The organism is Sphingomonas parva (ex Maeng et al. 2020), assembly GCF_004564275.1.
GTDB lineage: Bacteria > Pseudomonadota > Alphaproteobacteria > Sphingomonadales > Sphingomonadaceae > Allosphingosinicella > Allosphingosinicella parva.
This window is the reverse complement of the sequence record NZ_SPDV01000018.1, coordinates 63,687-111,616: the sequence shown is the minus strand read 5'-3', so window position 1 is coordinate 111,616 and position 47,930 is coordinate 63,687. Positions and strand designations below refer to the sequence as shown.

Here is a 47,930-nt window from a genome sequence, read left to right as displayed (position 1 = left end):
TCGAGGTGTCGGGAGAGTGGCTCCCGGCCGGATCGTCCGGAGAAGTGTCATGCCCAATTCCAATCCCAAGCTCGCGCTCAGCGTTTCGCGCGATATCCCGTTCGACAAGCTGGTGCTGTCGCAGTCCAACGTCCGCCGCATAAAGGCGGGAGTCGGCATCGATGACCTTGCCGAGGATATCGCTCGGCGCACGCTGTTGCAGTCGCTCACTGTTCGCGCCGTCGTCGATGCCGACGGCAACGAGACCGGCATGTTCGAGGTGCCGTCAGGCGGTCGCCGCTACCGGGCGCTCGAATTGCTGGTAAAGCGCAAGCAGCTGCCGCGCAACGCGCCGGTGCCGTGCATTATCCGCACCGAGGGCGATGCCGAGGAAGACAGCCTGGCCGAGAACATCCAGCGGGCACCGCTGCATCCGCTCGACCAGTTCCGTGCATTTCTGGCGCTCCGCGAGAAGGGCCAGTCCGAGGAGGAGATCGCCGCGCACCAGTTCGTGTCGGTGGCGGTGGTCAAGCAGCGCCTGAAGCTCGCCAGCGTGTCGCCGAAGATCCTCGACGCCTATGCCGAAGACGAGATCACGCTCGACCAATTGATGGCGTTCACCGTCAACGGCGATCACGAACGGCAGGAGCAGGTCTTCGAACGGCTCGCCGGCTCCTATGACCGCCAGCCATACGCGATCCGCCGGATGCTGACCGAAGGCGCCGTGCGTGCATGCGACAAGCGCGCCCGGTTCATCGATATCGATGCCTATATCGAGGCGGGCGGCGGCGTCATGCGCGACCTGTTCCAGGGTGACGACGGCGGCTGGCTGCAGGATGTTGGTTTGGTCGATCTGATGGTCTCCGAGCGACTGCGCGAGGAGGCGATGAAGGTGCAGGCCGAAGGCTGGCGCTGGATCGATGCAGCGCCCGACTTCCCCTATGGCCACACCTACGGGCTGCGCCAGCTGCGCGGCACGCCGGTGGAGATCACCGCCGAAGAACAGGCCACGCGCGATGCGCTCCAAGTCGAATACGATGCACTGGTCGCCGAGCATGAAGACTCGCCTGAACTGCCCGACGAAGTGGACGAACGGCTGGGCGAGCTGGAAACGGCGATCGAGGCGCTCGACCAGCGACCGCTGGCCTATGACGCCGACGAGGTGGCACGGGCCGGTGCCTTCATCAGTATCGCGCCGGATGGCAGCCTGCGGATCGAGCGCGGGTTCGTTCGGCCAGAGGACGAACTGCCCATCGAGCCCGAGCAGGATGCGGTTGCAGAAGGCGACTACAACCATGCCGACAACGGCACCGACCATGGCGGTGAGCAGGCCGGCATCGACAGCCATGTCGAGGCAGCGACGGAGCCCGAGGAGGATGAAGGCCTGCGCCCGATTCCTGACCGGCTGATGTCCGAGCTGACCGCGCACCGCACGCTGGCACTACGGGATGCTGTGGCACGGTCACCGGAGGTGGCATTCCACGCCTGCCTCCATGCGCTCGTCTTGCGGCTGTTCTACCGATACGCGCTCGACAGCTGCCTCGAACTCGACGCCAAGCATATCGGGTTCGGCCACCAGGCACCCGGGCTCGGCGATACGGCGTCTGCACAAGCCATCGATGCGCGGCACTTGGCGCTTGCCGATTTGCTGCCCGCGCAAGCCGAAGCACTGTGGGATGCGCTCGGCGACATGGACGGCGAGCAGCAGAAGGCGCTGTTCGCCTACTGCGTCGCCTGCACGGTCAACGCCACGTTCGAGGCTTACAACCGCAGGCCGCGTGCGCTTGCCCATGCCGACATGCTCGCCAAGGCGGTCGATCTCGACATGGTGGCGGCGGGTTGGAGGCCGACGGCCGACACGTTCCTTGGCCGTGTGACCAAGGCGCGGATCGTTCAGGCAGTGACCGAGGCGAAGGGCGAACGGGCCGCAGAGAACATCGCGCATCTCAAGAAGCCGGACATGGCGGCACGTGCGGCTGTGCTGCTCGAAGGCAGCGGCTGGTTGCCCGAACCGCTCCGCACGCCGGGTCGCGCCATACCAGCGTCGATCGAAAGCGAGGTCGAGTCGCCCAGCAATGAGGCCATCGTCGGTGCCGAGGCCATTGGCGAAGTGCAGCCGGCGGTAGACGACGGCGCACGGTCCGTGGCGGACGAAGCGCCGATCGACGACAATGCCGGGGCCGAGGGCGACACCCCCTTCGCCGTCGCCGCCGAGTAGGTCGCGCTCCCCAGACCCGCTCGCAACTGAGGGTCCGCCGTGCATCGGGGTCCCCGCGAAGCCTGCTTCGTGGGGATTACTCGGACGCGGCGGACCCTCTTCTTGTCTCAGGAGGATCAGATGCCCGATGCATCCGACCTTGCCCGGCAGCTTGCTCGCAATGCCGAAAGTGTCTGCCGCCACTATCTTCCGCAAGGCCGGCGACAGGGCCGCTACTGGCTTATCGGCGATGTCGAAGGCACGCCGGGGCGCAGCCTGTTTGTGCGACTGACCGGATCCGATACCGGCAAGGGCGCTGCGGGCAAATGGACCGATGCAGCCACTGGCGAGCATGGCGATCTGCTCGACCTTATCGCTGCCAATCAGCGATTGGCTTCGCTCGCCGACACGCTCGAGGAAGCGCGGCGCTTTCTGGCTCTTCCGCCGCCAGAACCAAAGGCATTTGAACCGCTGCTGCCCGTACCCTCCGGATCGCCAGAAGCTGCACAACGGCTATGGGCGATATCGCAGCCGATCCATGACACGCTTGCCGAGACCTATCTGCGCCAGCGTGGTATCATCGACCTGCGCGAGTGCGGCTCGCTAAGGTTCCACCCCAACTGCTGGTATCGCGCCGATGAAGACGATTCACCCGGCACGCCGAGAGCGTTCCCAGCATTGATTGCAGCAGTTTGCAGTGATGACGGACCATTGACCGGCATCCACCGCACCTGGCTCGATCCGAACGGCGGCGGAAAGGCACCCGTCGCCACGCCGCGCCGCGCCATGGGTAATCTCCTCGGCAACGGCTTGCGGTTCGGTCGAGCCGGATCAGTCCTGGTCGCCGGAGAGGGCATCGAAACGATATTGTCACTCCGCCAGATCATGCCGACCATACCCATGATCGCCGCTCTCTCAGCGGGTCACCTGTCCGCGTTGCAAATCACACCATCGCTGCACCGCCTCTACATTGCGCGCGATAACGATCCCGCTGGACAACATGCGGCTGACACGTTGGCTAAGCGCGCGATCGGGGCTGGTATCGAGCCGTTGATGCTGACTGCCAGCCTTGGTGACTTCAACGACGATTTGCAGCGGCTTGGCCGGGACGAGATGCGGGCAGCGGTGCGAGTGCAGCTTGCCCCGGAGGACGCCGAACAGTTCATCGGCTGAGCATAGGCGGTGACGTCCCTGCGCCAGAGCTATGTTCGCCATGACCCGTCACTCCCCTGACAGAGCCGCGCCTCTGCCTTCGAGAGGGGCGAGAGAAGCGGAAGCAGACCGGGCCGGCAATGGCTGTGCGCGACTTTCTTCCCCGCCCCGTGCCGGGGCTCCTCGCGCGCCAAGAAAGTCGTGCTCGCCATCCTCCGCTGCGCTTCGGCCACAAAGCCCACCCCAGAAAGTGATACTTTCTGGGGACCCCGGGCGGGTGCCGACCCGCTCTGCCCCCGCTCTTTGCTCGCCCATGAAGGCCGCGAGAGGCGCGGTCGAGCAACGGAGCGAACGCCATGACCGATCCCGACGAACCGCAGGAGCAATCCCCGACCGCGCATATTCTCGATGAACTGCAACTCTACGGCTTCCGGCCATTCCAGGACGAGCCCGATCCACGCCCATTGCCCGAAGGCGACCGTGTCGCAGGTGCTGTTGCCGACATTTTCGACGCGCTGATCGGCACGTTGGCCGACACCCGGCTCGAACCCGATCTCGATGACCTGCTTTGGTCCACCGTCAACCTGTTCCACCGCGCGGCTGAGCGGGTTGAGCGCGAGCTCGACGACAATGAGCAAGCGCAGCGTCGATCGCAGCGCGAACAGGACGGCTCCGAGGTGGCTTCAGTCGAACTTGAGCAATTGCTGGCGCAGGGTCTGACCCTGATCGAGCGGCGCAACGCCCATGAACTGATGCGCGATGCTGCTTGCGATCTCTATCGCACCCATACCGGTTCGGCCTGGCATCCCCGCCATGGCAGCCTCGTAAACCGCCGCGCGCTGACCGCAGCAATGGTCGACAGCCGCGACTTCATCGCCGCCCGCCGCCGCGCCGAAACCCAGGTCATGCTGCCGACTGGACCCAAGGTCGCATTTACCGGTGGCAAGGAGTGCAACGATACCGATGCCATCTGGGGGGCACTGGACCGGGTCCGCGCCAAACACCAGAACATGGTGCTGCTGCATGGCGGTGCTTCCTCAGGGGCCGAGCGCATTGCCGCCTGTTGGGCCGACAACCGCAAGGTGACGCAGGTCGCATTCAAGCCCGATTGGGCAAAGCACGCGAAGGCTGCGCCGTTCAAACGCAACGATGCGATGCTCGATGTCCTGCCGATCGGGGTCGTGGTGTTCCCCGGCACCGGCATTCAGGACAACCTTGCCGACAAGGCCCGCAAGCTGGGCATCCCCGTGTTCGACTTCCGCAAGACTCAGCCCCCTATCTGATCGAGGGGCATCGTCTGACCGCCACTTAGAGTATCGCAGTAGCTGTCCGCAGTCCGGGCAGCACTGTGGCCAACTTTTGGGCTGTGGAGCGACACTGCATCCCACTCCGACGCGGGAACGCCCCGCTCTCCTTGGCTTACCTCTGACCTTAGCGCTGCCTTGTGACGATCAACCCGCAAGGGGTCCGCTAAGCACAGCTTGCGGCCTTCAGCTTCGCCTCCGGTGATCGCGGCCGCGCGTCGGTCGCCTGTGCGCCTGTCGAGCGGGGACGGTCCCCGCTCCGGAAACAGGAGCAAAGATCATGTCGCTTCCCACCGCTCAGAAGTTCGCTTGGAGCCTTGCCAAGACGCTGATGACCTGCGTGGTGCTGATCCAAACCAATGATGGCTACGCCGTCATGACAGATGCCGATTACGATGGCGATCCGATGCTGATCGTTCGGGTGTACGATCCGTTTTGAAGCAATTCGGTATAGCTCGCCCCCACCTTAAACGCGTGCAACGTCCAAGGACCTCAACGGAATTAGCCCGAGAGCAGACAGCCAATGAGCGAGCGCCGCAACCCCTTGACATTGGCAGTGGTAAGCATATCTTACTACCCGTAAGAAATGGAGGGTCGTGATGGACGCTAACTTTGTCAAAGCCAAGCTGATCGAGGTACTGCAATCTGTGCAGACGTTGAGCGGCGAGGACTGTCCTGTAATCGACGGCGGCACGAAACCAGCTGAGGCTCTGCCGAAGTTCACAAGCAAAGTATGGCCTGTCGCGGCCGGCATGCTTGGTATCGCTCTCGGGAAATCGATCCCCTGCGAAACCAACATCTTTGTCGACGACGACACAAAGATTCCGCTCGCGATCAACCAGACGGTCGCACTCGTCCTCAAGATCTTTGAAGCGCAGGATGCCGAAGAAGCCGAAAAGGTCGGCGCGAAATGAGCGACGCTCCTTTGGACAAGGCGATGACGCTTCCGGCACGGCTCCGCGCTGCGCGAGAGGCTGCCGGCCTCTCTCAAGGGCAGGTCGCGAAATTGATGAATATGCACCGCCCGACCGTTTCGGAAATGGAGGCTGGCAATCGCCGGATCACGGCTGACGAACTCGCAAAGCTTGCTGACCTCTACGACACCAAACTGTCATGGCTGCTGGGAGATGCGCCCGAACGCGCAGCGACAGACGATCCTAAACTGCAACTCGCTGCCCGCGAACTGAGCAAACTTAAGCCCGATGACCTCGACCGCCTCCTGAAGCTCATCGCCGCGATGAAGTCCGACGATGACGAGAAGGGAGCCTAACCTATGAAAGCGCATGCCAAGACGATGATGCACAACCGCCGCGCCTTGGCAGACAAGGCCATGAAGGCAGCAATCACCGCGCGACTGAAAGCCGGCAAGGATTTGGTCAGCCCTGTCTGCATCTATTCGATTGCAGAAGCGCACGGGGTTCGCGTGACTTTCAACGACATCAATATGGAAGGAATGTACCAGCGTAGCTCACCGCCGCGTATCCATCTCTCCAGCAAGCGCCCACTCGCCCGCCGCGCTTATAATTGCGCACACGAGCTTGGCCATCATCTGCTCGGGCACGGGTCATCGATCGATGAGTTGCGCGAGAACCAATTGGTACGGCCGTGGGACGTGCCCGAGGAGTATAGCGCCGACACGTTCGCTGCTTATGCGCTGATGCCGACCTTGGGCCTGCGCAATGCCTTCGCAGTCCGTGGCCTCAAGCCGGAGACCGCGACCCCGATCGAAATTTACTGCATCGCCTGCCAGTTCGGCGTCGGGTACTCCACACTGGTCACGCATCTCCTATGGGGCGAGGCGATGATCAGCCACGAGCGGGCTGATGCGTTGCGCAAGATCACCCCGCGCACGCTCCGCGCTCATATTCTAGGATCGCTGACGCCCAACCCGCTCATTGTCGCTGACGAGGCCTCGGGTGGCCATGCGATTGATGCAGAGGTCGGGCATTTGCTGCTGCTTCCCTCGGGGACCGTCGCGCATGGCGATGTCATCGCGCCGGTCGCCGATCTGGAGGGCGGGCGTTTGTTCGAAGCGAAGCGCCCGGGGCTGGCCCGCATTGACCGCCCGGGAACTGATTGGGCCGCCTTCGGGCGTATTGCGCGAACGGCTTACGTCGGGCGCGCCGAATTCCGCCATTTGGAGGATGATGCAGATGACTAAGCCAGACCGACCGGACAACCCTGAACCGCTGATGATCACGGCCAAGAGCATTTCCGAAGCCTATTCGCGGACATTGCTCCATATTATGGAGCATCCGGGTAATGAGATCGCCCCTCTCGTCCTCACGATCGATGGGTTTGGCGAAGGCTATGACGTCCCAGAAGATCCTCGGGTTCGCACCGCGCTCGATGCCCTATTGGGCAGTAAAAAGAAGCGCGACGTGGAGGACGTCGCCCATACCATCTTTCCGCAGCGGTTCTGGACGATGGCACAGGGAGACCGCGCCAAGCTCTTCGAGTTCTACAAAATGGCATTCCCCTTCTATCGCGCGCGAAATCCCAAGGCTAACGGCAAAGGCCTCTATTTCGAGCGGCTGATGATGTACGGCCGCGGCCCGTGCGATGGTAATCAGTTGGAGTGGATTTTGAGTCAGTATGATAGCCGCCCGGGCGTGCGCCGGTCGATGTGGCAGGCAACCACGTTCGATCCCGCCCGCGACCATAGCGCGACCGCCCAGCTGGGTTTCCCGTGCCTTCAGCATGTGAGCTTCGTGCCGACCAAGGCCGGCCTGGTGGCGAATGCCTTCTACGCCACGCAGCAGCTGTTCGATAAGGCCTATGGCAACTATCTCGGCCTCGCCCAGCTCGCCGCCTTCATGGCGCATGAAATGGGCATTCCGCTCACGCGCCTCAATGTGACGATCGGCGTGGCCAAGCTGGAGCGGATCAGCAAGACGGACAGCGCTATGAAGCCGCTGATCGAAGCGGCCCGCGCCTGTGTGGCACCGCCGGCTCCGGCGACGCAGCGGCCGTCTCCGTCGCTCCGGCTCGCTGCCCAGCGGGCCTGACGCGCTGTGACCAAGACTGGTACCCCGAGCGGTCGCAAGCGCGGCCGCCCTGCCAAGATTCTCGCAGGGACGCCGCGTACGTTTGAGTTCGATTATCCCGCTGTTGTCGCACCAACCGCGCCGACAATCATTTCTAGCCATCTCGCGCCGGCGAAAACGACTTCCGTCTATGACAGCTACTGGCGTTTTGCCGCTGAACGGCAGCGTGTGTTCTACCGCCGCGTTCTCGGTACCCCCTGGCCGTGGACTGACAATCCGGTGATGGCGGTCTACAAATTCACGAACGCCTACCGGGCGTCAGACCGCGTCAGCCAGTATCTGATCCGCAAGGTGATCTACCGCGATGATCTGCCGAATTCGGTCGATGAAGTTGTCTTCCGCATCCTGCTCTTCAAACTGTTCAACAAAATCGAGACCTGGGAACGGCTAGAGCGGGCGCTCGGCCCAATCAGCTTCGCAGACTATCGGTTCGACCGGTATGACAAGATCCTGTCGAAGGCGATGGCCGATGGGCATCGGGTTTACTCGGCGGCCTATATCATGCCGCCGGGCAGCTCGGCTTTCGGGTGCAAGGCCAAGCACCAGAATCATCTCAAGCTCCTTGAGATGATGATGGCGCAGGCGCTGCCGGAGAAGCTCGCGTCGGCCCGAAGCATGCAACAGGGTTTCGAACTGCTGCGTGACTACCCGACCATTGGTGATTTCCTCGCCTATCAGTTCGTGACCGATGTCAATTACAGCGAAGTGACCGACTTTTCGGAGATGGACTTCGTTATCCCGGGTCCTGGCGCCCGCGACGGCCTGCGTAAATGTTTCGCCGATACCGGCGGGCTGAGCGATGCTGAGCTCATCCGTTTGATGGCTGATCGGCAGGAGCAGGAGTGCGCTCGGCTGGGTCTGGAATTCCCCTCGCTCTGGGGGCGGCCATTGCAGCTGATCGATTGTCAGAACCTATTCTGCGAAATCGATAAATATGCCCGGGTGGCTCATCCTGAAGCTGCGGGCCTGACGGGCCGCACCCGCATCAAGCAGAAGTTTGCAGCCCAAGCACAGCCTATCGAATTCTGGTATCCGCCCAAATGGGGTATCAATGATCGTATTGCCGCCGGTGCGGTGCCGAACGAAGCGTTCGAGGCATCTCGGCCTGGCGCCGCGAACGCATATAAGAATGCGCCAAAGTCGGGAGCATATTGATGGATCTCAAGTCATATCAGGCGCAGGCACTACTTACCGATCAAGTGCCAGGGACGAGCGACGACGAAATGGCCGCTGCCCTGATCGTGCCTATGCTTGGGCTAGCGGGCGAGACCGGCCAGTTGCTGAGCGAGTATAAGAAGCATCTGCGGGATGGCGCTGCGCACCGATTGTTCAAGGATCGGGTCGGCGAGGAGCTCGGCGATCTCCTGTGGTATATCGCCAATGTCGCGAGCAAGTTCGGTCTCGACCTCGATCAGATCGCCGAAAAAAATCTCGACAAAGTGCGCGCGCGCTTCGCGCCGACAAGTGCGCAAGCACCGGAGCGAGATTCCGAATTTCCTGACGTGGAAAGGCTTCCGCGGCAGATGATTGTCCGATTGGTCGAGGAACCCGGGTCGAGTACCCGACCGAAAGTCCGGATGACGATCAATGGCGAGGGCATCGGAGCGTTGCTTGGCGACAATGCCTATGATCCGGACGGCTATCGCTTTCACGACGTGTTCCACGTGGCCTATGCCGCGATCCTCGGCTGGTCGCCAAACCTGCGGGCCTTTCTGAAACGCAAGCGCAAGAGCCGGCCTTTGCTGGACGAAGTCGAAGACGGCGGCCGCGCCCGGATCATCGAAGAGGGCGTGTCCGCCTTAGCGTTCGACTATGCACGCAGACACAACTTCCTCGAAGGCGTCAGCGAGGTCGATTATGGCCTGCTGCGAACAATCCAGAGCATGACCTCGCACCTCGAGGTTGGCGAAGCCACCGCCGCCGATTGGGAGCGCGCGATTCTGGAAGGGTTCGCGGTGTGGCGCCAAGTTCTCGCCAATAATGGCGGCGAGATTTCAGTCGACCTCGACGCAAGGTCGATTCGCTACCTCAGCGCCTCCTAATTAGCGAGGCCGATCACACTGGCGATCGCCATGTCGCCCTCATGGCTGGTGCTGATAAGCCATGAACGGATACCGAGCATTTCGGCACGTTTCTGCGCCTCGCCATGCAAGACGATCGTGGGTGCGCCGGACGGAAGCATGACCACCTCGATGCTGAGAAAGCCCACACCAGCAGAGAAGCCCGTGCCTAGCGCCTTCATCACGGCCTCTTTGGCGGCGAGCCGGCCTGACAGCCGGGCGGCGCGATCTGCGCCGTTCCCGGCAGCTTCCTGTTCCTGCTGCGTAAAGCATCGGGTCAGGAGCTGATCGGTCGGGTCGGTAAGCAGCCGCGCGGTATGGGCGACATCGACTAAATCGATGCCATGTGCGATCATCATGCCGTCGGCTCGTTCAGCGAACGTTGGAGCATGTCGACGGTTTCGAGGACGGCATCGAAGTCGGGCACATCACCGAAGATCATGCCGGCCATGGCGGCATAGTCGCGGCGGAGGTCAGCGATCATCGCGTCGGTGGGCGTCAGGGAAAAGTCGCCTGGCTCGGCATGGGCGAGATCGAGGTCGCGGCTATTGAAGAACATCCGGGCGTGCGCGACGCGATCCCTGCCGAGTTCGGGGTTGGCCAAGGCTGAAGCGCCCGTTCCGGCGGCCATCAGCTGATGCACGTCATAATAGTGGCGTGAGACCCGCTGCCCACCGGCGCGCAAAACCTGTCGGGCGTCGAACCAGCGGCGCAAGCCATGGAGAATGACGACCTTATCCCAGAAGGTGCGTTCCGCATCGACGATGGTAACGTTGTCGACTGTCAGATCGAGGTCGGGCAGATCGTCGGCCAGATAGGGTATGACGCTGTGGCGGGCATGCGGGTCAAGAGCGGATTTGGCGCCGGATTCGATTTTGACGGCTTTACGAATGTAGCCGTCGGACTCGGCGGTCACACTGGGATACCAGAGAAGTAGGCTTTGCTCGCTCTCGTCGTCGGAATCGAGTTCGACCTTCGCCCCCGCCGTATCTCCGCCCACCGCGCTGGCCAGCGTTTCCGAAAGCCGGGCGAGCAGCTCGCCGCCGATAAAGGCCTGGCATGCCGCCTTGATGGCATCGAGCTTGGCCTGTCGCTTCTTACCGGACATCGCCTCCAGTGCAGCGACGCTCGCCTCCTCGCCAATGTCTTCGCGAAACACTGTGATGTCGATGTCCTCGGAGAAACGCTGAATCAGGCCGAAGCCCTTCGATAGCGATGTCCCCCCTTTGAAGAGAAAGCGTGGTCCGTGGGACGCCGGACCGTTGAACAGCGCGTCGAGGGTCCAACAGACCCAAAAATCCTTCTCGATATTCTGAGGCGCAGTGCCCAGCCGCTGGCCGGCACCGATGAACACATCGCGGCGATCGGTGGGGTCGGCCGCGAGAAACCGGGCATGATCGGGGCTCATTTCATGCTCTCTTGGTCTCCAGACGATCGGCTGACGGCGTCGTCGGCATAGTATCGCGCAGGATGGTCTGCATCCAGAGCGGGAGCGTAAGCATGTCGCCACGGAGATCGTCGACGATCCGCGCACCATGATCGGGATCGGCAAAGATGGTGCGCAGGCGCTTGGCGACAGCCCGATCGGTGTCGCCCCCGGCGTCATGCAGCCAGTGCAAGGCTTGAACGACGCGCATGGCCGGCCGGCCGGCCCAGTGAAGCCGGCTCGGCGCCGTGGTTTTGAAATCGATCTGAAGGTTTCCAAGTTTGATCGGTTTCAACCTGGCGTCGGTATGCACGACGATGCGCGCCGGTACGGCATCGGAGAGACCAAGATCGTTGGCGGCGGTCACGCCATCGACTAGGATGCGGGCTTGGTCGCGGCGCGCCAGCGCATCGACGACGGCACGCGGATCAGGGTGCGTTGCCTTGCCCGTAAGTCGGTTGAGCGCCGGTTTGTCATAGAGGCCGCGGGCGATCCTGCGTACGTCACCATTGCGTGTCAGGCGGTGCAGCACCTGATCGACGGCGTCGCGAGAGCCCAGGTCGAGGAAATCCTGCGGCGTCCAGACCGAAGGCACGCCTCCAGCGATCATACGATCCGATATGGCGCTTTTGAGATCGAGGCCAGGTCCACGCATGCTAGTTCCTTTGTCAGAAGCGCGTATACGCAGTTCTGACAAATCTGGAAACCGATTTGTCAGATTCATGCAGTAAACTTCTGACAAATTACCCGGAGGACAGAATGGTGCCGACAGGATTCTGGAGCGGGGAAACCCTCAAGGATCGACTTGCCACCCTGGTGACGCCCTTCGATCCCGAGCGGGTGGATTGCTCGGCTTATACGCTCTCCATGGGCCGAGAAGTCTACGTATCCCCCAACGACGCAATGCAGGACCCGCTGAACGTCACGATCCGCCAACTCGGCGACGGCGAAGGTTTCACAATACCGCCGGGACAATTCGCCTTCCTACTTACGGAGGAAAAAATTGAGGTTCCGAACATCGCGCTTGCGCTCATTTCGATTAAGGCAAAGATCAAATGGCGCGGTCTCGTCAACGTTTCTGGCTTTCACGTTGACCCAGGCTTCCGTGGTCGTCTCATTTTTTCGGTATACAATGCCGGTCCGGTAACCGTGCATCTTCGCCAGGGTCAGCCGATGTTCCTTATCTGGTTTGCCGGTCTCGACAGACCCACGGAACTCGCCCGCAAACAGCCGGTGCAGGAGTCTTTCCCACCTGATCTGATCTCCGGCATTTCCGGCGAACTGCAGTCGCTCGCGGGCATCAACAAGAAGATCAAGGATCTCGACAAGACCCTGACCGATCGCGTCCATTCCATCGAACGCGAGCAAACCTATTATCGACTGATCGGGGCCATTGTCTTGGCAGTATTCATCGCCATGACCGCCACATGGATCCGCGATGGTGGGCCAAGCCGCCTTTTTTCACCACCCACAGTCACTTCGCTACCGGCGGCAACGCCGACACCCAATGCCGCGTCTAGAAAACCTGCGAAGGTCGAGCCCCAGAAAGCGGCTAAAGAATCACCAACATAAACCTAGCTGGGGATAGTCGAACCGCCAGTTTAGTGGTCTGTTCGAACCTTCCTTTTCGAGCCGTATCGCCATTAATTACGTCCCTCACACGCACTACCCGACAGCGATCTCTTTGCGGGTTTGATCTGGCCGGGACCGGCTTTGCCTCGTCCGCCTAGCCGCAACAGCGGGCTTGCGACTTTCTTCCCCTGACCTGCCCACCCCACGCGGCAAGCCGCGTGGGGACCCCGAGCGGACGGTCATTCCTCGCGAAACAAGAAACTCGCAGCCCGCCGTCCTCCGCTGACGCTGCGGCCGCAAGCGGTGCGGCGGCGTCCGTCCCGGCCTTTGGATCACCCATCGAGACCGCAATCGGGCGGTTCGATCCAAGGAAAGGAACTTTATCATGGCAACCATCGGCACCTTCAAGAAGACGGCTTCGGGCGAATACACCGGCGAAATCGTCACCCTCTCGGTTCAGGCCAAGGGCGTCCGCATCATCCCGCAGGACACTCGCACCAACGACAACGCGCCATCGCACCGGGTTCTGGTCAACCGCGCCGAAATCGGTGCCGCCTGGAGCAAGACCTCGAACGAAGGCCGCGACTATCTGGCGGTCAAGCTCGACGATCCCAGCTTCAACGCGCCGATCTACGCCAACCTCTTCGACGACGAGGGTGGCGAGACCTTCAGCCTCATCTGGTCGCGCCCCAACGGCCGTCGCAACGACGGCTGAGCCGGCCAGACGCCCCGCCCGGACCACCGGGCGGGGCTCTTTGCAATTCGAGCTACGCCATTCGTGCCAGATCAGAATCCTCGTCTTCGATCTTCGCGACAAGGTCGGACGGCTCGACCCCGAGTGGTCCTGCCAAATGAAACAGCGTCACCACCGTGGGGTTGCGACGCCCGCGCTCCAGATCGCTGACATATTGCTGGGTAAAGCCCGACATCTCAGCAAACTGCTCTTGCGTCAGCCCCTTGTCGCGCCGCAAACGCGCGAAGTTCAGTCCCACGAGGCGGCGCATGTCCATGCACGGCACGCTGGACGATACACCTGATGAGGTTTATCTCTTATAAGGTGTATTGGCCCGACCTGAGCTTCGACGCTGCAAAAGGTGCGTTCAGCTATGCATGACTTGCAAGTATTCTCCGGCGTCAGTTCCGTTATTGCAGTCGCGGGCAAGAGGGGGGATTCGCTGACATGAATTGCCGTTTCGACGACATTGCGCCTGATCTTCCGATGATCACGCCCTATGACGAAGCGCACTTTACCGACTATCTTCGATTGCTCGACGCCGACGCCGACGGGGCCGATTGGCGAGAGGCGGTCGCGGTCATTTTCGACATCGATCCAGGCCGCGAACCCGAACGCGCTGAGCGCATGCATGCCACTCATCTGGCCCGCGCGCGGTGGATGACTGAGGTCGGCTACGCCCATCTGCTGACGCGCGACGGCGAGCTAAAGCATTAACGTTTCAATCCATTTTGGCGAAACGTCGGCGCATCACGTGCATGGCAGCATGCAGCTTTGACGCTTTTCGATACGCAACGGCATTGCCACGCTCTGGTCCGCAGGCCGCGATGGTCACGGCCGGGAGACTGTCATGCCCAGGTCGTCGAACAAGCGTACCGGTGGCAGTGAGAAGGCGGACGAGACCCGCGGTCGCGCCGAACTCGCCGCCGAATTTCTGAAACGCAACCGCAGCTATCGCGCCGAACACGCGCAGATGGAGCTGCGGATCGCGCGCAGTGCAATTTCACGCCAAGCCGCTGAAGCCGCATTTGCGCGGCGCTGGGGGTTGTCCTTTCGCCTATGCGCCGGGTGAGCTTGCCGACACAGTTATCTGGCGGCCCGAGCTGACCGCCGTCACCGTTATTCTTGACGCCGCGCCCGAAGGCTTCGGTGCCGCCCGAGCCGTCGATCCGCTGAAGCTGGGCGCGTTGTTGGCCGATCAGGCCGGGATCGAGGGCCGGCATGTCGTGGTTGTTGACCCGGACGGCGAACACTCGCTCTGGCTGCGCGATTCAACGCTTGGTCAGCCGTTGGCGGCGATCATCCCACTCGACAAGGATTTTACGACGCGGGTGACGAGCCTGCTGCGTTTCCATCGCCGGTTGTTCGGTAAGCAATCGGGGCCACCGGCACGCGGGTGGCCGCTTAGCCGCTACCGGCAAGCACGCCTCAACATGATGCTTCAGGCCCTCGATTTGCGCATGTCAGGGGCGACCTATCGCCAGATTGCCGCCGCAATGGGCCGCGAAGATGATGCCGAACTGCCAGCGACCGAATGGAAGACATCGGCCGGTCGGTCGTTCGTAATCAGGCTAGTCCGCGACGCCACTGCGCTGATGAACGGCGATTATCGCAAGCTGCTGCGTATCCGCTGAAGCAGCTTTCGCGGCGCTTCGGAAGAGGTGGTCACATCCCAGTGATCGCAAATCTTCGTACTCCACCTCTCCGGGCTCCCTTCGTCATTTTCGCCTCCTGCCACCCCCGACCGCAGGAGCCCGACCTTGCCTGATACGACGCATAATCTGCCGCCCCGCTATCTGCGGACGCCGGAAGCCGCCCGCTTCCTAGGGCTGTCCGGGCGGACGCTGGAAAAGCACCGTTATTTCGGGACCGGGCCAACCTATCGCCGCATCGGCGGGAGGGTAGTCTACTCGGTCGACGACCTTCTGGCTTGGGCCGATCTCGGCACCAAGCATTCGACCAGCGAGCCGGGCCAGAACGATCTACTGCCGCGCGCTAACTCGCCCTTCGCGCGGGGCCGGCAATGACCGACTCGCCAACACATCAGCGACACGATCCCCCGCGTCCCGACAACATGACCCACGTTCAACTGACGTGGATCGAGAAACGGATCGAGCACTGGATCCGCTTCGGTCGGATCGCCAAGGACGAGATCCTCGACCGTCGCCGCCGCATAATCAGCTTCCGTCCCGGCGCCGTCTTTGCGTTCGTTCGCTGGGCGGCCAACGACTATGGCACGATCAGCTCGCGCATCGACATCGTGCGGGCCGTCCGCGCAAGCGAACCGTTCACGACGCTGCCATTCGTGCAGCCCGGAGGCGATATCCTGCTCACCATAGAGGGCTGGCCAAAGGTCTCCCAGGTGCTCGCCCACATCGACGCGGTGGACGGCGCAGGCGTCGATCCGTGCGATGCCGCGCCCGATCATTGGCGCCATGTCCACAACCGCATCGCCGCCGGACAACTGCCACGTGCCTACACGATGGAGCGCCATCGGGCATGGCTCAAGCGCCGGGAGATCGAAGGATGACCCGCCGCTTCTATATCCGCGCGACAGTTACAGCAGCGTCAGCATTCGCCCTGTCATTCGCAGCGATTGCGGTGACTGATCCGCTGCCGCGCATCGTCTGGAACGCAAGTGCGAGCGCGCCGATCGGGCTATATCGCATACAGCCAGACCGCGATCCGCCGCTGGGTACGCTTGTCGCCGTGGCACCGCCACAGCGCCTTGGCCGCTGGATGGCCATGCGCGGATATCTCGGCGAAAACGTGCCGCTGCTGAAGCATGTCGCCGCCAAGGCAGGGCAGCGCGTCTGCCGGATCGGCGGCACAGTGACCGTCGACGGTCAGGCGGTCACGCTCGCACTGACACACGACCGGCTTGCACGTCCGCTGCCTGTTTGGCGCGGCTGCCAGACGCTTGGAAGCGACGAGCTGTTGCTTCTCAATCCCGCGCATCCTGACAGCCTTGACGGCCGCTACTTCGGCCCTTTGCCGACAGCAACCGTGCTCGGCCGCGCCATCCCGATCCTCACTCGAACCACGCCCGACGCGCCGCTGACTTGGCGCTGACCTCCGGCTTCAATCTCCAACCGAAAGGACCATTCCAATGCAGATCGGCAGCTTCATCCGCACCGATAAAGGCTTCGAAGGCGTCATCGAAACGGCGACGCTCGATATCCGTATCTCGCTCATCCCGGTTGAACCCGGCGGCACCGACAAGGCACCCGACTGGCGTGTCCATCGCGGCAATGACGGCGAAGGGCCGGAAGTGGGTGCTGGCTGGAATGAGAGCGGCGAGCGGGCCGGGGATTACGTCGCGCTGCGCATCGACGATCCCAGCTTTCCGCAGCCGATCCGCGCGGCGCTATTCCAGAATGCCAACGATCCGACGTCGTGGTCGCTGCGCTGGAACCGCCCGCGCAAGACCCGTGAGGAGGACTGAACCGATGCGTCCTGCCGCAATCAATCGGCCTTTGAACCTGCGGTTGCGCGCCGCAGCGCTCACCGCCGCCGCGCTGCTGGCCGCGTTGCCAATCGGCCAGGCAACGGCATTGGCGCAGGATCCGAACCCGCAGCCTGTGCCGTCCGCCGTCACTCATCCCTACGCACCGCATGTTGCTGACGCGGCGCGACGGTTTGGCATTCCCGAAACTTGGATCTGGGCGGTCATGCGTGTCGAAAGTGCAGGCAATGCACGCGCCGTCTCGCGCGCAGGGGCGATGGGCCTGATGCAGATCATGCCCGGAACCTGGGCGCAACTTCGTGCACGTCATGGGCTCGGCACTGACCCGTTCGATGTGCGCGACAACATCATGGCAGGTGCGGCCTATCTGCGCGAAATGTACGACCGCTACGACAATGCGAGCGCAATGCTAGCCGCCTACAATGCGGGACCGGGTCGTTACGACGATTACCTGTCACGCGGGCGATCTTTGCCCGCCGAGACGGTAGCATATCTGGCGCGGCTTGGGTCAGTCACAGGCATCGACAGCGTCAACAATGTTGCCGTCGTCGCGCTGCCTGATCGCTTCGCGTGGCGTCGTTCGTCGCTGTTTGTCCGCACGTCCGCGGCCACAACCGACGCTGACTTAGAGCACAGCGAAGATGACATTGCGGCGGTCGATGAACTCACCGCCAAACCTACAGTCGGCAATTCCTCATCTCTGAGTCAGTCGGCCGCAACGCCCATCGAGAGCATCTTCGTTCCCCGCGCTGGCGCGGGTCGATCGCAATGATCGCCGCAGTGTTCAGAGGGCTCATTCAAAAGGAAATCAGGATGGATCAGGGAGGAAAGTGCCTGAGAAGACGATTGCAAGATACAAGCCGCACCCCGTTTCACCGGAAAACCGTTGGTTTTCTGTGGCTTCACATGGGGGCGTCGGGCGGCGCGCGTGCCGCGCGGAAGGAAAAAGCCAGCAAAAACAACGCGCCGAATGGCACTATCGCCGGTTTTCGGCGGGAAACGGCCCGGCCGTGAGCAAGGACCGCGAGTTTCGCGTCCGGCCGGGCAATGCCAAGCGCAGCAAGGCGCAAGGCCGCAACGCGCGCGGCCTGGTCGCCGAGGTGCTGCGCGTCGCCGCCAAAAGCGGCGGCAATGGGCGTCGCGCCTGGAACGGACCCAGCCGACGCGGCCAATCGAGCTTCGGAAAAGGCCGCACCGCATTCGCGCGCAACCGCCTGTTCGGTTCCGGTCGGCGGGTGCTCGTGAAAGCGCTGCCGGCGCGTCACCGTATCGGCGGCCGGAGCATGGCACCGATATCCGCGCACATAGCTTACCTCAAGCGCGAGGGCGTGACGCGTGACGGCTCGCCGACGCAGATGTTCGACGCCGAGTCCGACCGCGCCGACACGTCCGCGTTTGTCGATCGCTGCAAGGACGACCGGCATCATTTCCGCATCATCGTCTCGCCCGAAGACGCGGCCGAGCTGGCCGACTTGCGCGACTATACCCGCGACCTCGTTCGCCAGATGGAAACCGACTTGGGGACGCGGCTCGATTGGGTCGCGGTCGATCATTGGAACACCGACAACCCGCACGTCCATCTGCTCGTTCGCGGGCAAACCGATCAGGGTGCGGACCTCGTCATTTCCCGCGACTATATCGGCCATGGCCTTCGCTCGCGCGCCGAGGAGCTGGCGTTCGCCGAGCTGGGACCGAAACCTGAGCATGAAGTCCAGCGGACGCTCGACCGCGAGGTGACGGTCGAACGCTGGACGCGGCTCGATACCGAGATCGGCCGCGCCGCCGACGAGCTGGGTGTGATCGACCTGCGCGTCGACCAGCCTGGCCCGAACGATCCAAGCCTGCGCCGGTTGATGATCGGGCGGTTGCAGCATCTCGAAACCATGGGCCTGGCCGCCGAAGGCGAGCCGGGCCACTGGGCGGTCGCCGAGGGGGCGCAGGTGAAGCTCCGAGAACTGGGCGCGCGCGGCGATATCATACGCACCATCGGCCGGGCGCTCGGCGAGCGCGGCGACGAACGCTCACTCGACAGCTACGCGGTCGTGAACGGCGCGCCCGAAAAGCCGATCGTTGGTCGGCTGATCGACAAGGGGTTGCACGACGAGCTAACTGGCACGGCCTATGCCGTGATCGACGGCGCGGACGGCCGCACGCATCATGTGCGGTTGCCGGGCGTCGAGGCGCTGGAGCAGAGCCCCGCGCTCGGTGGCATCGTCGAGTTGCGCGCGATCGGCAGACCGGGCGACCAGCGGCCGACCCCGATCCTTGCCACACGCTCCGATCTCGATCTTGAGCGCCAAGTGAATGCGCCCGGCTCGACCTGGCTGGACCATCGCCTGATCGAGCGCGGCGCGGGCGTCGCAGACGGCGGGTTCGGAGCGGAGGTGCGCCGGGCGATGGACGCGCGCACCGATCATCTTGTCCGCGAAGGACTGGCGCGGCGCTTCGGCGAGCGCACGGTGTTCGAGCGCGGAATGCTCGATACGCTCCGGCGGCGCGAGCTGGATTCGGTTGGCGCGAAGATAGCTGGCGAGACCGAGCTGGCCTATCGGCCGACCCAACCGGGCGAGAAGATCGCGGGCGTCGTCCGTCAGCGCCTCGCGCTTGCGTCAGGCCGCTTCGCCATGATCGAAAGCCTGGAAGCGAATGGGGGCCTCGGCTTCCGCCTCGTGCCATGGGCGCGCGGCCTCGACCAGCAGATCGGTCGTCAGATCGCGGGCGTGATCCGCGACGGCGGCGGCCTTGACCTCACGCTCGGCCGCAAGCGCGGCCTCGGCCTGTAACCTATCAAGGAGCCTGTTATGTCCGCCACGCAAATCCTGTGGGGCCAGATTATCGTCGTGTTCCTGATCGTGCTCGCCGGTGTATGGGGCGCGACGCAGTGGACCGCCACAGCTCTCGCTTATCAGCCGCAGCTCGGCTCGCCGTGGTTCATCGCGTTTGGTTGGCCGATCTATCCGCCGCCCTCCTTTTTCTGGTGGTGGTTCTCATTCGACGCCTACGCGCCCGAGATCTTCCAAACCGGCGGCCTGATCGCCGTGTCGGGCGGGTTCGTGTCGATCGTCGTGGCGATTGGCATGTCGGTATGGCGGGCGCGCGAGTTGAAGAACGCCGAGACCTACGGCTCGGCACGCTGGGCGAGCCCGCGCGAAGTGCGCGCCGCCGGACTGCTCGGCAGCGACGGCGTGGTGCTCGGCAAGCTCGGCGCGGATTATCTGCGCCACGACGGCCCCGAGCATGTGCTGTGCTTCGCGCCGACCCGTTCTGGCAAGGGCGTCGGGCTGGTAATCCCGTCGCTGCTGACCTGGCCCGGCTCGGCGATCGTCCACGACATCAAGGGCGAGAATTGGACGCTGACCGCAGGCTTTCGCTCGCGGCATGGCCGCGTGCTGCTGTTCGATCCGACGAACGCCGCGTCGGCTGCCTACAACCCTTTGTTGGAAGTGCGGCGCGGCCAATGGGAGGTACGCGACGTCCAGAATGTCGCCGACGTGCTGGTCGACCCCGAAGGCAGTCTCGAGCGCCGCAACCATTGGGAAAAGACCAGCCACAGCCTGCTGGTCGGTGCGATCCTGCACGTCCTTTACGCCGAGCCGGACAAGACGCTGGCGGGCGTCGCAGCCTTCCTCTCCGACCCGTCGCGCACGATCGAGGAGACGCTGGCCGCGATGATGGCAACGCCGCACTTGGGCGAGGCCGCCGTCCATCCCGTCGTCGCCAGCGCGGCGCGCGAGTTGCTGAACAAAAGCGACAACGAGCGATCGGGCGTGCTGAGCACCGCCATGTCGTTTCTCGGCCTCTACCGCGATCCGGTCGTTGCGACCGTCACGCGCGCCTGCCAATGGCGCATCGCTGATCTCGTCGAAGGCGAGCGGCCCGCCACGCTCTATCTGGTCGTGCCGCCCAGCGACATCTCGCGGACTAAGCCGCTGATCCGCCTTATCCTCAACCAGATCGGACGCCGGCTGACCGAGGAGCTGACACCCAAGGGCAACCGCCATCGCGTGCTTTTGATGCTCGACGAGTTTCCCGCGCTCGGTCGGCTGGACTTCTTCGAGTCCGCGCTGGCGTTCATGGCGGGCTATCGGCTCAAAGCCTTCCTGATCGCGCAGTCGCTCAACCAGATCGAAAAGGCTTACGGGCCGAACAACGCCATCCTCGACAACTGCCATGTCAGGGTGAGCTTCGCCACCAACGACGAACGCACGGCCAAGCGGGTGTCGGACGCGCTCGGCACCGCGACCGAGATGCGCGCGATGAAGAACTATGCCGGGCATCGCCTGTCGCCCTGGCTGGGGCATTTGATGGTATCGCGCTCCGAGACCGCCCGCCAGCTCCTCACCCCCGGCGAAGTGATGCAGCTCCCGCCCGACGACGAAATCGTCATGGTGGCGGGCGGGCGTCCGATCCGCGCGAAGAAGGCGCGGTACTTCCGCGATCGGCGGTTCGCCGAGCGCATTTTGGATGCGCCGACGCCCGCCCAGAGCCAAGCCCGGCCAGATGACTGGACTGGGCGGGCCGCTGCCGCCGACCCGGCAAACGTCGCGCGGATCGTCCGCGACCAAGAAGATGCTGCCAATGGCGGGCTGCGCCGCGAGCCGGAGCTACCGGAGCATGTCGCGGTCGCACCCGAGACGTCGCGCCCGGCAGCGCGCGAGTTCGACGTGGTCGACGACGAGCCCGATGATGCGGCCCGGCAAGCTGCCGTGCGCCGCCAGATGCAGGGGATCGCGCGGCAGGCGTCGCTCGATCCCGGTGACGGCATCGAGATGTAGGAGCGTGCCATGCGCACCAGATTGAATGTCTATTTCCCGCCCGCGCTCGCCAAGCAGGTAGACGAACTCGCGATCCGTCGACGCATCTCGCGCTCGGCGATCATCGAGGCGGCGGTGGCGTCCTATCTGTCGCCCGACGGATCGGACCGCATGGAGGCGGCGTTCGCGCGGCGGCTCGATCGCCTTACGCGGCAGGTACAGCGCCTTGAGCGCAATACGGGCCTAACAACCGAAGCACTAGCGCTGTTCGTGCGGTTCTGGTTTTCCGTCACCCCGCCGCTGCCCGACGAAGATCATGCAGCCGCGAAGGTGAAGGGGCGGAAGCGATACGAGGGGTTCGTCGAGACCCTTGGTCGACGCTTCGCCAGCGGCAAGAGCTTGTTGAACGAGATACCCGAGGATGTTTGGCCGAAAACGGAGAGTGCTTATCCCGAGCCGCTTTACGATGGCTCAAACTGATAGACTACTGGCTTAGGAGCGGACACGGGAAGAAGAGACCTTCGTAGCTTGATCGCTCCGCAACCTTGCGTCTCGTCGCAGTATCTTTTGAGCTTCTTATCTGTGTTCTTGAACCGGCATCATCACATAATCGCGACTTTATGGCGATCCATATGTGGTAGGAAGTCCATCTTGCCGATCGCCAGCCCAGCATTGCGCAGCAGCGCATACGTCATCGTCACGTGAAAATAGAAGTTCGGCATGATCCAGTCGCGGATATCTTCCTCCGACGGCATTTGAAACCGGACGCCGTTGGGCAGCGTCAGATCCACAGGTGCGTCTGCGTCCGCCCATTCTGCCGGATCAGCTGCTTCAATACGCAAACGAGTAGCGGCAATCCGATTCCGGACCTCTTGCAGGGATCGGTATGCTGTTTCTTCGAGCGGAGCGGATTTCCCCGCAACCTGATTGAGCGCCAAAAGTGCCTGATTGACCGCAACACGGATTTGCAACTCAAGCGGAAACATGTCGTCGGTGAGCTTCGCAGCAAGCACGTCGTCCGACATACCCGCTTCCTGAGCCTTGCCGACGAGGTGATCGAGTGTGCCGAGCATGTTCAGGAAGGTCATGCGTGCAGAACGAGCGTAGGACATTTCGACCCTTTCACGGCGTGAGCTTGGTGCGTCGGCGACACTCGTGCCTAAGGTCGATGGCCGAACTGCGCGAACTCATAGGCAAGGCCCGAGCACGACGCTAGCCAGTTGGCAAACACGCTATGGGCCGCACTTTGTTTAGCCGGCGATTCGGGCCGATAAAGCGCGTAGCGCTTGTTTGGCCAAAGGACCGGTTCCGACGTCGGCCACGTATCCAACGCCGTCTCTACTACGCTCGCAACTAGCTGTTGCGACAAGAGTATTTCTGCGTCTCTTGCTGTGCCCCGACAGCCGGGCGGCGGTTCGCCCGGTCCACTTGAGGGGCCAGTGCCTTGACCGTCCACCCGATCCGATCCGAGGCCAACACACGCGGCGCACGGATGCTGCGCACGGCGCTTGGACCCTCGATCGCAGCCTGGCTCGACGACCCCGCGGTCATCGAGGTGATGCTGAACCCGGACGGCCGGCTTTGGCTCGATCGGCTCGGCAAAGGCATAAGCGACACCGGCGAAACCCTGACCGCCGCCGACGGCGAGCGCATCATCCGCCTGGTCGCGCACCATGTCGGCGTCGAGGTTCACGCTCGTTCCCCGCGCGTGTCGGCCGAGCTGCCCGAAGGCGGAGAGCGGTTCGAGGGGCTACTGCCGCCAGTCGTCGCCGCGCCTGCCTTCGCCATCCGTAAGCCCGCCGTCGCCGTGTTCACGCTCGACGACTATGCCCGCGCCGGGATCATGTCGGCGAGCCAGGCGGAGGCGCTGCGGCATGGCGTCGAGACCCGCGCCAACATCCTCGTCGCGGGCGGGACCGGCAGCGGCAAGACCACGCTCGTCAACGCGCTCTTGGCCGAGGTCGCCAAGACCACCGATCGCATCGTCCTGATCGAAGACACGCGGGAGCTGCGATGCGCCGCGCCCAACCTGGTCGCGATGCGGACCAAAGATGGCGTCGTCTCGCTGTCCGATCTCGTTCGCTCCTCGCTGCGGCTGCGCCCCGATCGCATCCCGATCGGCGAGGTGCGCGGGGCCGAGGCGCTCGACCTCCTCAAAGCCTGGGGGACGGGCCACCCCGGCGGCATCGGGACGATCCACGCCGGGACTGCGCTCGGCGCGCTTCGCCGCATGGAGCAGCTCATCCAGGAAGCCGTCGTCACGGTTCCGCGCGCGCTGCTCGCCGAGACGATCGACCTGATCGCCGTCCTAGTCCGCGACGGCCACGGCCGCCGCCTCGCCGAGCTGGCCCGCGTCGACGGGCTCGATCCCGCCACCGGCGACTACCGCCTTACCCCGCTCACCACCCACAACACCGGAGACCTGCCATGATCCATGCCATCAGGCATGGCGCACGCCGCGCCATGTTCGCCGCCACTGCCAGCGTGATCGCGCTGACCTACACTGTTCCCGCCCACGCGGGCGGATCGTCGATGCCGTGGGAAGCGCCGCTGCAAAGCATCCTCGAAAGCATCGAGGGGCCGGTTGCCAAGATCATCGCGGTCATCATCATCATCGTGACCGGCCTGACGCTCGCGTTCGGTGACACATCGGGCGGGTTTCGTCGGCTCATCCAGATCGTGTTCGGCTTGTCGATCGCCTTTGCCGCGTCGAGCTTCTTCCTGTCGTTCTTCAGCTTCGGCGGCGGGGCGCTGGTCTGATGGACACGTCCGACGTTCTCGGCTCGCCGATCCCCGGCTACTACGCGCCGGTCCACCGCGCGCTGACCGAGCCGATCCTGCTCGGCGGCGCGCCGCGCTCGCTCGCCATCGTCAACGGCACGCTGGCGGGCGCGATCGGTCTGGGGCTGCGCCTCTGGATCGCCGGCATCGTCATCTGGGCGGTCGGCCACGCGCTGTCCGTCTGGGTCGCACGCCGCGATCCTCAGTTCGTGGACGTCGCCCGCCGCCACCTCCGCTTTCCGACCTGGATGCAGCCATGATGAGCCTCAGCGAATATCGCAATAAGGCCGCGCGCCTTGCCGACTTCCTGCCGTGGGCCGCCTTGGTCGGCGAAGGCGTGGTGCTGAACAAGGACGGCTCGTTCCAACGCTCAGCGCGGTTCCGCGGCCCCGATCTCGACAGCGCCACGCCCTCCGAGCTGGTCGCCGCCACGGCGCGGCTCAACAGCGCGCTGCGCCGGCTCGGCTCGGGCTGGGCGATCTTCGTCGAGGCGCAGCGCACGCCCGCGCTCAAATATCCCGAGTCCGAGTTTCCCGATCCGGTGTCGGCGCTGGTCGACATGGAGCGGCGCGAACAGTTCCGCGAGGAAGGCGCGCACTTCGAGAGCCGCTATTTCCTGACGCTGTTGTGGATGCCGCCGGCCGAAAAGGCGGCGCGCGCCGAAGGCTGGCTCTACGAGGGCCGATCCACCACCGGCGTCAATCCGCGCGAGCTGCTCGCCGGCTTCGTCGACCGCAGCGACCGGGTGCTCAACCTGGTCGAAGGCTTCGTGCCCGAGGTGCGCTGGCTCGATGACGCCGAGACGTTGACCTACCTCCACAGCACGATCTCATCTCGTCGCCAGCGGGTGCGCGTCCCCGAGACGCCCATGCACCTCGACGCGCTGCTCGCCGACGAGCCGCTGACCGGCGGGCTTGAGCCGCGCCTGGGCGAACATCACCTTCGCACGCTCACCATCGTCGGCTTTCCGAGCGTCACCTTTCCCGGCCTGCTGGACGAGCTGAACCGGCTGGCCTTCGAGTATCGCTGGTCCACCCGCGCGATCATGCTCGACAAGATAGAGGCGACCAAGCTCCTCACCAAGATCAGGCGGCAGTGGTTCGCCAAGCGCAAGAGCATCGCCGCCATTCTGAAGGAGGTGATGACCAACGAGGCGTCGGTCCTCATGGACTCGGACGCCTCGAACAAGGCCGCCGACGCCGACACCGCCTTGCAGGAGCTGGGCGCCGACTATGCCGGTATGGCCTATGTCACCGCGACGGTGACGGTGTGGGACCGCGATCCCACCGTCGCGGCCGAGAAGCTGCGGTTGGTCGAGAAGGTCGTCCAGAGCCGCGACTTCACCTGCCTAACCGAAGGCATGAACGCGATCGAGGCGTGGCTTGGGAGCCTTCCCGGCCACACCTACGCCAACGTCCGCCAGCCCCCGATTTCCACGCTCAATCTCGCCCACCTGATCCCCCTATCAGCGGTATGGGCGGGACCGGAACGGGACGAGCATTTCGGTGGACCCCCCTTGCTCTATGGCAGGACCGAAGGCTCGACCCCGTTCCGGTTTTCCCTTCACGTCGGCGATGTTGGTCACACCTTGATTGTCGGCCCAACTGGCGCGGGCAAGTCGGTGCTGCTCGCGCTGATGGCGATGCAGTTCCGCCGCTACCGACAAGCGCAGATCTTCGCGTTCGACTTCGGCGGCTCGATCCGCGCCGCGGCGCTCGCCTGCGGCGGCGACTGGCAGGACTTGGGTGGCAGCCTGTCCGACGAGACCGACGAAGGCGTGCTGCTGCAACCGCTCGCCCGCGCCCACGAGGCCGCCGAGCGTGCTTGGGCGGTCGACTGGCTGACCGCGATACTGGCGCAGGAAGGCGTGACGGTCGATCCGGCGGCGAAGGACCATCTGTGGTCGGCGCTGATGTCGCTCGGCTCCGCGCCGGTTGCCGAACGCACGCTGACCGGCCTGTCGGTGCTGCTCCAGTCACAGGCGCTCAAGCAGGCGCTCGCACCCTATTGCGTCGGTGGGCCGTGGGGCCGGTTGCTCGACGCCGAGGAGGAGCGGCTTGGCGAAGCGCGGCTGCAAGCCTTCGAGACCGAGGGCTTGGTCGGCGCGGGCGCGGCCCCTGCCGTGCTGTCCTATCTGTTTCACCGGATCGAAGGCCGGCTCGACGGCTCGCCGACCTTGCTCATCATCGACGAGGGCTGGCTGGTGCTCGACAGCCCCGCCTTCGCCGCGCAGCTCCGTGAGTGGTTGAAGACCTTGCGGAAGAAGAACGCGAGCGTCGTCTTTGCGACCCAAAGCCTCGCGGACATTGAGACCAGCAGCATTGCGCCGGCCATCATCGAGAGCTGCCCGACGCGCATCTTCCTACCCAACGACCGCGCGGCCGAGCCGCAGATCGCGGCCATCTACGCGCGGTTCGGGCTCAATGCCCGGCAGATCGAAATCCTCAGTCGGGCGACACCGAAGCGCGACTATTACTGCCAGTCGCGCCCCGGCAACCGCCTGTTCGAGCTCGGGCTGGGGGAGGTCGCGCTGGCGTTCGCCGCCGCATCGTCAAAGACCGATCAGCTCAGGATCGCCGAGCTGATCGAGGCGCACGGCCAGCAGCGCTTCGTCGCCGAATGGCTGCGCCATCGCGGCCTTGGCTGGGCCGCTGACCTGCTTCCCGCCCACGAACCCCAACCTGCGGATCGCGACCGGGAAGTCGCGCGCCGCCATTTTTCATTGGAGATCGACGAATGACCAAGTCCATCCTGCGCCGCGCGCTTCTTGCCGGTGCTCTCGCAACCACTGCTACACTCGGACTGACTTCACTGTCCGTCCCCGCTCACGCGCAGTTGATCGTCAAGGATCCGACCAACTATGCGCAGAACGTGCTGCAAGCCGCGCGGGCGCTCAGCCAAGTCAACAACCAGATCACCCAGATCCAGCAGCAAGCCCAAAGCCTCGTCAACGAAGGGCGCAATCTCGCCTCGCTGCCGTTCAGCTCGCTTCAGCAACTCCAGCAGCAGGTTCAGCGCACCCAGCAGCTGTTGGGCGAGGCACAGCGGATCGCCTATGATGTCCAAGACGTCCAGCAGGTGTTCAACGGCCGCTATCGGGGGCAGGCACTGACCGGCACGCAGGCCGAGATGATCGCCAATGCCGAGGCACGTTGGGCCGACAGCGTTGGCGCGTTCGAAGATGCGCTGCGCGTGCAGGCGGGGGTGGTCGGCAATATCGACGGCGCGCGCGCGACCATGGACCGGCTGGTGACATCGAGCCAGTCGGCGACCGGGGCACTGCAAGCCGCGCAGGCGGGGAACCAGCTGCTCGCGCTGCAATCGCAGCAGCTCGCCGACCTGACTGCCGTGCTGGCGGCGCAGGGCCGGGCGCAGGCGCTCGAGTCCGCGCGCACCACCGCGATCGAGGCCGAAAGCCGCGAGCGGTTCCGCCGCTTCCGCAGCCGCAACTGAGGCGCGCGGGCGATGTCGCGCAACCTCAAGATCGCAGGCGTCGCCGCGCTGGCCGGGATGATGCTGACCGTCGGCATCGTGTCGGCCTTGCGGCCCGAAACGACTGCCGCGCCGGTAGCGGCGTCGCCAACCGCGCCCGCTGATCCCGCGTTGGCCGATATCGAGCGGTGCCGCACCGTCACCATGCCTGACAGCGGCTGCGAAGCGGCCTGGGAGGCCAAGCGCCGACACTTCTTCGGACGGGACAACAGGCCATGAACAATACCGGCGTGATCGACACCTTCCTAGGCACCTTCACCCGCTACATCGACAGCGGGTTCGGGCTGCTCGGCGGCGAGGTCGCGTTCCTCTCGACCACGTTGATCGCCATTGATCTGACCCTCGCCGGGCTGTTTTTGGCCTGGGGCGCGGACGAGGATGTGATGCAGCGCCTCGTCAAAAAGGTGCTGTTTATCGGCACCTTCGCCTTCATCATCGGCAATTTCGGGACGCTCGCTACGATCGTGTTCGAGAGCTTCGCCGGGCTCGGGCTGCAGGCGAGCGGCGGCAGCTTCTCGCTCGCCGACTTCATGCGCCCGGGCGCGATCGCCGAGACCGGCCTTGACGCCGCCGATCCGCTGATCGCCGCGACCGAAGACCTGCTGGGCCCGGTCGGGCTGTTCACCAATTTCGTCCAGATCCTCGTGCTGCTGCTGGCGTGGGTGATCGTCGTCCTCGCCTTCTTTATCATCGCCATCCAGGTGTTCGTAACGCTGATCGAGTTCAAGCTCGTAACGCTCGCGGGCTTCGTGCTGCTGCCCTTCGCCTTCTTCAACAAGACCGCCTTCATGGCCGAGCGCGTGCTGGGCCATATCGTCTCGAGCGGTATCAAGGTGCTGGTGCTCGCGGTCATCACCGGCATCGGGACGACGCTGTTCAGCCAGTTCACCAGCGGCCCGGCCGGCCCTGAGCCCAACCTCGAGCAAGTGATGGCGATAGCGCTTGCGGCGCTCACATTGCTCGGTCTCGCCATTTTCGCGCCCGGTATCGCCAATGGCATCGTCTCGGGCGGTCCCGCACTGGGTGCCGGATCGGTCGCAGGCACGGCCCTGATGGCAGGCGGCGTGGTTGCGGGCGGGGCTTCTGCCGCAACGCTGGGTGCAGGTGCCGCAGTCGGAGCAGTCGCCGCAACCGCTCGCGGCGGTACTTTCGCTTCCGGCGCTGCAAGCAGCGCCTATGCGCTGGGCTCAGCCGGAAAGACGGGCGGGGCGGCGGTGGCGGGGGGTTCTGCTGCTGTTGGCAAGGCGGCGGTAGGTGCGGCGATGTCTCCATTGCGCAAAGCGGCGGCCTCTATGAAGGACAGCTTTCGCTCGGGCGGACGGGCTGCCGTGACCACCACAGGTGGCACCATCTCGGGCGGCGCGCCAGCGCCGACCGCCCCGGCAGACGGCCCGCCCGCCTGGGCGGCCGCGATGCGCAACCGGCAAACCATGACCCACGGCGCGACCATTGCCGCCCATACGCTGCGCTCGGGCGATGGCGGGGGCAGCGGTGCGTCGGTCGATGTCAGCGAGAAGGATTGAATAGCATGTTTCGACGACCCTCCATTCGGTACAACACTACCCCGCAGCCAGTGACGCCTTACCAGCGCGCTGCTCAGGCCTGGGACGACCGTATTGGCTCGGCGCGCGCGCAGGCGAAGAACTGGCGACTCGCCTTCTTCGGCGCGCTCTCGCTGTCGGGCGGGCTTGCAGGCGGCCTCATCTGGCAATCGGCGCGCGGCCATATCGTGCCCTGGGTGGTGCAGGTTGACCGCTTGGGCGAGGCGCAGGCGGTCGCGCCCGCCGAAGCGGGCTATCGCCCGACCGATCCGCAGGTGGCGTTCCACCTCGCGAGGTTCATCGAGCAGGTGCGCAGCATCCCGGCCGATCCGGTGGTCGTCCGCCAGAACTGGCTGCGCGCCTACGACTTCACTACCGACCGCGGCGCGCTGGCATTGAACGACTATGCCCGCGCCAACGACCCGTTCGCCAATGTCGGGCGGGTGCAGGTTGCGGTCGATGTGTCGAGCGTCATCCGGGCTTCGCCCGACAGCTTCCGCGTCGCCTGGACCGAGCGCCGCTATCAGGACGGCAGCCTGACCGCGACCGAGCGCTGGTCGGCGATCCTGACCGTGGTGGTCCAGCCGCCGCGCACCCCCGATGCGCTGCGCAAGAACCCACTCGGCATCTTCGTCAACGCCCTCAACTGGTCACGGGAGCTGTCCCAATGAAACGCCACTCGTTCCGCCGCGCCACAAGTGCGGCTTTGCTCGCCTCCGCCTCCGCGCTCGCTGGTTGCGCTATAACCTCCGCCCGCGTGCCGGATGTCGCCGCCGATCCGCCGAGAGCGGAGATCGCTGCGACACTGGCGCCGCCCCCTCAGCCTGTGGTCCAAGTCATCGCGATTCCCGAGCCGCTTCCGCTGCCCGGCCAGCTTCAGCCGGTGACCGACAGGCCCGTGTCCCGCGAGCCCGCCGATCCGCGCCGCCGCGTCGGCGCGGCCAATGCCGCCGCGCGCGTTCAGCCCGTGCGCGATGGCTTCCTCAACGCCATCCAGCAATACCCCTGGACCGAAGGGGCGCTCTATCAGGTCTATTCCGCGCCCGGACAGGTGACGGACATCGCCTTGCAGCCCGGCGAGCAGCTTGTCGGGCCGGGGCCGATCGCCGCCGGCGACACCGTGCGCTGGATCATCGGCGATACGGTGAGCGGGAGCGGGCCGAGTGCGCGCATCCATGTTCTGGTCAAGCCGACGCGGCCGGACCTGTCCACGAACCTCGTCATCAACACCGACCGGCGCACCTATCATCTCGAGCTGCGCGCGACACCATCGACCTATATGGCGTCGGTGTCGTGGACCTATCCGCAAGACGCGCTGATCGCATTGCGCGGCGCGAACATCGCCGCCGCAGCCATGCCGGTTGCCACTGGCATCGACGTGACCGCGCTCAACTTCCGCTACCGGATCGAGGGGGATCGTGCGCCGTGGCGTCCCGTCCGCGCCTTCGACGACGGGCGGCAGGTCTTCATCGAGTTTGCTGAAGGCATCGCGGAAGGCGAGATGCCGCCGCTGTTCGTAACCGGCGCGAGCGGTGACGCCGAGCTGGTCAACTACCGGGTGCAGGGCCGTTACATGGTGGTCGACCAACTGTTCGCCGCCGCCGAACTGCGTCTTGGTGATCGGAGGAACGCGCAGCGCGTCCGCATCATCCGCGACGGTGCAGACGTTCGCCGGGGGCGTCGGTCATGACCGAGAAGCGCGAAGCACCACACGCCGACGCCGCCGACCGAGAAGAAGATGCCGCGCCCGACGGGTCTCCGCAGCCTCACTCCACCGATCCTCGACCATTCCAGCTCCGAAGCGATCCGCCGCGGGTCATGCGTCTATCGCCCAAAGCGCTGGCGGTCATCGGTGCGGGGCTAGGTCTGGGCCTCGGCGGCTCGCTGATCTACGCGCTCGCGCCGCAGGCCGAAAGGCCGGCCGAAGAACTCTACAACACCGACAATCGCACAACGTCAGAGGCGATCACGTCCGGACCGCGCGACTATGGCAGCGTGCCCAAGCTTGGCCCGCCGCTCCCCGGCGACCTTGGTGGCCCGATCGTGTCGGCTCAGCAGCGTGGACAGAACGTAACCGTACCGCCGGTCGGCACCGCACCGCCATCGCCCGATCCGCGCGTCCAGGCGGCGGAGGCGGCCCGGCAGCGGGCGGAGCAGGAACGTGACTCTGCGCGCATGAGCGGTGTCTTTCTCGGCGGAGGCAGCGGTGATGCTGGACGGCCAGCGGCTCCGGCGCTCCCTGATCTCGCGGGCATGCCAGCGCAGCCACCCGCCGCGCAACCTGCCGAGCGTATTGCCGCGCGGGACTTCCTCGCTCGGGAATCGAACCGTCGCATTGTAAGCCCCGAACGGCTGGTCGCACCTGCATCGCCCAACATTCTGCAAGCCGGGAGCATGATCCCGGCGGCGCTCGTCACCGGCATCCGTTCCGACCTGCCCGGTCGGATCACCGCGCAAGTGACGCAGAACGTCTATGACAGCCCGACGGGTCGTATCCTGCTCATCCCGCAGGGCGCGCGCCTCATCGGCGAGTATGACAGCGAGGTCGCCGCCGGGCAAACGCGCGTGCTGCTCGCCTGGGATCGGCTCATCATGCCCGATGGGCGTTCGATCATTCTCGAACGCCAGCCCGGCGCGGACGCCGCCGGGTTCGCCGGGTTGCAGGACCGGGTGAACCAGCACTGGGGCAACCTGTTCCGCGCGGCAGCGATCTCGACGCTACTTGGTATCGGTGCCGAATTAGGCGCGGACAGCGACGACGACCTGGTGCGCGCGCTGCGCCGAGGATCGCAGGACGCGATCAACCAGACCGGCCAACGCGTTGTCGACCGCCAGCTTAACGTGCCGCCCACGCTCACCATTCGGCCGGGCTATCCGCTGCGCGTGGTACTGACCCGCGACCTTATCCTCGAGCCGATCGGAGCAACGCGATGACGAAGCTGAAGCTGGGAGCGTTAAGCGACGATCGCCCGATAAAGCTGACGGTGGAGCTGCCTGCGGCAGTTCACCGGGATCTTGTCGCCTATGCATCCGCTCTCGCGGCCGAGACGGGTGGGCAGCCTGTGCCGCCCGAGCGCTTGGTCTCGCCGATGCTCACGCGGTTCATGGACACCGATCGCGGGTTCCGAAAGCATCGCGCGACAGGAGGTTGAGGTGCCGGCAAGCTCTATCGTTCCCTGAAACGCTTGAAGCGCTCGCGACTTTCGGCCTCGATAATAGCGCGCTCGGCATTCGCGCATTCGTCGCCGCGCCCAGAGCCGTCACGGCATTGCGCCGTCACCCGGCGGGCTTCGTCGAGATTGGCCAAGAAATACTGCGTTTCTCGCGGTTCAGCGGGCGCGGCGGCGACCGCAACAGACCTGCTAGCGGAAGGCATCGGGAGCGGCGCGATCACGGGTCGAAGAATGAATCCTGCGTAAAAACCGACCACCAGCGCCGCCGCGACCGCCAGAACCATAGTACGCGACATCATCTCGCCTCCGTCTGCTCCCCAAATCCTTTCACCACGCCGTTCAAACCAAACGAAAGAGCGTAGCGCCTACGCACGAAATCTAGAAAGCGCTTGAGTGCTGGATTGCCGTTGTCTTCTCGCCAATAGCCCGAATAGCTGATCAGCGCCGGACCCTGCTCCCCATGAGCCGGGCGGTAGACGAGATTAGGATAATGCGCACCAGTGGCGCCCTCGCCTACAATCGACAGGAGCTTGGTGTCGCCGATGAGGCTCAGGATTGCTTCGCGACTCACAGGATACAACGCAATGCTTGGGTCGGCACCGGACTTCCACAGGCGTCCAAGAAGCATGTCGCGAAAGTCGGGTCCCGGATCGGCGGTTCCTAGGACGAAGCGTTGATCGCGCAAGTCGGTCCAGTGCACAATCTCGAGTGCGGCGAGCAGATGGTCCGCCGGCATCGCGGCGAAGACGCGCTCGCTCCAAAATGTGGCATGCCGATACTGGTGACGGTCGACGTCGCCCATCAAAATGGCGATGTCGACGGCATCGCTGTCGAGACTTGCGAACAACGTGTTCCGATCCGCCTCGAGGCCCTCGACTGCCAAATTCGGATTTTTGCGACGCGCCTCGATCAGTGTAGCACGCAGATTGCCGGCTGATAGCGAGCTGTTGAAGCCGATCGTCAAGACGCCGGACCGGCCCGAGCCTGCTGAGCGGCTTGCTGCAAGCATTCGATCCGCGCTAGCCAGCATTGTTCTGGCCCCGCGCAGGAAATGCAGGCCGGCGTCGGTCGGGCTCACGCCAGCGCGCGAGCGGATGAAAAGCTCTGCGCCCAGCGTACGTTCTAGCCGAAGGATTGCTCGGCTCAGAGTTGATTGTCCAATGTCGAGCGCGAGTGCTGCGCGGTAGAAGCTGCCATGATCGGCGGCGGCGAGCACATAACGAAGCTGACGTATGTCGAATGACATGGTCGACTACGCCTAGGCCGCAGAATTTTCTGCGTCGCTTAACGCCCTCATAGCGCATCCGGCGAATCTACGGGTCCGCCAATCGCTCGGTAGACCCGGACCGAAGCAAGCGAGACGTTTCGCTTAGCGAGCGCTTCGTTTTGGCGGCTATTCAGCAAACGGCGATCCAATTCGAGAAGATCGCTGATCGCTGTGATCCCGGCATTGTAGCTTCGCTGACCGACGTAACGGGCTTGGGCGAGATCGCTTACTGCGCGTCCAAGCTCTCGAGCTTCGCGTTCGCGCGCGACAAGTTCAAAAAGCGCATTCTCGACATCCTCAGTCGCGCCGAGCAACGTACGACGGTAGTTCGCAAGGGCAGCCGCTTCTTGTCCGCGCGCCGCATCTACTTCGGCATCGATCCGCGCGAAATCGAACAGTCGCCACCGCAGCCCGAAGATCGCGGAGGCTTGGACCGCGTCGCCCGTAAAGAGGTTGCCCGCATCGACGGCTTGCAGGCCGAGCAGGCCACTGAGCGAGAAAGTTGGATAGTATTCCGCGAGCGCTGTGCCGACGCGAGCATTCGAACTGGCGAGACGGCGCTCGGCCGCCTGGATGTCGGGCCGCCGGCGAAACACCGTACTCGGCGTTTCCAAATCGACCAGCGCCGGCGCCCGGGGGACGGTGGTCGCGCGCGAGCGACCGGCGATGGCTTTGCCACCTGTCATGACATGGAGCCGATTGATCTGCGTCTCGCGCTCAATGGTCAGAGGTTCGCGCTCAGCCCTGATCGTGGACACTTGCGCATTGGCCTCGTCGCGTTCGCCAAGGTTTGCTTCGCCGACCTCGAACCGCCTGCCTACCGCAGTAGCAAGCCGCGACTGAACCGCGAGTTGCTCGTCGAGGATGGCGAGCCGTTCGTCGGCCGACACCAAGCGCAGATAGGAGTCCGCAACCTGAGCGGCGATCGCGATCCTGACCCCTTCGAGGAGCGCCGCGCGTTCCTCGGCATCGGCGGCTGCGACCGCGGCGCGGCCGCGCAGCCGACCGAACAGATCGAGTTCCCAGGACGCAGAAAGCGCGCCCTCGAACACCGACAGGTCGCGCTCGAACCCGGGGGCGTTGCGAGCGAATTGTCCGATCGGCGATTCGAGCGACTGGCGCTGCTGGCTCGCCTGTGCCGTGAGCGAGCCGCCCGGCCGCCGTTCAGCCCCGGCGCGCCTGGCGAGCGCGCGCGCTTCGTCCAGACGAGCTGCGGCTTCCGCCACGTCGAGATTGTCGTTGAGGGCAATTTCTACGAGCGAGGTCAGCTGCGGATCGTTGAACCCGCGCCACCAGCTTGCCAGTTGCGGAGCGGCCGGAACGGGTTGCCGCTGGGCAGCCGCGGCTGCGTTGCGGAACGCTCCGCTTACTTCCAGCTCCGGTGGGCTGTACGGCGCTTGCGTCGCGCAAGCGCTGAGGGTGAGGGCGAGCAAAACGGCGGGGGCGGGGCGCAGCCTTAGCCGAGCGGAGTGTAAAACTGAAGCCATAGAGTCTGATTCTCGCTGCGGTTGCGGACGTCAAAATCCTGTTGGAACTTGGCGATGAGCTGCAGACGGCCGTCAGGCGACCAGCGGACCTGAGGACCGATGGCCTTGGCGCGCGCGCGATTGCCGCTAGATATCCGCACCCCGGCCTGTTCGTCATCGCTCACCTGTTCGAGCACAAACCCGCCCACGCCGATCGCCAGATCGGGGCGCACGCTCCAGTCAGCGGCGAACTCGACACCGAGTTCCTCGCCGGAGTTGTAGTCAGTCTCCGAGTTCTCGAAATTGTGATTGTAGACCGCCTTGGCCGACACGACGACGTCGGGTCCCGCAAACCATGTCACCGCCACATTGGGCTCGATCACCCAGGCGTTGCGCGAGAGGTTGGCGCGGCCGACCTCGTAGCTTCCACTGGGCACGCCGATATCCAGCGACGCCCAGACATGGACTTCGCGGCCATGCCATCCGAGCGCGACGGGGATGATCGTGGGGTCGCCGATGGTGAAGCGGCTGTCCCTGAAGGCAGGTGTTGCAAGTTCGACACGCCCGACTGGGACGGTCGCGCCCGAGGCAAGCTGCCCGCCCAGCACCTTGCGATCCCAGACCCGCACGATGCGGGCGGCGTTGACCAGTCCGGTGAACTCGAACTCCGGAACCACGGACTCGCCGTCCTCGCCGTTGAACCGGTCAGATGTGACGAAGGCAGTATAGTTGAAGTAATGCCAGCCGGGCGGCGGCATGTAGCCCGGCAGGATGGTCTCGACGCCGAACGGGTAAATCGATCCGCCGCCCTCGCTTGCCGACGCCACACTCGCGCTCGCCATCATCATCAGACTGAAGCTCATCCGTACCGCTTTCATGTCGCCCCTCCCGAGGTCGACCGCGATCGGTTGCCGGTCTCTCGCCGGTCGTGGCCGATGCGCGGCTGTTGAAAAATCAGCTCACGCCATCACCCAGCCACCGTCGACGCGCAGCTGCTGGCCAGAGATGAAGCCCGAGCCGTCCTGGCAGAGGAACCGCACGGCATTGGCGATGTCGGCGGCACCGCCGCGGCGCTTGACCGACTGGTAGCCCTTCACCTCTTCATCGAAGGTTGACCAGCGCTCGCCCCAGGCTGCATGTTCGGCTGGGCTCTCCAGCGCGCCGGGGCTGACGAAATTAACCGTGACGCCGTGCGGTCCGAGTTCGCGGGCGAGGGCGCGCGTCAGGCCAAGCAGCGCACCCTTGGACATTAGATAACCCGCAAAGTTCGCGAACATGCCGTCGAGCATGGTCGAGCCGATGTTAACGATGCGGCCCCAGCCGCGCTCGATCATCACCGGCGCGAGGGCCTGGGACAGGTAGAACGCCGCGTGCGCGTTCACCTGCTGCTGTCGCTCGAACTCCGCCCGCTCGATCGCCTGCAGGGGCTTCACGATGACATAGCCGACATTGTTGACGAGCACATCGAAGCCGTCGGGATATGCCCGCCCGACCGCCGCTCCGGCGTCGGGGGCCGCCAGATCGACGGCCATGCTGGACGCATCGATCATTCGTTGGGCGAGCGCGGCGCGTGCCATCTCGAGACGCTCCGCATCCGCGTCGACCAGCACGACCTCGAACCCGTCCTGAGCGAGCAGGTAAGCCTGTTCGATCCCCAGAAACCCCGCGCCGCCGGTGATCAGCGCCTTCTTCGATTTTTCCATTCTCGCTCTCCTTTCGCTTGTCGTGCTCAGGTTGCCGGCACCGGCTCGGCAGCAGGGGGCGCGGCGGTGGAAGGCTCGGCGGGTTCGCGGCGGACGCGGAACCACAGCGCGCAAAGCGCGGGCACGAAGAACAGGGTCAGCACAGTGGCGACCGCCAGCCCGCCCATGATGGCGATTGCCATCGGTCCCCAGAAGGTCGACCAGGTGAGCGGGATCATCGCCAAAATGGCGGCGAGCGCAGTCAGCACCACAGGCCGAGCGCGCCGCACAGTCGCCTCGACGATCGCGGTCCACGCGGGTGCGCCATCGGCGATGTCGCGATCGATCTGGTCGACGAGGATCACCGAATTGCGCATGATCATCCCGGCCAGCGCGATGACTCCAAGTTGCGCCACGAAGCCGAACGGCGCCTGGAAGAGAAGCAGCGCGAAAACGACGCCGATGAGCCCAAGCGGAGCGGTCAGGAACACCATCGTCATGCGGCTGAAGCTCTGCAGCTGGATCATAAGCAGCGTCAGCCAGAGCCCCAGCATGACCGGGAAGAGCTTGAAGATGGAGGCCGACCCCTTGGCCGCTTCCTCGACCGCCCCGCCCATCTCGATACGGTAGCCCGCAGGCATCCGGTCGCGAACGGCGTCGAGTTTCTCGTTCAGGGCGCCGCTCACATCGGGGCCTTGGACGCCATCGATCACATCGCCGCGCACGATCAGCGAGGCGTCGCGGTTGCGCCGCCAGACGACGCCATCCTCGAGCTCCGGGACGATCCTTGCTACCTGATCGAGCGGCACGGAGCCTCCCGAGGGAACGCGGATGCTCAATTCGTTTATGCGCTCGGCCATCGCGCGCTCGTCGGGCGCGGCGCGGGCGACGACGTCGATGAGCTCGGAGCGATCGCGGACTTGCGTGACGGTGTAGCCCGAGAGCAGCGTCTGGAGCGTTTGCGAGACATCCTGCGGGGTCAGCCCGAGCGCGCGCGCCCGTTCTTGGTCGACCACCAGCTGCAGCGCCTTGGTGCGCTCGAACCACTGGAAGTTGACGTCGCGCATGCGCGGGTCCGTGCGCATCGTATCGCGCACCTGTGCCGCGTAGGTCCGCACCGTATCGGGGTCCGGCCCCATGACCCGGAACTGCACCGGATAGCCGACCGGGGGCCCGTTCTCAAGCCGCGAGACCCGGACCCGCACGTCCGGCATCGCCGCCTTGAGCTTCGCATCGAGATCGCGCGCCAGCGCGACGCTGTCCTCGGCCTTCTTCGGCTTGGCGATGAACTGCGCGAAAGCGAGGTTGGGCAGTTCGGGATTGAGTGCGAGGTAGAAGCGCGGGCCGCCGCCGCCGACATAGCTGACCACGTCCTCGGTCCGGGGATCGCGACGCACGAGGCGCTCCAGCGTCCGCGCGGCGGCGAGCGTGGCGGCGTAGGAAGAGCCTTCGGCCAGTTCCAAGTCGATCAAGACCTCCTCTCGCGACGATGAAGGGAAGAACTGCTGCGGCACGAAGGGAAATGCCGCGAGCGAGGCAACGAAGGCGCCGACCGTCAGGCCCAAGGTGAGCTTGCGACGAGAAACGCACCAGTCGACCGCCGAGCGCAGGCGCCGGTAGAGCTTGCCGTCATAGCCATGCGTTCCGTGGCCTGCGGCTTTAGCCGGCAGCAGCTTGTAGCCCAGATAGGGCGTGAACAGCACTGCGACGATCCAGGAGACCACCAGCGAGATGCCGACCACCCAGAAGATCGCGTTGGTGTATTCGCCAGAGCCCGAGCGGGCGAAGCCCACGGGCACAAACCCGGCGGCGGTGATCAGCGTACCGGTGAGCATCGGGAAGGCGGTCGAGGTCCAGGCGAAGGAGGCGGCGCGGAACCGATCCCAGCCCTCCTCGAGTTTGACGAGGATCATCTCGACCGCGATAATCGCATCGTCGACCAGCAGCCCCAGTGCGATGATGAGCGCGCCGAGCGAGATGCGGTGCAGGTCGAGACCGCCGAGGTCCATGATGACGAAGGTGATCGCCAGCACCAGCGGAACGCTCAGCGCAACGACCATGCCCGCCCGCCAGCCGAGCGAGAGGAAACTCACCCCGAGCACAATGCCGAGCGCGAGGACGAAGTGGAGCTCGAACTCGGCGACCGAATGCTCGACCACATAGGGCTGGTCGGACACCTTTTCGATATCGATCCCGGCCGGCAGGGCCGCCTGAATCGCTTCCATTTCACGAGCAAGGTTCTCGCCGAGCGCGAGAATGTCTCCACCTTCGACCATCGAAACTGCCAGCGCGGTGACGCGCTCGCCATTCCAGCGCATCGAGAAGACCGGCGGGTCGGCAAAACCTCGTGTGACGGTGGCGACATCGCCGAGCCGGAACTGACGCCCGTCGACAGCGATCGGTGTCCCGGCGATCGCCTCGACCGAGTCGACCGCGCCGGTCACATTCAGGCGGATACGGGTCGTCGGCGCCTCGATGGTTCCAGAAGGCGTGACGGCATTTTGACGGGCGAGGCTGTCGAGAATGGCTTGGGGTGCGAGGCCGAGTTCGGCCAGGCGTGCGGTCTCGAACTCGACGAAGAATCGTTGCTCTTGCACTCCCCAGAGCTCAACCTTGGAGACATCGGGAAGACGGAGTAGCCGCTGACGCGCCGAAAGCAGCACGCGCTTCATCTCGGAATCGTCGAACCCGTCCGAGCGGAAGGCGTAGATCGAGCCGAAGGTATCGCCAAAATCGTCGTTGAAATAAGGTCCGACGATCCCGCTCGGCAGCAGCGGACGGATGTCGCCGACGCGCTTTCTGACCTGATACCAGCTGTCCGGAACCTCGGCCGGCGGCGTGTCGTCGCGCAGCCATACGAAAAGAGTTGCCTCTCCGGGGCGCGAGTAGCTCGAAACATAGTCGAAGTTCGGCGCTTCCTGGAGCGCGCGTTCGATCTCGTCGGTGACCTGCGTTTCCATCTCGCGCGCACTGGCACCAGGCCAGGCGACGCGGATAACCATTGTTTTGACAGTGAAGGACGGATCCTCGGCCCGCCCGAGCGCGAAATAGGCCGATAGCCCTGCGAATACCGAGACGACCATGGCGAAGATGACGAGCGCACGGTGGCGCAGCGCCCATTCGGAGAGGTTGAAGCCGCTCATGGCAGTCGCCCATCCCACACGCGGACCGGTGTCTTGACATCAAGACGATGGACGCCAGCGGTGACGACGCGCTCGCCCGCCCGCACGCCGCGCGCGACCGAGAATGTCTCGGACCCCATTTCGCCGATGGTTATCGGACGAAGCTCGAGCGTTGCCCGGTCTCGCTTGACGATCCAGACGGCCGGACGCTTCGCGTCCTGGAACAGCGCAGTAATTGGCAGACGGATCGCTGACGAGCGCGTCCCACCGGTGAAGCGTACTCGCGCGGTCATGCCCAGCCGCGCCGGCCCGCCATCGGGAATTGCGACCCGGACGCGGAAGGTGCGCGTGGCCGGATCGGCGGACGGCGCGATCTCGCGGACACGACCCGCCAGGCGCGCGTCGTTGCCGACAAGCTCGACAGTGGCGGGCTGGCCAAGCGAGAGGTCGGCTATCCGACCTTCCGGCACATCCACGACCGCTTCCATGCCGCCATCGCGCGCGACGCGAAACGCTGGCTGTCCCGCCGCCAGATACTGGCCGACCTCGGCGTCGACTGCGGTCACCACCCCGGATACGGGCGCACGCAGAGTGGCATAGCCGAGCTCGTCTTGTAGAAGGGATTGTCGACTCTGGGCTTCGGTCAGCCGGGCCCGGGCAGTGTCGCGCGTGGTCCGGAGCCGTTCGAATTGGGCGGGCGCGACGATGCGCTCGTTCGCGAGATCTGCGTTGCGTGCGACATCGCCTTCGGCCTGCTGCAGTTCGGCGCGCGCGGCGGCGGTCGCCCCGCGTGCCTCGCGCAGCGCCAAGGCGAAGGGAGCGGTCTCGAGCTGCGCCAGCACCGTTCCCTGACCGACCCGGTCTCCGACGTCGACTGGACGCGCGATCAGGCGACCCGCGACCCGGAAGCCGACTGCGCTTTCGACTCGCGGCGCGATGTCGCCAGCATAGCTGAAGGCGCCATCGTCAACGTTCGAAGAAGCCAGCATGGTGCGCACCGAGACTGGGGCAGGCTCCCCTCCGGCGGGTCCGCCGCATCCCGACAGCATCAAGCCACCGGCAAGAAGACTTACGGCGGCGACACAACGGTTCATGCGGCAATCCTTGCGTGACACGTCGCAGCCGGCTAGAATCATACCGTACCGAACGCTACTGTTTGAGGTCCGATGTCACAGCCCGACCAAGAATTCAAGCCCAAACCGATGCAGCGCCGCGGTGCGGCGCGTCGCCGCGCCATGCTCGACGCTGCTGCGGCCATTTTTTTGGAGAAGGGATATGAGCGCTCTTCGGTCGCGGAAATCGTCGCGCGCGCCGGAGGCTCGAAATCGCTGCTCTACGAGCAGTTCAAGGACAAGGCCGGCCTGTTCGAGGCGATGATGGTCGAGCGCTGCGCGGAAATTCTCGAGCCGCTCAAACGCGAGATGGGTGAGGCGGATGATCCGTGCCGCACTCTAACGCGGCTTGGCCGCCAGTTCGTGCGCGTGCTGGCAAGCGACGACGCCATAGCCCTGCAACGGATCGTCTATTCCGAGGGCGCGCGCAACCCTGACATTGCCGATATCTTCTTCGGTAAGGGTCACGAGATCGCCTACGATAAGCTAACCGACTTCTTGAGCGAGCTCGCGCCTGGCACTACCGACGAAATCCGCCGACGCTGGGCTATACTTTTCTTCGCCATGCTCCAGGGAGACGCGACACAGCGGATCCTCGCAGGCGTATCCGATCAGCCGACGCAGAAAGAGATAGACGGATACATCGATAATGCGGTCACTTGGCTCGTTGGGTGCGCCGACAGCCCGGCATCCAGGAACACGTGACCGGCGTCGGCGCCCGAACGCTGGGGGTCATGTTAGCGCCGATACCATTGACCTTCTGCCCGTTTTCTGGACCGCTTTGAGCTGAAAATTCCACTTATGGAGGAGGACCACGGAAGCGGAGTGAGTGATGAAGAAGTCAAAGTTTTCGTAGGCGCAGATAGGCTTTGTGCTGAAGCAAGCCGAGGATGGCACGAGCGTCGGCGATGTGTGCCGGAAGACCGGGATCAGCGAGGCGACGTTCTATGGGTGGCGCAAGAAATACGCGGGGCTGATGCCGTCGGAGATGCGACGGCTGAAGCGACTCGAGGAAGAGAACGCCAAGCTGAAGCGGTTGGTTGCTTACCTGAGCCTCGACAAGGCCATGTTGCATTATGTCGTCTCGCGAAGCACTGGCCTGACCTGCCCCGGCACCCCGTAGACGATGTCCGCGGCGGCGTAGCGCGGTCCTTTATCTTGTAACCCGCTGTAACCCGATGGAAGAGGATAGAGTATCCATCATGAGACCGAAAGCGCTGATTAAAAATTCATCGTAGCGCGAAGGGTGAAATATATTCGTTAGCTTTGTCCTGCACGGCGCGCCCCGCAGGATTCGAACTCGGCTTTGCGGCACGGGACATAGCGTCGACAATGAATGTGGAACGAGCCGATTGCGTTGGCCGCAAGGAGTTACTTCTGCGCCGCCTCGATCGCGCTGGAAAGGTGATTGTTCCACGTTGCTAACGCCTCACGCTTCTCCGGCTTCCAGTCGTGGCGCTGATAGATTCCTGCAACTCCGGACCGGGAGCCACCAACGTGGTTGAGGACTGCTTCGGTTACCTCAAACCGCACGCCGAGCCTCTGAAAGCCTGTTGCCAGTGTTCGCCTGAGGTCATGGAGCCGCCAAGGCGGCACGGGATTGCGGCCGTCCTTCGATAGTAGCTTATCAAGCTTCATTTTGCCCTTGTGATAGGCAGTGAAAGCGGCACCAGTCGCGGTTGGAAACACCCTACCGCGAGATGGCCACTTTTCACTGCCCGCCACTTTGTCGAGCTCGGCAACCGCGAGATCATTGAGCGGGATCGTGGTGGGTTCGCCGTTCTTCGTCCGATCGCCGGACAACCGCATTTCGCGCTCCGAGCGATCCAATTCCTGCCAGTGAAGGCCGCCAATCTCCTCGCGCCGCTGACCAGTGGCAATCAGCAGCCGAACGATCGGGCCGAAACACAGGTGGCATTCCGCCGCTTGAATCCAGACCCTCGCCAACTCACTGTCGCTCAGCCAGCGCTCGCGCGGTTTGACCGCCTTCGGCGTCTCCATGCCCTCCATTGGGCTTCTGTCGATGTCGCCACGACTCACCGCCCATCGAAATAGGCGCCTCAGCACCGCGAACACATTACGACGATTAGCGGCCTGCTCCAAGGGCATGCGATCGAACACGGCAACGACATCAATGCGCGTGATTGTGGGAAGCGCCTTGTCCCTGAGCACGGGCTTGACGTGCAGATGAAGTGATCGCGTTACCAGCGTTGACCAACCTTTCCCTTTGCAGTCCGCTGCGAACCGATCAGCATAGTTGGAAAAGGCAAGGTCGACAGCCTCGCGCCGCCTCTGCTTATCCGATTCGACGGGATCGATGCCCTGCGCGACCAGGCGGAGGAGCCTCGTCGCCTCCTCACGAGCGGTGAAAGGCGTCCATGGCGAACCATGACTGCCGATGGTGTAGCGACGCGTCTTCGCCTCGCGGCCACCCATCCGATATTGGATGACGTAGGACGCCGAACCGCCTGCCGTAATCTTAAGCCCGAACCCCTTCAGTTCGTCATCCCAAAGGAAGCCGGTGACCGCGCCGGACTGGAGCGCGTCGAGGGTTCGCTTGGTGATTTTTCCGGTAGCCATGACGAACCTTATGTACCAGAAAAGTAATCACCGGGCAATCACCGTCGCGGAAATTGGCGGCGGTAGACGGCGGCGTGTTTCGGTCTAAGCTAATGAAAAAAAAGTATTATACGTGATACGTGATTGATCTAAATCCGCCGGTATCGGAAGTACCACACTTCGTGGCCCTTGCGCCGGGCCTTCGCCTCGTAGCGTGTCTCGGGCCAGCCGCCGGGCCGGGTCAGGAAGTCCTTCGCGCTCTCGGCGAGCCATTCGAAGTCGGGCCGCTGGTTCATCACCATCATCGACCAGCGGCAATAGACCGGGTCGTCGGTGCCGAGGCGGAATTCGCCGCCCGGCTTCAACTTGGCGGCGATCAGGTCGAGCGGGCCGTGATTGACCATCCGACGCTTGGCGTGACGCGCCTTGGGCCAGGGGTCGGGGTGGAGCAGGTAGACGAAGCTCAGCGCCCCGTCGGGCAGCCGCTCGAGCACGTCGAGCGCGTCGCCCATGTGGAGGCGGACGTTGGTGAGGTGCTGGTCGCGCACGTGCATCAGCGCGCCGACCACGCCATTGAGGAACGGCTCGGCGCCGATGAACGCATGGTCGGGCAGCAGATCGGCGCGATAGGCGAGATGCTCCCCCGAGCCGAAGCCGATCTCGAAATGGAGCGGGCGCTCGCTGCCGAACAGGCGGGTGGAGTCGATCGGCCCGCTGTCGGGGACGCTGATCGCCGGCAGCAACTCCTCGAGCAGGGCGGACTGGCCCTGGCGAAGCTTGTGGCCGGAGCGGCGGCCGTAGAGGCGGCGGATGGTGCTGGGATCGTTCACGCCGCGGCGCCTAAAGCGCCTTGGCCCGCCCGCCAAGGGCCTTGAGCCTGTCCCCAAACGAAAACCGCCCCTTCCGGTGGGAAGGGGCGGCTTCGTGCGTCATGCTTCGCGCGGCGAGGCTCAGAGCGCCGCCTTCAGCTTCTCGACCAGATCGGTCTTCTCCCAGGGGAAGAAGTCGCCCTCGGCCTTGCGGCCGAAGTGGCCGTAGGCGGCGGTGCGCTGATAGATCGGCTTGTTGAGGCCGAGGTGGGTGCGGATGCCGCGGGGCGTCAGGCCGCCGAGCTCCGAAATGCCCATGATCGCCTTCTCGATCGCGGCGTCGTCGATCGTGCCGGTGCCGTGGGTGTCGACGTAGAGCGACAGCGGCTCGGACACGCCGATGGCGTAGGCGAGCTGGATGGTGCAGCGGCGGGCGAGCCCGGCCGCGACGATGTTCTTGGCCAGGTAGCGCGAGATGTAGGCCGCCGAGCGATCGACCTTCGTCGGATCCTTTCCGGAGAAGGCGCCGCCGCCGTGCGGGGCCGCGCCGCCATAGGTGTCGACGATGATCTTGCGGCCGGTGAGGCCGGCGTCGCCGTCCGGTCCGCCGATCTCGAAGCTGCCGGTCGGATTGATGTGGTAGACGGTCTCGCCGTTGAGCAGCTCGGCCGGGAGGATATCGGCGACGACCCTCTTCACATAGGCCTTGAGCTTGCTCTCCTGCTCGCCCTGGTCATAGCCCTTGCCGTGCTGGGTCGAGACGACGATCGCGGTGGCGGCGACCGGGGCGCCGTTCTCGAAGCGCAGCGTCACCTGGCTCTTCGCGTCCGGCTCCAGGAACGGCGCCGCGCCGGAGTGACGGTCGGCGGCCATCCGCTCGAGGATCTTGTGGCTGTAATAGAGCGTCGCCGGCATCAGGTCGGGAGTCTCGTCGCAGGCGAAGCCGAACATGATGCCCTGGTCGCCGGCGCCTTCGTCCTTGTTGCCGCTGGCGTCGACGCCCTGCGCGATGTGCTCCGACTGGCCGTGGAGGTTATTGTGGAACGTGAACTCGTTCCAGTGGAAGCCCTCCTGCTCGTAGCCGATCCGCTTCACCGTCTCGCGGACGGTGCGCTCGATCTCTTCCTGCGCTCCGGGCGCCCAGGCGCCGTTCTCATAGACGCCGCGGCAGCGGATCTCGCCGGCGAGCACGACCAGCTGGGTGGTGGTCAGCGTCTCGCAGGCGATGCGCGCCTCGGGGTCCTTCGACAGGAAAAGATCGACGATCGCGTCCGAAATCTGGTCGGCGACCTTGTCCGGATGGCCTTCCGACACCGACTCGGACGTGAAGAGGTAATTGCTGCGCATGGAGAGAACCGGCCTTCCTGAGAGAGCTGATTTGATAGGAGATGCGGATATAAAGATATCCTTATATGCGCCGCTCCCTAGCGCGGATTGGCGGGCTCCGCAATGGCTCGCGCCCTGCGGAAAAGCGCGAATGCGAGTGTCGCGAGCAGCAGCGCGAAGCCGAGCGGCAGGAGGTTGCCGGCGCGGGCGAACAGCGTCGGCGGCTTGGGCTGCGGCAGCCTCGCGTCGATCACGCCCTCGGTGCGCCACGGCAGGCTGGCGAGCAGCCGCCCTTCGGCGTCGATCACCGCGCTGATCCCGGTCGGCGTGGAGCGGAGGATCGGCAGCCCCTCCTCGAGCGCGCGCAGCCGCGCCTGGGCGAGATGCTGGGGCGGGCCCCAGGCGCCGAACCAGGCGTCGTTCGACGGGTTGAACAGGAAGGCGGGGCGGTTTTCCGGGTCGACCACCTCGCCCGAGAAGATGATCTCGTAGCAGAGCTGGAAGCCGACCTCGCCGATGCCCGGCAGCGTCAGCGTCTGCGCGCCGGGGCCGAAATCGAAATCGACGTCGCCGGGCGCCAGGCGCGAAAGGCCGATCGAGGAGAGGAGCGGCCGCATCGGCAGATATTCGCCGTACGGGACGAGATGCGCCTTGTCGTAGCGAGCGAGGATGCGGCCGCTCGGGTCGATCGCGAACACGCTGTTGGTCGCGCTCGAGATCTCCTGCCCGTCCCGCGAGCGCCAGGTGACTCCGCCGGTCAGCAGCAGATCCTGCGACCCGAGCATCGCCCCGACGCGGCGTCGTAGCCGCTCCGCCTCGGCCTGCAGCTCGGGATAGCGCAGCTCGTTCTGGAGCGGCCGGGTGACCGCCGCTTCCGGCCAGAGCAGCAGGCGCGGCGCGCCGCCGCGTCCGGCCGAGAGCCGCTCGAGGCGGGCGAGGTTCTCCGCCTCGAAGCCTTCCCGCCATTTGTCCTGCTGGCCGATATTGGGCTGGACGATGCGCAGCGCGATCCTGCCGTGGCCGGCCGGCGGCGGGCGGAGCAGGGTCGCGCCCAGCGTCGCGAGCGCGATCGTGCCGGCGAGCGCCGCGGCCGGACGCCAGGCCTTGCGGACGAGGAGGAGGGGGAGCCCGGCGATCAGGGCCGCGACGCCGGAGAGCCCATAGGTCCCGAGCCACGGCGCCAGCCACGAGACGGACGTCGGCAGCAGCGACACGCCCAGCGGGTTCCAGGCGAAGCCGGTGAACATCGTCGCGCGCAGCCACTCGGTGACGATCCAGGCGGCGGCGAACACCAGCACGCGGCGCAGCGGGTCGCCGCGCCCGTAGCGCCAGGCGAGCCCCGCCGCCGCGGCAGGATAAACGGCGAGGTAGAGCGAGAGCAGGAAAACCGCGATCCAGCCGAGCCAGGGCGGCATCGCCGCCTGGAAGGTGAAGGCGGTCGCAATCCAGTTCAGCCCGACGGTGAAATGCCCCACCCCGAAGAACCAGCCGCGGGCCAGCGCGCTGCGCAGTCGCGGCGCCTCCGCGATCAGCCCGAGCAGCATGGCGAAGCCGGCGAGCGTCACCGGCCACATTCCGAGCGGTGCAAAGCCGCACGCGGCGAGCGCCCCGATCAGCAGGGCGAGGAGATTGTGCTTCATGCGGAAAGGACGGAAGAAAGCATTGCGCCTCCATGCCGAAGATGAATCGCCGAGGGAAGGCCGGCAGCAGCGCGCGCGAGGCCGGGCCCGCCACCTTGGTCCAGGGCTTTTGGGCGGCTAAGAAGGGTCATGCCCAGCCTGCCGCCCTTCCATCTCGCCTTCCCGGTCCACGATCTCGCCGCCGCCCGCGCCTTCTACGGCGGGCTGCTCGGCTGCCCGGAGGGCCGGAGCAGCGCGGAATGGATCGACTTCGATTTCTTCGGCCACCAG

53 protein-coding genes and 1 pseudogene (1 of these 54 only partly in view) are annotated in these 47,930 nt (G+C 64.8%); 38 read left to right on the top strand and 16 right to left on the bottom strand.

The window, feature by feature from the left end:
- The first annotated feature begins 49 nt into the window (after window positions 1–49).
- The 10 genes from E2493_RS11035 to E2493_RS10995 all read left to right on the top strand — a co-directional run bounded on the left by E2493_RS11035 (window position 50) and on the right by E2493_RS10995 (window position 9,721).
- The gene (locus tag E2493_RS11035; RefSeq protein ID WP_135086691.1) at window positions 50–2,197 is read left to right on the top strand and encodes a ParB/RepB/Spo0J family partition protein; all 2,148 of its coding nucleotides are present in this window, start codon (window positions 50–52) and stop codon (window positions 2,195–2,197) included.
- A gap of 120 nt (window positions 2,198–2,317) precedes the next feature.
- On the top strand, window positions 2,318–3,349 hold the full coding sequence (locus E2493_RS11030) for a DUF7146 domain-containing protein (RefSeq protein WP_135086689.1): 1,032 nt from the start codon (window positions 2,318–2,320) through the stop codon (window positions 3,347–3,349).
- A gap of 335 nt (window positions 3,350–3,684) precedes the next feature.
- Window positions 3,685–4,611, top strand: coding sequence for a DUF2493 domain-containing protein (locus E2493_RS11025; protein ID WP_135086687.1), 927 nt, complete (start codon window positions 3,685–3,687; stop codon window positions 4,609–4,611).
- A 301-nt stretch (window positions 4,612–4,912) separates the two neighbouring features.
- Entirely contained in the window at window positions 4,913–5,071 is a 159-nt protein-coding gene (locus tag E2493_RS21215; protein WP_167737486.1) for a hypothetical protein, read from the top strand.
- Between the two features lie 160 nt (window positions 5,072–5,231).
- On the top strand, window positions 5,232–5,546 hold the full coding sequence (locus E2493_RS11020; RefSeq protein ID WP_135086685.1) for a hypothetical protein: 315 nt from the start codon (window positions 5,232–5,234) through the stop codon (window positions 5,544–5,546).
- Complete coding sequence (locus E2493_RS11015; RefSeq protein ID WP_135086683.1) at window positions 5,543–5,902, top strand: helix-turn-helix domain-containing protein; 360 nt, start codon at window positions 5,543–5,545, stop codon at window positions 5,900–5,902. Before E2493_RS11020 ends, E2493_RS11015 begins: the two co-directional genes overlap by 4 nt.
- A gap of 3 nt (window positions 5,903–5,905) precedes the next feature.
- A complete protein-coding gene (locus E2493_RS11010; RefSeq protein ID WP_135086681.1) occupies window positions 5,906–6,793 on the top strand; it encodes an ImmA/IrrE family metallo-endopeptidase in 888 nt (295 codons plus the stop codon).
- Entirely contained in the window at window positions 6,786–7,640 is an 855-nt protein-coding gene (locus E2493_RS11005) for a thymidylate synthase family protein (RefSeq protein WP_135086679.1), read from the top strand. The genes E2493_RS11010 and E2493_RS11005 overlap by 8 nt, the downstream gene beginning before the upstream one ends.
- 6 nt (window positions 7,641–7,646) lie before the next feature.
- Entirely contained in the window at window positions 7,647–8,834 is a 1,188-nt protein-coding gene (locus E2493_RS11000) for a nucleotide kinase domain-containing protein (protein WP_135086677.1), read from the top strand.
- A complete protein-coding gene (locus tag E2493_RS10995) occupies window positions 8,834–9,721 on the top strand; it encodes a nucleoside triphosphate pyrophosphohydrolase family protein (protein ID WP_135086675.1) in 888 nt (295 codons plus the stop codon). Before E2493_RS11000 ends, E2493_RS10995 begins: the two co-directional genes overlap by 1 nt.
- Here E2493_RS10995 and acpS read toward each other — a convergent pair.
- Genes acpS through E2493_RS10980 form a run of 3 tightly spaced genes read right to left on the bottom strand, consistent with a single transcriptional unit; the run spans window position 9,718 to window position 11,889 of the window.
- Window positions 9,718–10,098: a holo-ACP synthase gene (gene acpS / locus E2493_RS10990; RefSeq protein ID WP_135086673.1), complete on the bottom strand. Its 381-nt coding sequence runs from the start codon at window positions 10,096–10,098 to the stop codon at window positions 9,718–9,720. The genes E2493_RS10995 and acpS overlap by 4 nt on opposite strands.
- A complete protein-coding gene (locus E2493_RS10985) occupies window positions 10,095–11,147 on the bottom strand; it encodes a nucleotidyl transferase AbiEii/AbiGii toxin family protein (protein WP_135086672.1) in 1,053 nt (350 codons plus the stop codon). Before E2493_RS10985 ends, acpS begins: the two co-directional genes overlap by 4 nt.
- A gap of 1 nt (window position 11,148) precedes the next feature.
- Window positions 11,149–11,889, bottom strand: coding sequence for a DUF6088 family protein (locus E2493_RS10980; RefSeq protein WP_225421386.1), 741 nt, complete (start codon window positions 11,887–11,889; stop codon window positions 11,149–11,151).
- A gap of 35 nt (window positions 11,890–11,924) precedes the next feature.
- Here E2493_RS10980 and E2493_RS10975 point away from each other — a divergent pair, with 35 nt between their 5' ends.
- Together E2493_RS10975 and E2493_RS10970 are read left to right on the top strand one after the other, a co-directional pair.
- The gene (locus E2493_RS10975; protein WP_191992991.1) at window positions 11,925–12,737 is read left to right on the top strand and encodes a dCTP deaminase domain-containing protein; all 813 of its coding nucleotides are present in this window, start codon (window positions 11,925–11,927) and stop codon (window positions 12,735–12,737) included.
- Window positions 12,738–13,122: 385 nt separating this feature from the next.
- Window positions 13,123–13,452, top strand: coding sequence for a DUF736 domain-containing protein (locus tag E2493_RS10970; RefSeq protein WP_135086668.1), 330 nt, complete (start codon window positions 13,123–13,125; stop codon window positions 13,450–13,452).
- Window positions 13,453–13,504: 52 nt separating this feature from the next.
- On the opposite strand, the gene E2493_RS10965 is transcribed toward E2493_RS10970, so the two are convergent.
- Window positions 13,505–13,747: a helix-turn-helix domain-containing protein gene (locus E2493_RS10965; RefSeq protein ID WP_135086666.1), complete on the bottom strand. Its 243-nt coding sequence runs from the start codon at window positions 13,745–13,747 to the stop codon at window positions 13,505–13,507.
- Window positions 13,748–13,956: 209 nt separating this feature from the next.
- On the opposite strand from E2493_RS10965, the gene E2493_RS10960 reads away from it, so the two are divergent.
- The 12 genes from E2493_RS10960 to E2493_RS10905 all read left to right on the top strand — a co-directional run bounded on the left by E2493_RS10960 (window position 13,957) and on the right by E2493_RS10905 (window position 22,170).
- Window positions 13,957–14,187: a DNA -binding domain-containing protein gene (locus E2493_RS10960; protein ID WP_263854079.1), complete on the top strand. Its 231-nt coding sequence runs from the start codon at window positions 13,957–13,959 to the stop codon at window positions 14,185–14,187.
- Between the two features lie 133 nt (window positions 14,188–14,320).
- On the top strand, window positions 14,321–14,542 hold the full coding sequence (locus E2493_RS21810) for a transcriptional regulator domain-containing protein (protein ID WP_135086662.1): 222 nt from the start codon (window positions 14,321–14,323) through the stop codon (window positions 14,540–14,542).
- Window positions 14,466–15,104 carry a DUF2285 domain-containing protein gene (locus E2493_RS21805; RefSeq protein WP_225421384.1) on the top strand — a complete coding sequence of 213 codons (639 nt, stop codon included), beginning with the start codon at window positions 14,466–14,468 and terminating at the stop codon, window positions 15,102–15,104. Before E2493_RS21810 ends, E2493_RS21805 begins: the two co-directional genes overlap by 77 nt.
- 126 nt (window positions 15,105–15,230) lie before the next feature.
- The gene (locus tag E2493_RS10945) at window positions 15,231–15,497 is read left to right on the top strand and encodes a helix-turn-helix transcriptional regulator (protein WP_135086660.1); all 267 of its coding nucleotides are present in this window, start codon (window positions 15,231–15,233) and stop codon (window positions 15,495–15,497) included.
- Complete coding sequence (locus tag E2493_RS10940; protein ID WP_135086658.1) at window positions 15,494–16,000, top strand: DUF2840 domain-containing protein; 507 nt, start codon at window positions 15,494–15,496, stop codon at window positions 15,998–16,000. Before E2493_RS10945 ends, E2493_RS10940 begins: the two co-directional genes overlap by 4 nt.
- On the top strand, window positions 15,997–16,542 hold the full coding sequence (locus E2493_RS10935) for a S26 family signal peptidase (protein WP_135086656.1): 546 nt from the start codon (window positions 15,997–15,999) through the stop codon (window positions 16,540–16,542). The genes E2493_RS10940 and E2493_RS10935 overlap by 4 nt, the downstream gene beginning before the upstream one ends.
- A gap of 37 nt (window positions 16,543–16,579) precedes the next feature.
- Window positions 16,580–16,915, top strand: a complete 336-nt coding sequence (locus tag E2493_RS10930; RefSeq protein ID WP_135086654.1) for a DUF736 domain-containing protein — start codon at window positions 16,580–16,582, stop codon at window positions 16,913–16,915.
- A gap of 4 nt (window positions 16,916–16,919) precedes the next feature.
- On the top strand, window positions 16,920–17,708 hold the full coding sequence (locus E2493_RS10925) for a lytic transglycosylase domain-containing protein (RefSeq protein ID WP_191992990.1): 789 nt from the start codon (window positions 16,920–16,922) through the stop codon (window positions 17,706–17,708).
- Complete coding sequence (locus tag E2493_RS21800; RefSeq protein WP_135086650.1) at window positions 17,705–17,950, top strand: hypothetical protein; 246 nt, start codon at window positions 17,705–17,707, stop codon at window positions 17,948–17,950. Before E2493_RS10925 ends, E2493_RS21800 begins: the two co-directional genes overlap by 4 nt.
- A complete protein-coding gene (locus E2493_RS10915; protein WP_135086648.1) occupies window positions 17,947–19,719 on the top strand; it encodes a relaxase/mobilization nuclease domain-containing protein in 1,773 nt (590 codons plus the stop codon). Before E2493_RS21800 ends, E2493_RS10915 begins: the two co-directional genes overlap by 4 nt.
- Window positions 19,720–19,737: 18 nt before the next feature.
- Entirely contained in the window at window positions 19,738–21,711 is a 1,974-nt protein-coding gene (locus E2493_RS10910; RefSeq protein WP_135086646.1) for a conjugal transfer protein TraG, read from the top strand.
- A gap of 9 nt (window positions 21,712–21,720) precedes the next feature.
- Complete coding sequence (locus E2493_RS10905) at window positions 21,721–22,170, top strand: ribbon-helix-helix domain-containing protein (RefSeq protein ID WP_135086644.1); 450 nt, start codon at window positions 21,721–21,723, stop codon at window positions 22,168–22,170.
- A gap of 122 nt (window positions 22,171–22,292) precedes the next feature.
- Here the strand turns inward: E2493_RS10905 and E2493_RS10900 are convergent, their stop codons facing one another.
- Window positions 22,293–22,778, bottom strand: coding sequence for a DUF1993 domain-containing protein (locus E2493_RS10900; protein WP_225421382.1), 486 nt, complete (start codon window positions 22,776–22,778; stop codon window positions 22,293–22,295).
- 356 nt (window positions 22,779–23,134) lie between these two features.
- On the opposite strand from E2493_RS10900, the gene trbB reads away from it, so the two are divergent.
- From trbB to E2493_RS10845, 11 genes are read left to right on the top strand one after another with little or no spacing between them, the layout of a single operon-like run.
- Window positions 23,135–24,121 carry a P-type conjugative transfer ATPase TrbB gene (gene trbB, locus E2493_RS10895; RefSeq protein WP_135086640.1) on the top strand — a complete coding sequence of 329 codons (987 nt, stop codon included), beginning with the start codon at window positions 23,135–23,137 and terminating at the stop codon, window positions 24,119–24,121.
- Window positions 24,118–24,450 (top strand): TrbC/VirB2 family protein, encoded by a 333-nt coding sequence (locus E2493_RS10890; RefSeq protein WP_135086638.1) that lies wholly within the window; start codon window positions 24,118–24,120, stop codon window positions 24,448–24,450. Before trbB ends, E2493_RS10890 begins: the two co-directional genes overlap by 4 nt.
- Window positions 24,450–24,731 carry a VirB3 family type IV secretion system protein gene (locus tag E2493_RS10885; RefSeq protein ID WP_135086636.1) on the top strand — a complete coding sequence of 94 codons (282 nt, stop codon included), beginning with the start codon at window positions 24,450–24,452 and terminating at the stop codon, window positions 24,729–24,731. The genes E2493_RS10890 and E2493_RS10885 overlap by 1 nt, the downstream gene beginning before the upstream one ends.
- Window positions 24,728–27,211 (top strand): conjugal transfer protein TrbE, encoded by a 2,484-nt coding sequence (trbE, locus tag E2493_RS10880; RefSeq protein WP_135086634.1) that lies wholly within the window; start codon window positions 24,728–24,730, stop codon window positions 27,209–27,211. Before E2493_RS10885 ends, trbE begins: the two co-directional genes overlap by 4 nt.
- Complete coding sequence (gene trbJ / locus E2493_RS10875; protein WP_135086632.1) at window positions 27,208–27,924, top strand: P-type conjugative transfer protein TrbJ; 717 nt, start codon at window positions 27,208–27,210, stop codon at window positions 27,922–27,924. Before trbE ends, trbJ begins: the two co-directional genes overlap by 4 nt.
- 12 nt (window positions 27,925–27,936) lie before the next feature.
- The gene (gene trbK-alt / locus E2493_RS10870) at window positions 27,937–28,182 is read left to right on the top strand and encodes a putative entry exclusion protein TrbK-alt (RefSeq protein ID WP_135086630.1); all 246 of its coding nucleotides are present in this window, start codon (window positions 27,937–27,939) and stop codon (window positions 28,180–28,182) included.
- Window positions 28,179–29,486, top strand: a complete 1,308-nt coding sequence (trbL, locus tag E2493_RS10865; RefSeq protein ID WP_135086628.1) for a P-type conjugative transfer protein TrbL — start codon at window positions 28,179–28,181, stop codon at window positions 29,484–29,486. Before trbK-alt ends, trbL begins: the two co-directional genes overlap by 4 nt.
- Before the next feature lie 5 nt (window positions 29,487–29,491).
- Window positions 29,492–30,175: a conjugal transfer protein TrbF gene (trbF, locus tag E2493_RS10860; protein WP_135086626.1), complete on the top strand. Its 684-nt coding sequence runs from the start codon at window positions 29,492–29,494 to the stop codon at window positions 30,173–30,175.
- Complete coding sequence (gene trbG, locus E2493_RS10855) at window positions 30,172–31,194, top strand: P-type conjugative transfer protein TrbG (RefSeq protein WP_135086624.1); 1,023 nt, start codon at window positions 30,172–30,174, stop codon at window positions 31,192–31,194. The genes trbF and trbG overlap by 4 nt, the downstream gene beginning before the upstream one ends.
- On the top strand, window positions 31,191–32,438 hold the full coding sequence (locus E2493_RS10850; RefSeq protein WP_135086622.1) for a TrbI/VirB10 family protein: 1,248 nt from the start codon (window positions 31,191–31,193) through the stop codon (window positions 32,436–32,438). The genes trbG and E2493_RS10850 overlap by 4 nt, the downstream gene beginning before the upstream one ends.
- On the top strand, window positions 32,435–32,656 hold the full coding sequence (locus tag E2493_RS10845; RefSeq protein WP_135086621.1) for a DUF2274 domain-containing protein: 222 nt from the start codon (window positions 32,435–32,437) through the stop codon (window positions 32,654–32,656). Before E2493_RS10850 ends, E2493_RS10845 begins: the two co-directional genes overlap by 4 nt.
- 14 nt (window positions 32,657–32,670) lie before the next feature.
- Here the strand turns inward: E2493_RS10845 and E2493_RS10840 are convergent, their stop codons facing one another.
- The 7 genes from E2493_RS10840 to E2493_RS10810 all read right to left on the bottom strand — a co-directional run bounded on the left by E2493_RS10840 (window position 32,671) and on the right by E2493_RS10810 (window position 41,203).
- Window positions 32,671–32,976 carry a hypothetical protein gene (locus E2493_RS10840; protein WP_135086618.1) on the bottom strand — a complete coding sequence of 102 codons (306 nt, stop codon included), beginning with the start codon at window positions 32,974–32,976 and terminating at the stop codon, window positions 32,671–32,673.
- Complete coding sequence (locus E2493_RS10835; protein WP_135086615.1) at window positions 32,973–33,923, bottom strand: LysR family transcriptional regulator; 951 nt, start codon at window positions 33,921–33,923, stop codon at window positions 32,973–32,975. The genes E2493_RS10840 and E2493_RS10835 overlap by 4 nt, the downstream gene beginning before the upstream one ends.
- Window positions 33,924–33,970: 47 nt before the next feature.
- Entirely contained in the window at window positions 33,971–35,377 is a 1,407-nt protein-coding gene (locus tag E2493_RS10830) for an efflux transporter outer membrane subunit (protein WP_167737485.1), read from the bottom strand.
- Between the two features lie 23 nt (window positions 35,378–35,400).
- On the bottom strand, window positions 35,401–36,273 hold the full coding sequence (locus E2493_RS10825) for a SphA family protein (RefSeq protein WP_167737484.1): 873 nt from the start codon (window positions 36,271–36,273) through the stop codon (window positions 35,401–35,403).
- A gap of 96 nt (window positions 36,274–36,369) precedes the next feature.
- The gene (locus E2493_RS10820; protein ID WP_135086606.1) at window positions 36,370–37,113 is read right to left on the bottom strand and encodes an SDR family NAD(P)-dependent oxidoreductase; all 744 of its coding nucleotides are present in this window, start codon (window positions 37,111–37,113) and stop codon (window positions 36,370–36,372) included.
- 26 nt (window positions 37,114–37,139) lie between these two features.
- Window positions 37,140–40,235: an efflux RND transporter permease subunit gene (locus tag E2493_RS10815; protein ID WP_135086604.1), complete on the bottom strand. Its 3,096-nt coding sequence runs from the start codon at window positions 40,233–40,235 to the stop codon at window positions 37,140–37,142.
- Window positions 40,232–41,203 (bottom strand): efflux RND transporter periplasmic adaptor subunit, encoded by a 972-nt coding sequence (locus E2493_RS10810; RefSeq protein WP_225421389.1) that lies wholly within the window; start codon window positions 41,201–41,203, stop codon window positions 40,232–40,234. Before E2493_RS10810 ends, E2493_RS10815 begins: the two co-directional genes overlap by 4 nt.
- 177 nt (window positions 41,204–41,380) lie before the next feature.
- Here E2493_RS10810 and E2493_RS10805 point away from each other — a divergent pair, with 177 nt between their 5' ends.
- Together E2493_RS10805 and E2493_RS10800 are read left to right on the top strand one after the other, a co-directional pair.
- Entirely contained in the window at window positions 41,381–42,031 is a 651-nt protein-coding gene (locus E2493_RS10805; RefSeq protein WP_135086599.1) for a TetR/AcrR family transcriptional regulator, read from the top strand.
- Between the two features lie 157 nt (window positions 42,032–42,188).
- A pseudogene (locus E2493_RS10800) lies at window positions 42,189–42,416 on the top strand (transposase); the annotation flags it as partial.
- 281 nt (window positions 42,417–42,697) lie between these two features.
- Here E2493_RS10800 and E2493_RS10795 read toward each other — a convergent pair.
- The 4 genes from E2493_RS10795 to lnt form a co-directional block, all read right to left on the bottom strand.
- Window positions 42,698–43,906 (bottom strand): tyrosine-type recombinase/integrase, encoded by a 1,209-nt coding sequence (locus E2493_RS10795; RefSeq protein ID WP_135086597.1) that lies wholly within the window; start codon window positions 43,904–43,906, stop codon window positions 42,698–42,700.
- Window positions 43,907–44,034: 128 nt separating this feature from the next.
- On the bottom strand, window positions 44,035–44,715 hold the full coding sequence (trmB, locus tag E2493_RS10790) for a tRNA (guanine(46)-N(7))-methyltransferase TrmB (RefSeq protein WP_135086594.1): 681 nt from the start codon (window positions 44,713–44,715) through the stop codon (window positions 44,035–44,037).
- 120 nt (window positions 44,716–44,835) lie between these two features.
- Entirely contained in the window at window positions 44,836–46,041 is a 1,206-nt protein-coding gene (gene metK, locus E2493_RS10785) for a methionine adenosyltransferase (RefSeq protein WP_135086592.1), read from the bottom strand.
- A gap of 77 nt (window positions 46,042–46,118) precedes the next feature.
- Window positions 46,119–47,660, bottom strand: coding sequence for an apolipoprotein N-acyltransferase (gene lnt / locus E2493_RS10780; RefSeq protein WP_135086589.1), 1,542 nt, complete (start codon window positions 47,658–47,660; stop codon window positions 46,119–46,121).
- Window positions 47,661–47,789: 129 nt separating this feature from the next.
- On the opposite strand from lnt, the gene E2493_RS10775 reads away from it, so the two are divergent.
- Window positions 47,790–47,930 carry the start of a VOC family protein gene (locus E2493_RS10775; RefSeq protein ID WP_135086586.1) on the top strand. It continues 282 nt past the right edge of the window, so only the first 141 of its 423 coding nucleotides appear in the window; its start codon is at window positions 47,790–47,792; the stop codon falls past the right edge of the window.

What these genes read in the sequence shown, in the direction of transcription:
- E2493_RS11005 (WP_135086679.1), top strand. Translation starts at nt 6,786, where the DNA reads ATGACTAAGCCAGACCGACCGGACAACCCTGAACCGCTGATGATCACG.
- E2493_RS10845 (WP_135086621.1), top strand. Translation starts at nt 32,435, where the DNA reads ATGACGAAGCTGAAGCTGGGAGCGTTAAGCGACGATCGCCCGATAAAG.
- E2493_RS11020 (WP_135086685.1), top strand. Translation starts at nt 5,232, where the DNA reads ATGGACGCTAACTTTGTCAAAGCCAAGCTGATCGAGGTACTGCAATCT.
- E2493_RS10970 (WP_135086668.1), top strand. Translation starts at nt 13,123, where the DNA reads ATGGCAACCATCGGCACCTTCAAGAAGACGGCTTCGGGCGAATACACC.
- E2493_RS11025 (WP_135086687.1), top strand. Translation starts at nt 3,685, where the DNA reads ATGACCGATCCCGACGAACCGCAGGAGCAATCCCCGACCGCGCATATT.
- E2493_RS10975 (WP_191992991.1), top strand. Translation starts at nt 11,925, where the DNA reads ATGGTGCCGACAGGATTCTGGAGCGGGGAAACCCTCAAGGATCGACTT.
- E2493_RS11030 (WP_135086689.1), top strand. Translation starts at nt 2,318, where the DNA reads ATGCCCGATGCATCCGACCTTGCCCGGCAGCTTGCTCGCAATGCCGAA.
- E2493_RS10795 (WP_135086597.1), bottom strand. Translation starts at nt 43,906, where the DNA reads ATGGCTACCGGAAAAATCACCAAGCGAACCCTCGACGCGCTCCAGTCC.
- E2493_RS10960 (WP_263854079.1), top strand. Translation starts at nt 13,957, where the DNA reads ATGATCACGCCCTATGACGAAGCGCACTTTACCGACTATCTTCGATTG.
- E2493_RS10985 (WP_135086672.1), bottom strand. Translation starts at nt 11,147, where the DNA reads ATGAGCCCCGATCATGCCCGGTTTCTCGCGGCCGACCCCACCGATCGC.
- trbK-alt (WP_135086630.1), top strand. Translation starts at nt 27,937, where the DNA reads ATGTCGCGCAACCTCAAGATCGCAGGCGTCGCCGCGCTGGCCGGGATG.
- trbJ (WP_135086632.1), top strand. Translation starts at nt 27,208, where the DNA reads ATGACCAAGTCCATCCTGCGCCGCGCGCTTCTTGCCGGTGCTCTCGCA.
- E2493_RS10815 (WP_135086604.1), bottom strand. Translation starts at nt 40,235, where the DNA reads ATGAGCGGCTTCAACCTCTCCGAATGGGCGCTGCGCCACCGTGCGCTC.
- E2493_RS10900 (WP_225421382.1), bottom strand. Translation starts at nt 22,778, where the DNA reads ATGACCTTCCTGAACATGCTCGGCACACTCGATCACCTCGTCGGCAAG.
- trbF (WP_135086626.1), top strand. Translation starts at nt 29,492, where the DNA reads ATGTTTCGACGACCCTCCATTCGGTACAACACTACCCCGCAGCCAGTG.
- trbL (WP_135086628.1), top strand. Translation starts at nt 28,179, where the DNA reads ATGAACAATACCGGCGTGATCGACACCTTCCTAGGCACCTTCACCCGC.
- lnt (WP_135086589.1), bottom strand. Translation starts at nt 47,660, where the DNA reads ATGAAGCACAATCTCCTCGCCCTGCTGATCGGGGCGCTCGCCGCGTGC.
- E2493_RS10925 (WP_191992990.1), top strand. Translation starts at nt 16,920, where the DNA reads ATGCGTCCTGCCGCAATCAATCGGCCTTTGAACCTGCGGTTGCGCGCC.
- metK (WP_135086592.1), bottom strand. Translation starts at nt 46,041, where the DNA reads ATGCGCAGCAATTACCTCTTCACGTCCGAGTCGGTGTCGGAAGGCCAT.
- E2493_RS11015 (WP_135086683.1), top strand. Translation starts at nt 5,543, where the DNA reads ATGAGCGACGCTCCTTTGGACAAGGCGATGACGCTTCCGGCACGGCTC.
- trbG (WP_135086624.1), top strand. Translation starts at nt 30,172, where the DNA reads ATGAAACGCCACTCGTTCCGCCGCGCCACAAGTGCGGCTTTGCTCGCC.
- trbE (WP_135086634.1), top strand. Translation starts at nt 24,728, where the DNA reads ATGATGAGCCTCAGCGAATATCGCAATAAGGCCGCGCGCCTTGCCGAC.
- E2493_RS10980 (WP_225421386.1), bottom strand. Translation starts at nt 11,889, where the DNA reads ATGAATCTGACAAATCGGTTTCCAGATTTGTCAGAACTGCGTATACGC.
- E2493_RS10905 (WP_135086644.1), top strand. Translation starts at nt 21,721, where the DNA reads ATGCGCACCAGATTGAATGTCTATTTCCCGCCCGCGCTCGCCAAGCAG.
- E2493_RS10890 (WP_135086638.1), top strand. Translation starts at nt 24,118, where the DNA reads ATGATCCATGCCATCAGGCATGGCGCACGCCGCGCCATGTTCGCCGCC.
- E2493_RS10910 (WP_135086646.1), top strand. Translation starts at nt 19,738, where the DNA reads ATGTCCGCCACGCAAATCCTGTGGGGCCAGATTATCGTCGTGTTCCTG.
- E2493_RS10825 (WP_167737484.1), bottom strand. Translation starts at nt 36,273, where the DNA reads ATGAGCTTCAGTCTGATGATGATGGCGAGCGCGAGTGTGGCGTCGGCA.
- E2493_RS10805 (WP_135086599.1), top strand. Translation starts at nt 41,381, where the DNA reads ATGTCACAGCCCGACCAAGAATTCAAGCCCAAACCGATGCAGCGCCGC.
- E2493_RS21810 (WP_135086662.1), top strand. Translation starts at nt 14,321, where the DNA reads ATGCCCAGGTCGTCGAACAAGCGTACCGGTGGCAGTGAGAAGGCGGAC.
- E2493_RS10820 (WP_135086606.1), bottom strand. Translation starts at nt 37,113, where the DNA reads ATGGAAAAATCGAAGAAGGCGCTGATCACCGGCGGCGCGGGGTTTCTG.
- E2493_RS11035 (WP_135086691.1), top strand. Translation starts at nt 50, where the DNA reads ATGCCCAATTCCAATCCCAAGCTCGCGCTCAGCGTTTCGCGCGATATC.
- E2493_RS10935 (WP_135086656.1), top strand. Translation starts at nt 15,997, where the DNA reads ATGACCCGCCGCTTCTATATCCGCGCGACAGTTACAGCAGCGTCAGCA.
- E2493_RS21215 (WP_167737486.1), top strand. Translation starts at nt 4,913, where the DNA reads ATGTCGCTTCCCACCGCTCAGAAGTTCGCTTGGAGCCTTGCCAAGACG.
- E2493_RS10840 (WP_135086618.1), bottom strand. Translation starts at nt 32,976, where the DNA reads ATGATGTCGCGTACTATGGTTCTGGCGGTCGCGGCGGCGCTGGTGGTC.
- E2493_RS10930 (WP_135086654.1), top strand. Translation starts at nt 16,580, where the DNA reads ATGCAGATCGGCAGCTTCATCCGCACCGATAAAGGCTTCGAAGGCGTC.
- acpS (WP_135086673.1), bottom strand. Translation starts at nt 10,098, where the DNA reads ATGATGATCGCACATGGCATCGATTTAGTCGATGTCGCCCATACCGCG.
- E2493_RS10810 (WP_225421389.1), bottom strand. Translation starts at nt 41,203, where the DNA reads ATGCTGGCTTCTTCGAACGTTGACGATGGCGCCTTCAGCTATGCTGGC.
- E2493_RS10940 (WP_135086658.1), top strand. Translation starts at nt 15,494, where the DNA reads ATGACCGACTCGCCAACACATCAGCGACACGATCCCCCGCGTCCCGAC.
- E2493_RS10835 (WP_135086615.1), bottom strand. Translation starts at nt 33,923, where the DNA reads ATGTCATTCGACATACGTCAGCTTCGTTATGTGCTCGCCGCCGCCGAT.
- E2493_RS10850 (WP_135086622.1), top strand. Translation starts at nt 31,191, where the DNA reads ATGACCGAGAAGCGCGAAGCACCACACGCCGACGCCGCCGACCGAGAA.
- E2493_RS10965 (WP_135086666.1), bottom strand. Translation starts at nt 13,747, where the DNA reads ATGGACATGCGCCGCCTCGTGGGACTGAACTTCGCGCGTTTGCGGCGC.
- E2493_RS21800 (WP_135086650.1), top strand. Translation starts at nt 17,705, where the DNA reads ATGATCGCCGCAGTGTTCAGAGGGCTCATTCAAAAGGAAATCAGGATG.
- E2493_RS10995 (WP_135086675.1), top strand. Translation starts at nt 8,834, where the DNA reads ATGGATCTCAAGTCATATCAGGCGCAGGCACTACTTACCGATCAAGTG.
- E2493_RS11010 (WP_135086681.1), top strand. Translation starts at nt 5,906, where the DNA reads ATGAAAGCGCATGCCAAGACGATGATGCACAACCGCCGCGCCTTGGCA.
- E2493_RS10885 (WP_135086636.1), top strand. Translation starts at nt 24,450, where the DNA reads ATGGACACGTCCGACGTTCTCGGCTCGCCGATCCCCGGCTACTACGCG.